Annotated in this window: 57 protein-coding genes (1 of these 57 running past the window's edge); 22 read left to right on the forward strand and 35 right to left on the reverse strand. The window is 28.2% G+C overall.

All coding sequences use genetic code 11. The features are described 5' to 3' along the window. The 3 genes in view from LPB137_RS12495 to LPB137_RS12505 are tightly spaced (at most 54 nt apart) and all read left to right on the forward strand, a layout consistent with a single transcriptional unit that may run on beyond the window. On the forward strand, positions 1–920 hold the 3' portion of the coding sequence (locus LPB137_RS12495) for a divergent polysaccharide deacetylase family protein (RefSeq protein ID WP_076088579.1). 223 nt of this gene lie to the left of the window's left edge; the window shows 920 of its 1,143 coding nt (coding positions 224–1,143); its start codon lies beyond the left edge, outside the window; its stop codon occupies positions 918–920. A gap of 54 nt (positions 921–974) precedes the next feature. After that, complete coding sequence (locus LPB137_RS12500) at positions 975–1,751, forward strand: DNA-processing protein DprA (RefSeq protein WP_076088581.1); 777 nt, start codon at positions 975–977, stop codon at positions 1,749–1,751. A 50-nt stretch (positions 1,752–1,801) separates the two neighbouring features. Continuing rightward, the gene (locus LPB137_RS12505; protein WP_076088583.1) at positions 1,802–3,214 is read left to right on the forward strand and encodes a sensor domain-containing diguanylate cyclase; all 1,413 of its coding nucleotides are present in this window, start codon (positions 1,802–1,804) and stop codon (positions 3,212–3,214) included. Here the strand turns inward: LPB137_RS12505 and nhaA are convergent. The 6 genes from nhaA to LPB137_RS12535 form a co-directional block, all read right to left on the reverse strand. After that, entirely contained in the window at positions 3,211–4,398 is a 1,188-nt protein-coding gene (nhaA, locus tag LPB137_RS12510; RefSeq protein WP_076088585.1) for a Na+/H+ antiporter NhaA, read from the reverse strand. The genes LPB137_RS12505 and nhaA overlap by 4 nt on opposite strands. A 79-nt stretch (positions 4,399–4,477) precedes the next feature. Further along, positions 4,478–5,782, reverse strand: a complete 1,305-nt coding sequence (gene murC / locus LPB137_RS12515) for a UDP-N-acetylmuramate--L-alanine ligase (RefSeq protein ID WP_076088587.1) — start codon at positions 5,780–5,782, stop codon at positions 4,478–4,480. Further along, positions 5,782–6,363: a hypothetical protein gene (locus tag LPB137_RS12520; protein ID WP_076088589.1), complete on the reverse strand. Its 582-nt coding sequence runs from the start codon at positions 6,361–6,363 to the stop codon at positions 5,782–5,784. Before LPB137_RS12520 ends, murC begins: the two co-directional genes overlap by 1 nt. Next, positions 6,356–7,486 carry a succinyldiaminopimelate transaminase gene (locus LPB137_RS12525; RefSeq protein ID WP_076088591.1) on the reverse strand — a complete coding sequence of 377 codons (1,131 nt, stop codon included), beginning with the start codon at positions 7,484–7,486 and terminating at the stop codon, positions 6,356–6,358. The genes LPB137_RS12520 and LPB137_RS12525 overlap by 8 nt, the downstream gene beginning before the upstream one ends. 17 nt (positions 7,487–7,503) lie before the next feature. Beyond that, entirely contained in the window at positions 7,504–8,934 is a 1,431-nt protein-coding gene (locus LPB137_RS12530) for a COG3400 family protein (protein ID WP_228144672.1), read from the reverse strand. A gap of 43 nt (positions 8,935–8,977) precedes the next feature. Further along, positions 8,978–10,339 carry a TolC family protein gene (locus LPB137_RS12535; RefSeq protein ID WP_076088595.1) on the reverse strand — a complete coding sequence of 454 codons (1,362 nt, stop codon included), beginning with the start codon at positions 10,337–10,339 and terminating at the stop codon, positions 8,978–8,980. Positions 10,340–10,476: 137 nt separating this feature from the next. Between LPB137_RS12535 and tgt the strand changes: the two genes are divergently transcribed. The 3 genes from tgt (at position 10,477) to LPB137_RS12550 (ending at position 12,308) form a co-directional block, all read left to right on the forward strand. After that, positions 10,477–11,601, forward strand: a complete 1,125-nt coding sequence (gene tgt, locus LPB137_RS12540) for a tRNA guanosine(34) transglycosylase Tgt (RefSeq protein WP_076088597.1) — start codon at positions 10,477–10,479, stop codon at positions 11,599–11,601. A 70-nt stretch (positions 11,602–11,671) separates the two neighbouring features. Continuing rightward, the gene (gene gatC / locus LPB137_RS12545) at positions 11,672–11,962 is read left to right on the forward strand and encodes an Asp-tRNA(Asn)/Glu-tRNA(Gln) amidotransferase subunit GatC (RefSeq protein WP_076088599.1); all 291 of its coding nucleotides are present in this window, start codon (positions 11,672–11,674) and stop codon (positions 11,960–11,962) included. A gap of 4 nt (positions 11,963–11,966) precedes the next feature. Then, complete coding sequence (locus LPB137_RS12550) at positions 11,967–12,308, forward strand: arsenate reductase family protein (protein WP_076088601.1); 342 nt, start codon at positions 11,967–11,969, stop codon at positions 12,306–12,308. Positions 12,309–12,362: 54 nt separating this feature from the next. Here the strand turns inward: LPB137_RS12550 and LPB137_RS12555 are convergent, their stop codons facing one another. The 3 genes from LPB137_RS12555 to serB form a co-directional block, all read right to left on the reverse strand. Next, the gene (locus LPB137_RS12555; RefSeq protein ID WP_076088603.1) at positions 12,363–13,727 is read right to left on the reverse strand and encodes a class II 3-deoxy-7-phosphoheptulonate synthase; all 1,365 of its coding nucleotides are present in this window, start codon (positions 13,725–13,727) and stop codon (positions 12,363–12,365) included. 88 nt (positions 13,728–13,815) lie between these two features. Then, positions 13,816–14,808 (reverse strand): transaldolase, encoded by a 993-nt coding sequence (locus tag LPB137_RS12560; protein WP_076088605.1) that lies wholly within the window; start codon positions 14,806–14,808, stop codon positions 13,816–13,818. A gap of 9 nt (positions 14,809–14,817) precedes the next feature. Next, complete coding sequence (gene serB, locus LPB137_RS12565) at positions 14,818–15,438, reverse strand: phosphoserine phosphatase SerB (RefSeq protein ID WP_076088607.1); 621 nt, start codon at positions 15,436–15,438, stop codon at positions 14,818–14,820. Positions 15,439–15,519: 81 nt separating this feature from the next. Here serB and LPB137_RS12570 point away from each other — a divergent pair, with 81 nt between their 5' ends. Next, positions 15,520–16,431, forward strand: coding sequence for a methylenetetrahydrofolate reductase (locus tag LPB137_RS12570; protein ID WP_076088609.1), 912 nt, complete (start codon positions 15,520–15,522; stop codon positions 16,429–16,431). Beyond that, on the forward strand, positions 16,428–16,808 hold the full coding sequence (gene ruvX / locus LPB137_RS12575; protein WP_076088611.1) for a Holliday junction resolvase RuvX: 381 nt from the start codon (positions 16,428–16,430) through the stop codon (positions 16,806–16,808). Before LPB137_RS12570 ends, ruvX begins: the two co-directional genes overlap by 4 nt. Before the next feature lie 20 nt (positions 16,809–16,828). Here ruvX and acpS read toward each other — a convergent pair whose 3' ends face one another. Together acpS and LPB137_RS12585 are read right to left on the reverse strand one after the other, a co-directional pair. Continuing rightward, positions 16,829–17,179 (reverse strand): holo-ACP synthase, encoded by a 351-nt coding sequence (gene acpS, locus LPB137_RS12580; RefSeq protein WP_076088613.1) that lies wholly within the window; start codon positions 17,177–17,179, stop codon positions 16,829–16,831. 62 nt (positions 17,180–17,241) lie between these two features. Beyond that, on the reverse strand, positions 17,242–18,459 hold the full coding sequence (locus LPB137_RS12585) for a glycosyltransferase family 4 protein (protein ID WP_076088615.1): 1,218 nt from the start codon (positions 18,457–18,459) through the stop codon (positions 17,242–17,244). 82 nt (positions 18,460–18,541) lie between these two features. On the opposite strand from LPB137_RS12585, the gene LPB137_RS12590 reads away from it, so the two are divergent. Genes LPB137_RS12590 through tilS form a run of 4 tightly spaced genes read left to right on the forward strand, consistent with a single transcriptional unit; the run spans position 18,542 to position 22,740 of the window. Continuing rightward, complete coding sequence (locus LPB137_RS12590; protein WP_076088617.1) at positions 18,542–19,501, forward strand: ABC transporter permease; 960 nt, start codon at positions 18,542–18,544, stop codon at positions 19,499–19,501. A 32-nt stretch (positions 19,502–19,533) separates the two neighbouring features. After that, a complete protein-coding gene (gene panC / locus LPB137_RS12595) occupies positions 19,534–20,352 on the forward strand; it encodes a pantoate--beta-alanine ligase (protein ID WP_076088619.1) in 819 nt (272 codons plus the stop codon). A 47-nt stretch (positions 20,353–20,399) separates the two neighbouring features. Then, a complete protein-coding gene (rimO, locus tag LPB137_RS12600) occupies positions 20,400–21,749 on the forward strand; it encodes a 30S ribosomal protein S12 methylthiotransferase RimO (RefSeq protein ID WP_076088621.1) in 1,350 nt (449 codons plus the stop codon). A 10-nt stretch (positions 21,750–21,759) separates the two neighbouring features. Beyond that, complete coding sequence (tilS, locus tag LPB137_RS12605) at positions 21,760–22,740, forward strand: tRNA lysidine(34) synthetase TilS (RefSeq protein WP_076088623.1); 981 nt, start codon at positions 21,760–21,762, stop codon at positions 22,738–22,740. On the opposite strand, the gene LPB137_RS12610 is transcribed toward tilS, so the two are convergent. From LPB137_RS12610 to LPB137_RS12660, 11 genes are all read right to left on the reverse strand, one after another. Next, a complete protein-coding gene (locus tag LPB137_RS12610) occupies positions 22,729–22,998 on the reverse strand; it encodes a hypothetical protein (RefSeq protein WP_076088625.1) in 270 nt (89 codons plus the stop codon). The two genes, tilS and LPB137_RS12610, sit on opposite strands and share 12 nt — an antisense overlap. Further along, a complete protein-coding gene (fliS, locus tag LPB137_RS12615; protein ID WP_076088627.1) occupies positions 22,974–23,330 on the reverse strand; it encodes a flagellar export chaperone FliS in 357 nt (118 codons plus the stop codon). The genes LPB137_RS12610 and fliS overlap by 25 nt, the downstream gene beginning before the upstream one ends. Positions 23,331–23,420: 90 nt before the next feature. Further along, a complete protein-coding gene (gene fliD, locus LPB137_RS12620) occupies positions 23,421–24,797 on the reverse strand; it encodes a flagellar filament capping protein FliD (protein ID WP_076088629.1) in 1,377 nt (458 codons plus the stop codon). Positions 24,798–24,812: 15 nt separating this feature from the next. Continuing rightward, the gene (locus LPB137_RS12625) at positions 24,813–26,663 is read right to left on the reverse strand and encodes a flagellar hook-associated protein FlgK (RefSeq protein WP_076088631.1); all 1,851 of its coding nucleotides are present in this window, start codon (positions 26,661–26,663) and stop codon (positions 24,813–24,815) included. Between the two features lie 56 nt (positions 26,664–26,719). After that, the gene (locus tag LPB137_RS12630; protein WP_076088633.1) at positions 26,720–27,427 is read right to left on the reverse strand and encodes a flagellar basal body L-ring protein FlgH; all 708 of its coding nucleotides are present in this window, start codon (positions 27,425–27,427) and stop codon (positions 26,720–26,722) included. Beyond that, positions 27,417–27,845 (reverse strand): hypothetical protein, encoded by a 429-nt coding sequence (locus tag LPB137_RS12635; RefSeq protein WP_076088635.1) that lies wholly within the window; start codon positions 27,843–27,845, stop codon positions 27,417–27,419. Before LPB137_RS12635 ends, LPB137_RS12630 begins: the two co-directional genes overlap by 11 nt. A gap of 4 nt (positions 27,846–27,849) precedes the next feature. Beyond that, entirely contained in the window at positions 27,850–28,389 is a 540-nt protein-coding gene (locus LPB137_RS12640) for a flagellar basal body-associated FliL family protein (protein WP_076088637.1), read from the reverse strand. A 12-nt stretch (positions 28,390–28,401) separates the two neighbouring features. Beyond that, positions 28,402–28,881: a MotE family protein gene (locus tag LPB137_RS12645; RefSeq protein ID WP_076088639.1), complete on the reverse strand. Its 480-nt coding sequence runs from the start codon at positions 28,879–28,881 to the stop codon at positions 28,402–28,404. Between the two features lie 11 nt (positions 28,882–28,892). Beyond that, positions 28,893–29,297 (reverse strand): hypothetical protein, encoded by a 405-nt coding sequence (locus tag LPB137_RS12650; protein WP_076088641.1) that lies wholly within the window; start codon positions 29,295–29,297, stop codon positions 28,893–28,895. Positions 29,298–29,299: 2 nt separating this feature from the next. Beyond that, complete coding sequence (locus tag LPB137_RS12655; protein ID WP_076088643.1) at positions 29,300–29,560, reverse strand: flagellar biosynthetic protein FliQ; 261 nt, start codon at positions 29,558–29,560, stop codon at positions 29,300–29,302. A gap of 2 nt (positions 29,561–29,562) precedes the next feature. Then, a complete protein-coding gene (locus LPB137_RS12660; protein WP_076088645.1) occupies positions 29,563–30,525 on the reverse strand; it encodes a hypothetical protein in 963 nt (320 codons plus the stop codon). Between the two features lie 93 nt (positions 30,526–30,618). Between LPB137_RS12660 and LPB137_RS12665 the strand changes: the two genes are divergently transcribed. After that, the gene (locus LPB137_RS12665; protein ID WP_076088647.1) at positions 30,619–31,668 is read left to right on the forward strand and encodes a flagellar basal body P-ring protein FlgI; all 1,050 of its coding nucleotides are present in this window, start codon (positions 30,619–30,621) and stop codon (positions 31,666–31,668) included. A 1-nt stretch (position 31,669) separates the two neighbouring features. Next, entirely contained in the window at positions 31,670–32,773 is a 1,104-nt protein-coding gene (gene fliM, locus LPB137_RS12670; RefSeq protein ID WP_076088649.1) for a flagellar motor switch protein FliM, read from the forward strand. Here fliM and pyrC read toward each other — a convergent pair. The 5 genes from pyrC to amt all read right to left on the reverse strand — a co-directional run bounded on the left by pyrC (position 32,770) and on the right by amt (position 37,086). Beyond that, a complete protein-coding gene (gene pyrC / locus LPB137_RS12675; RefSeq protein ID WP_076088651.1) occupies positions 32,770–33,798 on the reverse strand; it encodes a dihydroorotase in 1,029 nt (342 codons plus the stop codon). The genes fliM and pyrC overlap by 4 nt on opposite strands. Beyond that, on the reverse strand, positions 33,798–34,136 hold the full coding sequence (locus LPB137_RS12680; RefSeq protein WP_076088653.1) for a P-II family nitrogen regulator: 339 nt from the start codon (positions 34,134–34,136) through the stop codon (positions 33,798–33,800). Before LPB137_RS12680 ends, pyrC begins: the two co-directional genes overlap by 1 nt. A 58-nt stretch (positions 34,137–34,194) precedes the next feature. Beyond that, entirely contained in the window at positions 34,195–35,382 is a 1,188-nt protein-coding gene (locus tag LPB137_RS12685; protein WP_083657261.1) for an ammonium transporter, read from the reverse strand. 134 nt (positions 35,383–35,516) lie between these two features. Next, entirely contained in the window at positions 35,517–35,855 is a 339-nt protein-coding gene (locus LPB137_RS12690) for a P-II family nitrogen regulator (RefSeq protein WP_076088655.1), read from the reverse strand. Positions 35,856–35,871: 16 nt separating this feature from the next. Further along, the gene (amt, locus tag LPB137_RS12695) at positions 35,872–37,086 is read right to left on the reverse strand and encodes an ammonium transporter (RefSeq protein ID WP_076088657.1); all 1,215 of its coding nucleotides are present in this window, start codon (positions 37,084–37,086) and stop codon (positions 35,872–35,874) included. Positions 37,087–37,281: 195 nt separating this feature from the next. Here amt and LPB137_RS12700 point away from each other — a divergent pair, with 195 nt between their 5' ends. Beyond that, a complete protein-coding gene (locus tag LPB137_RS12700) occupies positions 37,282–39,210 on the forward strand; it encodes an ankyrin repeat domain-containing protein (protein WP_076088659.1) in 1,929 nt (642 codons plus the stop codon). 35 nt (positions 39,211–39,245) lie between these two features. On the opposite strand, the gene LPB137_RS12705 is transcribed toward LPB137_RS12700, so the two are convergent. The 4 genes from LPB137_RS12705 to LPB137_RS12720 form a co-directional block, all read right to left on the reverse strand. Next, entirely contained in the window at positions 39,246–40,040 is a 795-nt protein-coding gene (locus tag LPB137_RS12705; RefSeq protein WP_076088661.1) for an ABC transporter ATP-binding protein, read from the reverse strand. A gap of 11 nt (positions 40,041–40,051) precedes the next feature. After that, entirely contained in the window at positions 40,052–40,861 is an 810-nt protein-coding gene (gene ntrB, locus LPB137_RS12710) for a nitrate ABC transporter permease (RefSeq protein WP_076088663.1), read from the reverse strand. A 126-nt stretch (positions 40,862–40,987) separates the two neighbouring features. After that, a complete protein-coding gene (locus LPB137_RS12715; protein ID WP_076088665.1) occupies positions 40,988–42,364 on the reverse strand; it encodes a CmpA/NrtA family ABC transporter substrate-binding protein in 1,377 nt (458 codons plus the stop codon). A 209-nt stretch (positions 42,365–42,573) separates the two neighbouring features. Then, positions 42,574–43,236 (reverse strand): DUF2071 domain-containing protein, encoded by a 663-nt coding sequence (locus tag LPB137_RS12720; protein WP_076088667.1) that lies wholly within the window; start codon positions 43,234–43,236, stop codon positions 42,574–42,576. 211 nt (positions 43,237–43,447) lie between these two features. Here LPB137_RS12720 and LPB137_RS12725 point away from each other — a divergent pair, with 211 nt between their 5' ends. From LPB137_RS12725 to LPB137_RS12755, 7 genes are all read left to right on the forward strand, one after another. Continuing rightward, positions 43,448–44,728, forward strand: coding sequence for an MFS transporter (locus LPB137_RS12725; RefSeq protein ID WP_076088669.1), 1,281 nt, complete (start codon positions 43,448–43,450; stop codon positions 44,726–44,728). A gap of 79 nt (positions 44,729–44,807) precedes the next feature. Then, positions 44,808–46,433 (forward strand): protein kinase domain-containing protein, encoded by a 1,626-nt coding sequence (locus LPB137_RS12730; RefSeq protein ID WP_076088671.1) that lies wholly within the window; start codon positions 44,808–44,810, stop codon positions 46,431–46,433. Positions 46,434–46,531: 98 nt separating this feature from the next. Beyond that, a complete protein-coding gene (locus LPB137_RS12735; protein ID WP_076088673.1) occupies positions 46,532–48,520 on the forward strand; it encodes a molybdopterin oxidoreductase family protein in 1,989 nt (662 codons plus the stop codon). Between the two features lie 141 nt (positions 48,521–48,661). Beyond that, positions 48,662–50,257 carry a ferredoxin--nitrite reductase gene (locus LPB137_RS12740; RefSeq protein ID WP_164707227.1) on the forward strand — a complete coding sequence of 532 codons (1,596 nt, stop codon included), beginning with the start codon at positions 48,662–48,664 and terminating at the stop codon, positions 50,255–50,257. 2 nt (positions 50,258–50,259) lie between these two features. Further along, a complete protein-coding gene (locus LPB137_RS12745; protein ID WP_076088676.1) occupies positions 50,260–51,861 on the forward strand; it encodes a DmsC/YnfH family molybdoenzyme membrane anchor subunit in 1,602 nt (533 codons plus the stop codon). A 1-nt stretch (position 51,862) separates the two neighbouring features. Beyond that, positions 51,863–54,172 (forward strand): molybdopterin oxidoreductase family protein, encoded by a 2,310-nt coding sequence (locus LPB137_RS12750; protein WP_076088678.1) that lies wholly within the window; start codon positions 51,863–51,865, stop codon positions 54,170–54,172. A 159-nt stretch (positions 54,173–54,331) separates the two neighbouring features. Continuing rightward, complete coding sequence (locus LPB137_RS12755) at positions 54,332–54,811, forward strand: Spy/CpxP family protein refolding chaperone (RefSeq protein WP_076088680.1); 480 nt, start codon at positions 54,332–54,334, stop codon at positions 54,809–54,811. A gap of 47 nt (positions 54,812–54,858) precedes the next feature. Here LPB137_RS12755 and ureG read toward each other — a convergent pair whose 3' ends face one another. The 4 genes from ureG to LPB137_RS12775 form a co-directional block, all read right to left on the reverse strand. Further along, positions 54,859–55,464, reverse strand: a complete 606-nt coding sequence (gene ureG / locus LPB137_RS12760; RefSeq protein ID WP_076088682.1) for an urease accessory protein UreG — start codon at positions 55,462–55,464, stop codon at positions 54,859–54,861. Between the two features lie 104 nt (positions 55,465–55,568). Continuing rightward, positions 55,569–56,216: an urease accessory UreF family protein gene (locus LPB137_RS12765; protein ID WP_228144673.1), complete on the reverse strand. Its 648-nt coding sequence runs from the start codon at positions 56,214–56,216 to the stop codon at positions 55,569–55,571. 22 nt (positions 56,217–56,238) lie between these two features. Beyond that, on the reverse strand, positions 56,239–56,673 hold the full coding sequence (locus LPB137_RS12770; protein WP_076088686.1) for an urease accessory protein UreE: 435 nt from the start codon (positions 56,671–56,673) through the stop codon (positions 56,239–56,241). 122 nt (positions 56,674–56,795) lie between these two features. Continuing rightward, positions 56,796–57,641, reverse strand: coding sequence for a hypothetical protein (locus tag LPB137_RS12775; RefSeq protein ID WP_076088688.1), 846 nt, complete (start codon positions 57,639–57,641; stop codon positions 56,796–56,798). Positions 57,642–57,671 lie beyond the last annotated feature (30 nt).

The raw sequence follows: 57,671 nt of genomic DNA on the forward strand, positions 1-57,671 counted from the left end.
TAGATGAATATTTTGATAAGCTTGAAACACCAAAAGAAAAATTTGAAGAATTAACAGAAGAGTTAAAAAAAGATTACGATCAACATGAAAAAGAAGATCATCAAACAGTAAAAGAAAATAAAGAACCTAAAAAAGTAGTAAAAAAAGAAACACCTAAAAAAGAACCCTCACCAAAAGAAAACCAAGTAATAAAAAAAGAACCTGTAAAACAAAAACCTAAATCTACTGTAAAAACTAAAAAAGAAACTTATCATTATAACAAAAAGAATAAAGCAAAAATTGCTATTGTAATTGATGATGTAAGTAGTAGCAAACAGAAGAAAGCAATTTTAGATATTGGTTACGATGTTACAATGGCTTTTCTTCCCCCTCAAAAAGGTCATATAAATTCTGCAAAAATAGCACAAGACCAAAAAGTACATATGATACATTTTCCAATGCAAGCAGGACCTGGATTTAAATCAACAGAAAAAATCACTTTAACAATAAATGATTCTTATGCAAAAATTGAAGGAATTGTGAAAAACTTACGAAAATGGTATCCAAATGCTGTATATACAAATAATCATACAGGTTCAGTATTTACCCAAAATGATGCTGCTATGGACAAACTATTTCGTGCATTAAAAAAATACAACTTTATTTTTGTGGATAGTAGAACAAGTGCTAAATCAGTTGCAAAAAAATATGCTTTAAAATATGGTATGCCTTATATCGTAAGAAATACTTTTTTAGACAATAAAAAAGATTATGATTACATTCAAAATCAACTTAAAAAAGCAATAAAAATTGCTAAAAAAAGAGGCTATGCAATTGCAATTGGTCATCCTCATTCAATGACTATAAAAGTTTTAAGAGAATCAAAACATTTATTAAAAGATGTTGAACCTATATTTATAAATAAACTTCCATATCTTTAAGCTTTAAAATATATAACTAATAATATTATTAAATAAAATATTATTAGGCTATTTATGATTAATCAAATTTCATTTAATATTCCCGAATTAGAAAATATGAAAAAATATCCAAGTGAACTTTTTTATATTGGAAATACAAATCTTTTAAAAAAGAAAAAAATATCTATAATAGGTACTAGAAGACCCTCAACTTACACAAAAGAGTTTACTCATAAACTTGCATCAAAATTATCAAGCTTTGATATTTGTATAGTTAGTGGTGCTGCTATGGGTGTTGATGCTATTTCTCATATTGCAGCAGGTTATGATAATACAATTGCTGTTGTTGCAAATGGCTTAGATATACGTTATCCAAGTGTAAATAAAAACTTAATCTCAGGAATCGAGCAAAAAGGATTAATGCTTTCAGCTTATAAAACAGGTGAAAAAGCACGTAACTATACTTTTGTTTTAAGGAATGAAATAGTCGTAGCTTTAGGAGATATTTTAATAGTAACCCAAGCTGATATTAAATCAGGAAGTTTAACTTCTGTTAATTATGCTCTTAAAATGGGGAAGAAAGTATATACTTTATCTCATAGAATTAATGAAAGTTTAGGAACACAAGAACTTGTAAAAAAAGGCTTAGTTGAAGTTATTTATGACATTGATGAATTTCTACAAACTATTACGAATAAACTTCCATCATTAAAACAAAATGATGAAATACTTCACTTTTGTGATACAAATCCAAGTTATGAAGAAGCTATAAGTAAGTTTGGTGATGCAATATTAGAATATGAACTTGAAGGTAAAATAAGAATTGAAAATGCAAAAGTGTCAATAATATGATTTTTTATAAAAAATAGTTATAATCAAATACTATATTACAGAGGCAGCTTATGAAAAGAAGAATTTATTTCTATTATCTTATATTTAATATAATCGTTGTTTCTTTCTTTTCTATTTATTTATACGCTTCTTATATTCAAAAAAAGTCTCTTGTAACTGAACAAACAAAATTAACAAGTCTTCTAATAAGTGAATGGATAAAAGGCTCATTTTTAGCATCTGATTATGTACTAAGAGATATTATTGATAAGGTTCCTGTTTCTGCATTAAAATATCCAGCAAGTAATCTTGTTGAGCATGATAGAATATCAAAACTTATAGTTAAAAAAAGTCAGACTTTAGCTCATTCAAATGGTGTAGGACTTAATGATGAGAACTGCATTATTACACACACTCCATCAATTGTAGGTTTTGATGCTAGTAAACGTGAATGGTGTTATAAACCTATGAGTAATCCTAAATTTGAAACTTATGTTTCTAATATGTTCATGAGTAATATCAATGAAATGATGGTTATTCAAGTACGTAAATTTCCAGACAATAAAGGCTTAGCTGGTATTGGTGTTAATTTATCATTCTTTTCACAATGGGTAGAAAAAGTTAAGTTAGGTAGAAATGGAATAATCAGTATAGTTGATAGTAATTTAAATCTTTTAGCTAGACAACCTTTAATCTTAGAAGCTTTAGGAAAAGAAGTAAAATCATCAATTGTAAAAAATTTTATCACTTCAAATGAAAAAAGTATGATATATTCAAATGCATCACCCCTTGATAATAAAGAAAGATTATATAGCGTTAGAAAAGTTGAAAACCTTCCTTTTATAGTTGTTGTAGGTGAAGCAAATGAAGATTGGCTTGATAACTGGCATATGCAAGTATTTATTTCTATATTAATTACTCTTTTATTATGGGTAATGGCTTGGATAATCTTACGTCATTATTCACATATCTTAAGTCAAAAGAGTGAACTTGAAAGAATTTCAATAACAGACCAACTAACTAAATTATACAATCGGCACAAGCTAAATGACGTCCTTCAAAGTGAGTTTAATCGTGCCCAAAGAATTGATTATTCATTTACTGTAATAATCATAGATATAGATGATTTTAAACTTATAAATGATACTTATGGCCATAATGCTGGAGATAATATTCTTAAAGAATTAGCACAATTACTTAAAGATAATATCAGGATTACAGATACTTTAGGAAGATGGGGAGGAGAAGAATTCTTAATTATTATTCCACAAGGTGAAAATAAAAATGAAGAAATTCTAGCTCAAAAACTTAGAAGTAAAATTGAAAAGCATTCGTTTTCTAATGTTCCAAAACTTACAGCAAGTTTTGGAATTTCACAATACAAAAAAGGTTATAGTATAAATGATCTAATTAAAAATGCAGATGATGCACTTTATGAAGCCAAAGGAAATGGTAGAAATCAAGTTAGAATAAAAAACATCTAATTTTTAAACCTTTTACGACTTTTAACTTTCAATAATATTAAATATCCAAGTACTCCAGAAAGAACAGAACCTATTAAAATAGCTAGTTTATCAGTATATGAAAACATAGCCGAGTCTTGAAAAGCTAGTGAATCTATAAATAAACTCATCGTAAATCCAATTCCTGTTAAAACACTAACTCCATAAATTTGTGCCCAAGTAGTACCTTTTGGCAAAGACGCAAATTTAAATTTAACAGCTAAGTAAACAAAGAAAAATACTCCTAATTGCTTACCAATAAAAAGACCAAAAATAATTCCAAGAGATACAGGGTTTATAATTAAATCCAAAGATAATGATCTTAAATCAATTCCTGCATTTACAAAAGCAAATATAGGTAAAATATAAAAAGCAACCCAAAAATGTATATAATGCTGTAAACTTTTTACAGGAGAAATTCTTTTTCTTTTCTCATTTATAGCATTTAGTGGAATTGTAAAAGCTAGAATAATACCAGCTAATGTTGCATGAACACCTGATTTTAAAACAAAAACCCATAAAATTACTCCAACAAAAGCATAAGTACTAACTAATGTAATTTGCATTTTATTCATAGTAATTAAAACAATAATACAAACTAGTGCCATAAGTAAAGACATAGTAGAAACATCTGAAGTATAAAAGAATGCGATAATTAAAATAGCACCTAAATCATCAAAAATTGCTAGTGCCATTAGAAATATTTTAAGTGAAACAGGAACTCTTTTTCCTAAAAGTGATAAAATTCCCAAAGCAAAGGCAATATCAGTAGCAGTTGGAATTGCCCAACCTCTTAATGCAAACTCATTATCATAATTAAAAGCAACATAGATTAAAGCAGGGACTAGCATTCCTCCAATAGCAGCAATACCAGGAAGTGCGATTTTAGAAAGAGATGATAAATGTCCTAATATCAACTCTCGTTTTATTTCTAAACCAATAAGTAAAAAGAAAATTGCCATTAATCCATCATTTACCCAAAGTATCAAAGGTTTTGAAATATCAAGAATAGTACCTATTTTAAATTCAATAGGAGTGTGTAAAAAGTTATTGTAAAACTCAGATAGAAAGGTATTGCTAAATATTAATGCAAGTAGAGTAACAAGCATTAATATAATACCAGCTGTTGATTCTTTTTGTAAAAATTTTCGTACTAATACTTTCATAATATTTGCCTTTAAAGCTTAATATATTATTTTAGTATAAAGTACTTTATTAAATATTAAAACGAATTTTTAGTATTACCTAGTGTCTTAACTGGTAAGTTATATCTCCAGCACCAACACCTAAGAAAATACCTTCATCATAACTTTTTATGATTTTTTCATCTTTTATTAAATCTATTCTTCCAGCAGTTGAAGAGATTCTATCTGCAAAGATTGGATTATATGCTGCAAACTCTTTTTCAAAATCTATATCAATTTTTTGTTCACCTGGAATTGTCCAAATAGGAAGGATAATTAACTCATCACATCTTCTAAAACACTTTTTGAAACCTTCAAGATTATCACTTGTTCTTGAGTATTTATGAGGTTGCCATAGAACTATTCTATTATTTAGATTTGTTAAGTTGTCATATAACTCAACTGATTTCATTGTAACTTCAATCTCTGTTGGATGATGAGCATAATCATCAATTACAACAAATTTATCATTTGCTTGAACTACATCAAATCTTTTTTTAATACCTTTATATTTTAAAAGGTTAACTCTTATACTTTCAATATCAAGTTCATTTAGTGCTGCTAAAATTGCTAAAGATGCATCAACTGCAATATGATAACCAAATCCCCATACTTCAAATGTTCCTAAGTCTTTTAAATCAAATCTAGTACAAGGCTCTTTATCTTTTAATGTATATGATAAGTTTTTAATATCCTTGCTTGGATAAAGATAAGTAGCCTCTTGAATTTTTAACTTAGCAATATCTTTATCTTCACCATTTAAAACTCTTTTTTTAGCAAGTCCTATAAAACTTTCATAAGCAGAGTAAAACTTATCATAATCATAGTGATAATATTCCATATGCTCTGGTTCTGCATTTGTAACAATTGCACAATATGGATTTGAAAGTAAAAAAGATGCATCTGATTCATCCGCTTCAAAAGCAACTAAATCGTTCACATACCTAAAGTTTGAACCAAAATCTTTTGAAATTGCACCAATTAGTGCTGAACTTTGTAAAATTGAAGCTAAAATCGCTGTTGTAGTTGATTTACCATGAGCCCCTGCCACACAATAATTTTTCTTATCACCTAAAACAATAGGAAGTGCTTCTTTTCTTGAAAGTGTTCTTGTTTGATTAAGTCTTGCTTGAATTAATTCAGGATTTTCATCTGTTACTGCTGCTGAATATATTACTAAATCAAAATCATCTTTAATGTTCTTTGCTTCTTGAGGACAAGAAACTTGTATACCTTCATTTTGAAGCTCTTTTGTAATTGGTGAGTCTTTCATATCAGAACCAGATATTTCATGACCATCGTTATTTAAAAATCTTGCTAGAGCAGAAAGTCCAATTCCACCTATTCCTATAAAATGTACTTTCATTAGCTATCCAATAAGTGTTTTAAATTTTTGTATTCTTTTTCTAAGGTGTCTTTATTATCATTTAAAAATTCATCAGTATTAAACTTGAAATTCATAATAAAGTAACCATATTTTTCTTCATCATTTTCTTTTTCATGATCAACACTAGTATCATAAAAAAAGTCTAGTTGATTTCTAGTAGATAAAACTATAATTAAAACATTTAAAGCTTTTTCAAGTTCAACATCTTCTATAATATTTGCTAGTACAAAAATTAATTCTTTTGCACCATCAAAATTATCATAAGACCATTTTTCAATTGCATGTTCATAAAATGCTCTTACATAAAGTAAATTATCATCTTCAAGTTTTAATTTTACATTTTCATTTACAATTTTTTCAACATTTGCAAATGATGTTTTTAAAATTTGCTCATAAAGTTTATTGATTTTTTCTTCTTCTAAATCTAAAACTAACATCGAATCTAATGTCTCATACATTGCTGAAATATTTTCTTCTTCCATTGATTTAACTCTAGTTTCTTCAAGATACTTTATAAAATCAGGGTTAGTTCTTGCTTCATTTAATTGTTCTTTATCCATCAATAAAATCCTTTAATCTTTTTAATACTTCTTCAGTTTTTTTTGCATTTTCTACAAGAGCTATTCTTACATAACCTTTTCCAATTCCTTCTCTTCCTAAAAAAGAACCAGGTAATACTTTTATGTTTTTTTGTCTATATAATTCTCTTGTAAACTCTATTTCATCTTCAACTTCAAGCCAAATATAAAAAGTCGCTTGAGGTGGTTTTACACCTAATATTTCATAAGCTAATTCAAAATTCTTTTTATAGATACTTCTAAAATACTCTACATGACTTTCTTCATTCCAAGCTGCAGCTGCAGCATATTGAAGAGGTACAGGAGAAGCACAGCCTACGTAAGTTCTATATTGCATGTACTCTTTTAATATCTTTGCATCACCTGCAATAAATCCACTTCGTAAACCAGGTGCGCTACTTCTTTTTGAAATAGAATTCATAACAAGTACATTTTTAAACTTATCATTTCCAACTAATTTTGAAGCTTCTAAAAGTGAAGCTGGTTTATCATTTTCATCAAAATAAATTTCAGAATAACACTCATCATTTATCAAAATAAAATCATATTTTAAAGCTTTTTCAACCCAAGTTCCTAATTCTTGCACACTCATAGAAGCCGATGTAGGATTATTTGGAAAATTTAAAACAACTAAATCACATTTTTTTAATTGCTCAGCACTTAGTTCTGCTTTAAAATCATTCTCTTTTACTAAATCAATATGTATAACTTCTGCCCTACTTGCAATTGCAGCACCTTCATAAATTTGATAAAATGGATTCGTAAAAGCAATCACAGGGTTTTTTATATCAAATAATGCAAACTGAGGAAAGTTAAATAATACCTCTCTTGTTCCAAATGTTGGAATTATTTGTGAAAAATCTAAATTTACATCAAATCTTTTACTTACAAAATTAATCATTGCTTCTTTTAATTCAGGTATTCCAGCAGATGCAGGATATTTTTTCAATAACTCAGTTGAGTTTTTTAATGTATCTTGTATAAAATCAGGTGTTTCAAATTTTGGTTCACCAATAGTTAATGCAGATAATTCATAATTTCCATTACCTTCAACATCACTTAAAATTTCTGTTAGTCTTTCGAAAGGGTATTTTTCAAAATTCATTTATTTTTCCTTAATTTCTATTGTTCTTCAACTATTGGAACTAATAATTGATTATATTTATTCATATCAAAAGAGATAAAATCAGTATTTGTATAGAAGAATTTAAATGAAAATCTTTTTTTAAGCATTTCTTCTTTTAAAGGTAAAATTTGAAGCATACTTTTTTGCTTTTTTAATTCACGTATAGGATTTTCACTACTTGATATAATTTCTATTTTTTCATTAAATATTTTTGCAAGATTTTCAAAATGATCTAAAAGGTTTGTTTTATCTTCTTCTTCACCAATAGGATCTAAATCAAAAATTCTTGTTTTTGTTTTCATTTGACTTGCAACATCAAAAACAATAGGTGAGATTTGTTCATAAGAATGCGTATCATTTAATAAAACAACTGTTTGTTTTATTGATTTCAATTTCTCATTTCCTAATTTAAAAATAGGAACTTTTAAGTTAATAATATTTTTTATAGAATCTTTGTCTTTAAACATTTCTTGGGTTAAAATCATCATTCCAATATCATACTTTCTAAAATCTTCTTTTAAAATTTTATTAAAGCCCTTATTTGAGTAATCAATTCGCATAACAATACTATCAAAATATTTAAACTCATTTTTAATATGGTCCATAATTTGAGGTGTTGTAGGTCTTGTAATTCTAACTATTAATTTATTGTTTTTTAATTTTTGATTTAATGTTTTAGCTTCTTCAATTGCTTTTTTTACACTTAATTCATTTTGTAAATAAAGGTCTAAATATAAATATATATTATGTCCAAAGGGCATTGGAAATTGACCTTGAGTTTTACCAATTGCATTATATATTTGCATTAAAACATAAGGTTTACCAATTACTAAAATTACATCATTTGGCTTTAAAACTAGTGATGGTTTTATATTTACTAATTGTTGATTTCTATAAAGTGCAAATATTTTCCATTCTTTTTGCTCAATTGATCCAATATATCTATAGGCATAAGAGCTTCCAAAAGGAACTCTAATTTCCATAATTTCACCTTGTTTTAGACCAATATTTTGAGCAACAACTGGAATATTTGGAAGTCTTTCAACCATCCCATTTGCTAAAACTTCAATTCCTTTATAAACATTTATATAAGGATCTTTTAACCCTAATCCCCAATAATCCAAAACTGTCATTTGAAGATTTTTTTTATGGCTTCTAATATTTTTTGTTACATTAATCATCTCATCTTTAGAGTTTAATGCAATTAAAACTTCAGTATGGATATTCTTATCTAAAACCATAGCAAGCTTAGAGTTTGAAGTTGGGTCAAACTTATAAAAAGTAAAGTTTGAGGGCTTTTGAACAGGAAGAATGGCATCACTCATATAAATAATATCATAAGAGTTATCGCCAGTATTTGCTTCTACGATACGATGCATCAATTTTTTTGCAACAATACCATCTAAAATAATCAAGATTTTTTTCATTCGGATATTATATCTTTTTTAAATTAATAGTAGATTTATATTTTTATCTTACTTCCTCACCAATTAATTTATCAATCTTAGCTAAAGACATTAGGTAATCATGTACATATTTTAAGTAATCAGCTTTTACATAAGATTCAATATATTGTGATTCAATAACCTTTTGAGAAGTCACTGCATCAATTTGATATGCTCTTATATGTAGTTCTCTACTGTTAGTTGCAAGTTTTTTTGCTTTCTTTAGTGTCTGTATTTGTTTAAAACCAATAAGTGCTGTGTTAAGTTCATTTTTAATTTGTAGTGCAACACCATCTTTTATCATATCTTCTAATAAGTGCAATTTCTTTTTTTCTAATTTCTTTTCTGCAACCATATTAGTTGTTCTAAAGCCATCAAATAATGGCATTTCAGCAGCAAAACCAACATTCCAAGAATTCTCTTTGTCATCACTTAAATATCCATATTTATAAGAGTTATAAGTATGTGAAACTTCACCCATAATTGCAAGTGTTGGGTAATGACCTGCTTGTTGTTCTTTTATTTGCTCTTTTGATATTTTTAAAGCAATATCCATTTTTCTAATATCACTATTTGATTTGTATGCACTTTGAACTAGTTTTGATAGTGAGTATTTAGGAGGTAATAATTCATTATTTGTATATTTTGCTTCTATTTTACTATCCCATGGTAATCCCATAGCATTTGCAAGTGCAGATTTTACTAAAAATCTATTCGCATCAATTTTTGCAACTATTGATTCAATCAATGCAAGAGTAACTTGAATAGATAAGTAATCAGTTTTCTTAACATTTAAAGAATCACCACTTTCGTAAAACTGCTTTGTTAAACTCTCAACATAAGTCATACTATCAAGTGTTGCTTTTGAAATCTTATATAATTCATTAGTTAAAACATATCCATAAAAATATTTTTTAATATCATATGCAACATCTAAATCAGTTCTTTTTATTGTATTCATTGCTAATAATTTATTTAATTTTGCTTGCTCAATTACAGAAGATATCTTTCCACCTGTAAATAAAGGGTATAAAAGATTTAATGAACCTTTTACTGTGTCTCTTCCTAAGGCAGTTGCATCAATATCAGCAGGGATACTACTCCTTCCTAGTGCGATAGCTAGATCAGCTGGTAGTTCAAAAGTACCTCTTTGTTGATAAATAACATCTTCTTTAACTCTTTGTCCTACAACCATTGCATTTATAGCTGGATAGTTTGCACTAATGGCTTGCTTATATTGTACATTTGCAATTTCAAGTGCAATTTTTGAAATTTTATTTTGTTTATTATTTTCTAATGCAATTTTTATTGCTTCACTTAAAGTAACTTCTTTTACACTTGCATACAAAGCATTTACTATCAATAGAAAAGCTAATATAAACTTCATTTATCTTCCTTGTTATAATTTTATTCATTAGTATAACATAATTTAATAATAATTAAATGAAAGTTAATAAATATTATTTTTATAAATTAATTTACTTTTGATATAATTGCGTAATTACAATAAAGGTTTTTTATCAAATGCAATTTCAAATAGATGCAACATCACACCATAAAACTAGAGCATGTACAATTAAAACAGCTCATAGTACAATTCAAACACCAGTTTTCATGCCAGTTGGTACTCAAGGAACAGTTAAAACACTTGATGCAAATGACATGCTTGAACTTGGTGCAAAAATTATTTTAGGGAATACATACCATTTATACTTACGTCCAGGAAGTAAGATAGTTAAAAAAATGGGAGGACTTCATGGCTTTTCAAAATTCCCAAACTCTTTTTTAACTGACTCTGGAGGATTTCAAGCTTTTTCTTTAAGCAAAAATACAAAACAACATGAAGATGGAATTATGTTCAAATCTCATATTGATGGAAGCAAGCACTTCTTTACACCTCAAAGTGTACTTGATACACAATATGATTTGGGTTCTGATATTATGATGATTTTAGATGATTTAGTAGCACTTCCAAATACAGATGAAAGAATTGAAAAGTCAATTCAAAGAACAACTAAATGGGCGCAAGAAGCAATAACTTATCATAAAGCTCAACAAGAAAAAGGTATTGGAGTAGATCAAAATATTTTTGCAATTATTCAAGGTGGAACTAGCAAAAAATTTAGACAAATGAGTGCTGAACAATTATGTTCACTTGAAGACTATGATGGTTTTGCAATTGGTGGATTAAGTGTTGGTGAACCTAATGTTGATATGTATAAAACAGTTGAATGGACAACAGACTTTATGCCAAAAGATAAACCAAGATATTTAATGGGTGTTGGAACTCCTGAAGATTTAATTGAAAATATTGAACGTGGTGTTGATATGTTTGATTGTGTAATGCCTACAAGAAATGCAAGAAATGGAACACTATTTACAACATTTGGAAGAGTTAATATTAGAAAAGCAGAATTTAAAGAAGACTCACAGCCTATAGATCCTGCTTGTGATTGCTATACTTGTAAAAACTTTTCAAGAGCATATTTAAACCATCTTTATAAAGCAGGTGAAATGACTTTCTTTAGACTTGCATCTATGCATAATATTCATTACTATTTAACTCTAATGAGTAAAGCTAGAGAAGCTATATTAGCTGATAATTGGATTGAATTTAAAGAAGATTTTTATAAAAAAAGAGAAAAATAAGCAAAAGAAGAGTTAATCTTCTTTTAGATAAAATACCAAAATATATAAACAATAAGACAGAAGGAATAAAATGACTGTTGATGATAACTTAATTGCAAAACTATCAAAATTATCTAGTTTAGAAATAGATGAGTCAAAAAAAGAAAACTTAAAAGCAGAACTTGCTGATATTATTAACTTTGTTGAAAATTTAAATGAAATTGATGTATCAGGTATTGATGCAACATTCTCTACTATTGAAGGTGGAAGCCCCCTAAGAGAAGATGAAGCTAATCAAGATTTAGAATTATCGAAGCATATACTAAAACACTCTCCAAAGAGTGAAGATGGTTACTTTGTAGTTCCTAAGATTATAGAGTAAGCTTATGATTAAAGTTTATGGAATAAAAACTTGTGACTCAGTTAGAAAAGCCTTAAGGTTCTTTAAGGACAACGAAATAGAAGTTGATTTTTTTGATTTTAAAAAAGAAACACCAACTTCACAAACTGTAGATTCATGGGTAGAAAAATCAGATTTAAATTTACTTTTTAATTCAAGAGGAACTAAATATAGAACTTTAAAATTAAAAGAGTTAAATTTGGATGATGAAGGAAAAATCAAGTGGCTAAAAGATGAACCAATGCTTTTTAAAAGACCAGTGATTGAATATGATGGAAAAGTAATGGTTGCATTTAATGAAGAAGTTTACAAAGAAACTTTTTTATAAAATATTTTAAACTATGAAATTAAAAAAGGGGAAGTTTAAAAACTTCCCCTTTTTTTATACAATAATATCTTTTCTAGCTTCTTTTAAAGTATCAGCAATCATAAATGATAACTCTAAAGCTTGATCAGCATTTAATCGTGGATCACATTGTGTGTGATATCTCGATGCTAATCCTTCAGTTGTAACAGCTGAACTTGTACTTCCTGTACACTCAGTTACATCTTGTCCTGTCATTTCTAAGTGAATACCACCAGCGTATGTTCCTTCTGCTCTATGGATTTGGAAGAATTGTTTTACTTCTGATAAAATAGCTTCAAAATCTCTAGTTTTATAACCATTATCAGCTTTGATAGTATTTCCATGCATTGGGTCTGATGACCATAATACATTTTTACCCTCTTTTTTAACTCTTTTTAAAAGTTTAGGGAAATGTTCACCTATTTTATTTGCACCCATTCGAACAATTAAGTTAAGTCTTCCTGCTTCATTATTCGGGTTTAATTTATCAATTAATTGAATAAGTTCTTCTTCTTTCATTGTTGGACCTACTTTACAAGCAATAGGATTTTGAATACCTCTAAAATACTCAATATGAGCATCTTTTAAGTCTCTTGTTCTATCACCAATCCATAACATATGTGCAGCACAGTTAAACCAATCACCAGTAATTGAATCTCTTCTTGTAAGTGCTTGTTCATAATTTAATAATAATGCTTCATGTGAAGTAAACAGTGTAGTTTGTGCAAGAGCAGGTGAAGTTTCACTTGTAATTCCACAGGCTTTCATAAAGTTTAATGATTCAGTAATTTTAGAAGAAACCTCATCATATTTATCACCTAAAGTATGATCATTTACAAAATCAGTATTCCATAAATGAACTTGATTTAAATCAGCCATTCCACCACGAGAGAAAGCACGAAGTAAGTTCATTGTCGCTGCACTTTGATTATATGCTTTTAATAACTTTTTAGGTTTTGGATTTCTAGATTTTTCATTAAAATCAATATCATTAACAATATCACCTCTATACGAAGGTAATGAAATACCATTTATTTCTTCAAAATCTGAAGATCTAGGTTTTGCAAACTGTCCAGCAACTCGTCCTACTTTTACAACAGGACAACCTCCTGAGAATGTTAATACAACAGACATTTGCATCATAACTTTAAAAAGATTTTTAATATTATTTGCATCAAAAGCTGTAAATGATTCAGCACAATCTCCACCTTGAAGTAAGAATGCTTTTCCATTAACAACATCTGCTAATTGATTTTTTAAATTTAGTGCTTCCCCTGCAAAAATTAAAGGAGGATAAGAAGCTAATTCTTTTTCTACTTTTTTTAACTTTTCTAAATCAGGGTAAGTTGGTTGTTGCTTGATTGGAAAATCTCTCCATGTATCTGGATTCCAATTATTCATTTTATTGCCTTTTAATTTTAAATTGTATTATTTTATCTAATCTCATCTTAATGAGTTTATATATCTTTGTTACTGTTTTGTAATTTTACTAGTTAATTAATTTTGATAATAAATCTTTAAACGATACTTTAAATGCATCTAAACCTTGTGTTAAAAGGTCATTATAAACTTTTTCCATATTAATTTTTTTCTCTTCTAAGTTTGCAAAGTATTCATTACACTCTTCTTCGCTTATTATTTGAGTTTCTTCTTTAACCCCATCTTTTAACCAATCTTCAATTGTTGCAAGTGGAGCAGTATTTACAGAGTTTGGAAAAATTAAATTATCAATGTAATAACTTGGAGCTAATTCATTACCTTTAACACCCGTACTTGCAAATAATGTTCTTATATTTTTATTTTTTAATTTATTAATTTCATGATAACATTTTGTAGCATTTACAATACCTAATTTAGAAGCTTCTAAACCTTTTGTTACAAAATCAGCATCACACATTCTATCAAATCTAGAAACGAATACAGAAACAACTGCTTTAATATCTTTATTTGATTCTATAATACCTTCATTAAGTGCTTGTGCACATTTAATAGCTTGATCTGGTGAGAAAATTAATGTTGCATTTACATGAATACCTCGAGAAGTTAACTCTCTCATTGCAATATATCCAGCATTTGTTGCAGGAACTTTAATCATTACATTTTCTGCATTAATTGAAGAATATAATCTTAAACCTTCTTCAATAGTACCTTGTGCATCATCACATAATAATGGATCAACCTCAATAGAAATAAATCCATCATCAGTATCATTTTTGTGTAAATCAGATAAAAGCTGGGCTGCTCTTTTAATATCTGTAAGTGCTAATTCTTCATAAATAGTTTTTGCATTATTAGCTTGTAACATATCAAGTTGTTGTTTATATGCAACAGAATTTGATATTGAAGATTCAAAAATTGCTGGATTTGATGTAGCTCCTTGAATAGTTTCATCTTTAATTATTTCTTGAAATCTATTTTCTAAAAAATCTCTTTCTATAAAATCACACCATAAAGAGTAATTAATATTTTCTTTTAAACTCATCTTTTATCCTTATATTTTTTCTAAAATTTTTGTTAAATCTTTTTCATCTATTATTATATTTGCTTCTTTTTTTAATACATCTCTTGCACAAAATGCAATTCTTGTATCAGCATGAGCAAACATAGATAAATCATTAGCTCCATCACCACAAACTAAAGTATCAGCTTTGCTAACACCTAAAATAGCTTGTAATCTTTGAATCATATCACCTTTTGATGATGAGAACATCATATCTCCACCTACAAGACCAGTTAAAATTCCATCTTTTTCATGTAAAATATTTGAAAAATCTGCATCTAAACCTAATATATCTTTTGCAGGACTTGTTCCTATTCTAAAACCACCTGAGAAACATACGACCTTGTAGCCTTTTTCTTTTAATGCAGGAATTAATTCTTTTGCACCTGGCATTAGTGGTAAATCTTTACATATTTCTACTGCTTTTTTATATTCTAAGCCTTTAAGTAATGCAACTCTTGTAGTTAAAGATTCAAAAAAATCAAGTCTTCCTGACATTGCTTCTTCTGTAATTTCTGCAACTTCTTTTCCTATTCCTAACTCATCTGCTAGAAAGTCAATTGTCTCTCCATCCATAAGTGTTGAATCAAAATCAAAAACAGCTAATTTCATTAATTTTCCCTAGTTTTAGTCTTTTAAGGATATAATATTATCTAAATTAAACTAAATATACTAAAAGGATTGTTTTTCACTATGTTTGAAACACTGATACAAAAACTACAAGAAGATAAATATTTAACATTAGAAACAACACCACAGCATGAACCATCTATGCATAATATTATTGAAAGAATTAAAAAGTTTAACCTACAAAGTAAAGTAGATGGATTCTCTTGTACAGATAATCCTCTTGCAAAATTAAAATACAATGCATTATTCGCATCATTAAAACTACAACAAGAATTCTCAAAACCCGTAATTGCAACTATGTCTATGAGAGATAGAAATAAAATTGCTTTACAATCTGATCTTTTAGGAGCAAGTGACTTTGATGTACGTGCTATTTTAGCACTAACAGGAGATCCTGCTAAAATGAGTGACCAGCCTCATGCAAAAGGTGTATTTGAAGCAAACTCATTAATGCTTTTAAAAATCATTAAGTCATTTAATTATGGAATGGACTTTGCAGGACATCCTTTTAAAATTGAACCAAAACAAATCTTTCCATTTTCAGTTGTAAACTCTTATGCAAAAAGCTTTACATCACTAGAAAAAAAGATGCATAATAAAATACAAAATGGTTCATTAGGAATTATTACTCAGCCTTTATTTGATGTTGATAATGCTAAAAAACTTTTAGAATCATTTGACAAAGCAAAAGAAGATGTTGAGGGAGATAAGAAAAAATCTCAACTAATTATTGGATTATTCCCAATTACAAAACTAAGAACTGCCTTATTTTTATCAGCCCAAGTTCCAGGAATTCATGTACCACAAATGTGGATTAATAAGCTTGAATCTGCTCATAAAATTTCTGTGGATGAAGAATATAAAGTTGGAATGCAATTAAGTCAAGATATTTATAAAGAAGTTCGGAAAATACATCCAAAAGTTCACTTAATGACAGCAAATAAATTTGATATTGCAAATGAGATTATTTCTTGAGTATAGCAAGTATTGATATTGGTTTAAAAAGAATTGGTCTTGCAATATGTGTTTCTTCAAATATTGTAACACCTAAAGATGCAATTTTGAGAAAAAATAGAAATCAAGCTGCACGTGATGTAAATATATTTTTAAAAGAATGGGATATCAAAAAACTTGTAGTTGGATATCCAAGTTCAAGTCTTGATATGCAAAAAAGAATAAAACACTTTGTAAACTTACTAGAGCTTGAAATTCCCTATGAATTTCAAGAAGAAAATATGAGTTCAATTGAAGCAGAAGATATGATGAAAGGTCAAATCAAGTATAAAAGAGATGGAAGAGTTGACTCAATAGCAGCAAAAATTATACTTGAGAGATTTTTAGCTAAACAATAACTATCTTTTTTATAATCTCTTTATTTTAAGATATTATGAACAACTGCTATTGCAAAACCTTCATCATGTGTAATAGAAACATGAGACTCTTTAATATTAAATTTTTTTCGCACCTTTTTCTTATATTTAATCTTTGGAGCACCTTTTTCTGTTTTTGATATTTTAATATCATGAAAAGAACAATCAGCTCCAATACCTGTGCCAATTGCTTTACTTGCAGCTTCTTTAGCAGCCCAAAAACCTGCAGCAGTTTCTGGTCTTTTAATTAAAGCTATTTCCTCTTCATTTAAAAATTTTTCATAAGCACGTCTACCAAATTTTTCATACATTTTTTTTATTCTATTAATAGAAGCTATATCTATTCCTGTCATTTTAAACCTATCTTTTTTATATCATTAATTCAAAGAATTATATCTTGTTTCGACTGTGTTTATTAGAAATACTTTGCAAGTCTATTAAATAATCCATGCCAAGTTTTATCTTCTAAAGTTTTTATTACTTCATCTATTTTGTATTCTTGATTATCTACTATCTCTTGACAAACTGCATCAATATTTTTTAAAATATCTTCTTCAAAACCTTCAATATCTTCACTAAAAGGAGTATCTACATTTTTTAATCTTGGCATTTTTATATACCTAATAGCTTTTAAATCTTTTAAATCTTCTCCTAAAAAATCATCAAGACCTGGTAAATTTGTACATATAACTTTTGCACCTGAAGCTAAGGCTTCGATTACAACTAAAGGAAGTCCTTCAAAAAAAGAAGGAAGAATAAATATGTCACAACTTCGTAAAAACTTTGCTAATTCATCTTGTGCAATTGCACCTAAATAGTTTATTTGCGTTTTTCTTACTTTTATACTATCTATAATTTCAACACTCTCTTCTACATTTCCATGACCAATTAAATTTAATTCAATATTTTCATAGTTTTTACTTTTATCAATTGCATTTAAAAGATTTGGTACACCTTTGTAATTACATATTTTTCCTATGTATGCAATTTTTATTTTTTTATTTTTATCTCTTTTTATTGGAAAAAACATTTCAGGGTTATAGCCACTTCCACTTGTAATTACTTGATTTTCTTTTAAATCATAAAGTTCTTTTATCTCTTTTTCTTGTGCAGAATTTAAAGCAAAAAGATAATCACACTTTGGCACTTTTTCTTTTACAATGGGTACTAACATAGGTGAGCGCTCAAGCTGTCTTAAATCAGTTCCATGACATAAAACTAATACTTTTAAATCCGGATATAAATCTTTTATAAAAGTACATAAAAGCCAAATATGATTACAAATTACTACATCTGGTTTAAAATCCTCAACTGCTTTTTTTATGATTTTTTTAAAGGCTTTTTCATATGCTTTAAACATTTTTTGATCTAAAGAACTATACTTTGTACTAGAATATGGCATAACATCACTCATTCCAACAACAGGAAAATCTAGCTCTTTTGTTTCAAATAATACAGGATAAAAGTTTTTTAAATCTAAATTATCAATTCCAGGGTCTTGTTCATAGATAGGAACACCTGCTAATACTGCTTGTTCATAATTTTTTTCAAAACCAGTTTTAAATAATTGTTGTAAAAATACACCACTTCCAGTTTTCCCTGGTCTTTGTGCTAAAGCATGTAATATTCTCATTTTTTCTCTTTAGATTTAGTTTTTTGTAAAGCCTACTAATAAAATCACCAATTTATAAACACTTATCCTGTATAATCATTTTATGAAATTATTTTTGAATAAACTATTATACTTAATTATTATGCTTTTTATTATTAGCCTTATTTCTTTTTTAGCAATAAATCTAGCACCTAATTCATTTTTTGCAAGTGGTTCTTTAAACCCTAATATTACAGAAGAATCAATTGCTCAATTAAAAGCAATTTATGGTTTGGATAAACCTTTATATATGCAGTTTTACTCTTGGATTATTGCAATAATACAATTTGATTTTGGGATTTCTTTTGCAAGTGGTTCTATGGTAAAAGATGAGATTTTAACAAGAATTCCTATTACTTTGATTATAAATATAATTTCAATGTTTTTAATTTTTGTTTTATCTTTATATTTAGGAATAAAAGCAGCTTTAAATAAAAATAGCTTTTTTGATAAATTTGTAAACCAGCTTTCACTTATTAGTTTTTCTATGCCTTCATTTTATCTTGCACTTTTAGGAGTTTTAGTTTTTTCTATTACTTATGAAGTTTTACCAATTGCAGGACTTCATTCCGTTCCTAACGATGGAAGTTTGAACTATTATTTAGATTTTGCTTGGCATTTAATAATGCCTATTACTATTATAGTATTTGGAGGAATTGGAAGTTTAACATTATATATTAGGTCTTTAACTATTGAAATATTAAAATCAGATTACATATTTTTTGCAAAATCAAGAGCTTTAAATGATAGGCAAATTCTGAGATATTATATTTTACCAAATTTATATCCTCCCGTTATTACACTTTTAGGACTTTCACTTCCTGGAATTATTGGTGGGTCTGTAATACTTGAAACTATATTTTCAATTGATGGAATGGGATTACTATTTTTTCAAAGTGCATTAAGTCATGATTATCCTGTAATTATGGGGATATTAATAATTGGAGCATTTTTAACACTAATTGGAAATATGATAGCTGATTTAGTTTTACTAAAATTAAATCCAAATTATGACGGAAAGTGATATAATTCACTTTTTTAAATCAAGGAAATGTATTGAAAATATTAAAAACTATTGAAGAAGTTCAAGCTATTAGAAAAACTATTACATCAAGTGTAGGTTTTGTACCTACAATGGGTGCATTACATGATGGACATATATCTTTAATAAAAAAAGCTAGAGAAGAGAATGAAATTGTTGTAGTATCAATTTTTGTAAATCCTACACAGTTTCTTGAAGGTGAAGATTTAGATTCATATCCAAGACGAGATGAAGCTGATAAAAAGATTTGTGAATTATGTAAAGTTGATTACTTGTTTATGCCTGATATTTCAACAATGTATTCAAAAGAAGAGATTTTAATAAAAGCACCAAATAAAAGCTACATGCTTGAAGGTCTTACTAGACCTGGGCATTTTGATGGAGTATTGCAAGTTGTTTTAAAACTTTTTGGAATCACTCAACCTAACAATGCTTATTTTGGGAAAAAAGATGCACAACAATTATCACTAATTATGCAAATGGTTAAAAATTTATTTCTTCCAATTAATATTGTTGCTTGTGATATTATAAGAGAAAAAGACGGACTTGCAATGAGTTCACGAAATGTTTATTTAGATGAAAAACAAAGAAAAGAAGCTTTACTTTTATCTCAATCTTTATACACAGCAGCTTCATTAATTTCAAAAGGTGAGTTAAACTCAATTCTTGTAAAAAGAAGAATTGAAGAAGTATTAAAAGATTTAGATATAGAATATACAGCAATTGTAAATAGAGAATTTGATGAAATAGATACAATTGAACTTAAAAATACAATAATTTTAATTGTTGTACGATTTGGAAATACCAGGCTACTTGATAATATTTGGATTTAAGTTTTTTTTATGCTAAAATTGCAAAAAAATTAAGGTCTTAATAATATATGAAATTCTCAGCACAAAACCCTGTTAAATCTTTGCATCTTGTATCTTTAGGTTGTACAAAAAACCTTGTAGACTCAGAGATTATGCTAGGTAAACTAAAAGATTATAAAATAAGTGATGATGCAACAAACGCAGACGTTTTAATAGTTAATACATGTGGATTTATTGATTCTGCTAAAGAAGAAAGTATTAATACAATTTTAGATTTACACGAACAAAGAAAAGATGAATCAGTACTTGTTGTTGCTGGTTGTTTAACACAAAGATATCAAGAAGAACTTCAAAAAGAGATACCAGAAGTTGATATTTTTACAGGTGTTGGAGATTATGACAGAATTGATGAATTAGTTGATCAAAAAAGAAGTGCTTTTACAAATCAAGTATTCTTAGCCTCAGACACAAATGAAAGAGTAATAACAGGTTCTTCATATCATGCATATGTGAAATTAAGTGAAGGCTGTAATCAAACATGTTCATTCTGTGCAATTCCTAGTTTTAAAGGAAAACTTCACTCTAGAACACTTCAATCACTTGTAAAAGAGGTAAAATCTTTAGTTTCAAAAGGTTATACAGATTTTTCTTTTGTATCTCAAGACTCTTCATCATTTTTAAGAGATCAAGGCCAAAAAGATGGTTTAGAACAACTAATAAATGAAGTTGATAAAATAGAAGGTATTAAAACAGCTAGAATTTTATATCTTTACCCTTCAACTACAACACTTTCACTAATAGATACAATTGCCGAATCAAAAACTTTTGAAAACTATTTTGATATGCCTTTACAACATATAACTCCTTCAATGCTTAAGATTATGAAAAGAGGGAAAGGTGTTGAAAAATTAAATGAATTAATGGATCATATGAAATCAAAACCAAATTCATTTGTAAGAACTACATTTATTGCAGGTCACCCAGGTGAGACACAAGAAGACCATGAAGCATTATGTGAATATATTGCAAACTATAAATTTGACCGTGCAAATGTTTTTTCTTATTCAACAGAAGAAGGAACAGCAGCTGCAAAATCTGATGCTTTAATCGATCAAGAAATTATTGATCAAAGAGCAGATGAAATTGGTGAAATAATTGCTAAAACAACTCAAGAATCATTAGAAAAAGAAATTGGAAAGACTTTTGAAGTTTATATTGATGGAGAAAGTGATGAACACGAATTTTTATTAAGTGCAAGAAAAACTACTTGGGCTCCTGATATTGATGGTGAAATATATATCAATGACAATGAATTATATGATGAGAACAATCCAGAGCAATTAGCTTTTGGGCAAATTTATACAGTAAGAGTTACTGAACTTTCAGGTGATAAACTACTAGCTACAGTAATTAAATAAACTTTAAAATATGAACTTAGATTTTTCTGCGGTAAAAGAGTCAAAAAATTTACTTGCTTTTTCAGCAGGTATTGACTCTTCTGCACTATTCTTTTTACTTTTAGAAAAAGACATAGATTTTGATATAGCAATTGTAAATTATAATACAAGAGATGAATCAAAAGAAGAACTTCAATATGCTAAAGACTTAGCAAAAAAATACAATAAAAAAATATTTTATAAAGAAGTAGAACTTCAATCAAAATCAAATTTTGAAAAAACTGCAAGAGATATTAGATACAGTTTTTTTAAAGAAATTATACAAAATAATAACTATGAAATATTAATTACAGCACATCAACTAAATGATAAATTAGAATGGTTTTTAATGCAACTAAGCAAGGGTGCAGGATTAATTGAATTAATTGGTTTTAACGAGTTTGAAATTAAAGATACGTATAAAATATACAAACCCTTACTTACTATTTCAAAAGAAGAATTAGAAAACTATCTTCAAAAAAGAGATATAAAGTATTTTATTGATTCAAGTAATAGTGATGAGAAGTATAAAAGAAATTATTTTCGTCATAATTTTTCTGATAGATTTCTTGATGAATATAAAGACGGGATAATTAACTCTTTCATCTACTTGCAAGAAGATATCAAGTCTTTAAACTTTAAAAATAAAGCAATAATAGAAATTGAAGAACTAGAAGTTTTTAAAAATTTAGATGATGATAATTTAAATATCAGAATTATTGATTTGTCATTAAAAAAAAGAGGTGTTTTATTATCAAAGGCTCAAAGAAAAGAGATTTTAAAACAAAAAAGTATTGTTATATCAAATAAGATTTCAATAACAATAGAAGATGATTATATTTGGATTTGTCCTAAGTCATTAAAAACAATGGACAAAAAGTTTAAAGAGAAGTGTAGAATATTAAAAATACCAAAAAATATTAGAGCTTACGTAAAAGAAAAAGAAATTGAAGTAAAAAATTTAGTGCTGTAAAAATTTTTTAACTTTACTTAATCTAATAAGTTCTAATCTACTATCTTCTTTATGTTTTTTTAGAAAGTTTATATTTTTAAAGAAAAGTTCTTCTAATTGCTTGAACTCATTTAATTCTAAATCAAAATCTCTAATGTCACTTTTAAGTAAGTAATCATCATGCCATTTTACTAATGCAGCAGCTCTTTCTACTGCATCTAATGAATCAATATAAATAAGCCTTTTAAGAGCTTCTATAGACCTGTTTCGTCTTTCCATGCGTCAATCAATCCTTGAGTAACTTTCATTACTTGGTTTATAGAGTTTATATTATCATCAACTCCAGCTGCAAAAAGTGTTTCTATTTGGTAAAGATATAAACCATCAAGATAATAAGCAACATCTCCGCCATCAAAATCAAGAACATTTCTTAACTCATCAAATATTGCAATAGATTTATTTATATATGTAAATTTAGCTTCAATATTTCCATCTTCAATTGAACTTTTAACAAAAGACAAATATTTAATAACACCTTCATAAAGTTTTAAAACTAAAACATAAGGATCATCTGATACTGCATTTTGTTGATTATAAGCTTCTATTCCCATATATTGTATCTCCATTCACTAATTTTCATTATGTAGTATATTATATTCTTTCTTAAATACATCATTGAATATTAAAAAATAATTTTATTCCTAGTCAGAATATGCCTCTGCTATTATTGATTCTAAACCTGAAAATGATGTTTCATATAATGTAATAATTGCAGCATAAGATGCAAATTGTGCAGATAATGCAGAATATTTATCATCTAAAGTTTCTTCAGCTTCTTCTAAATCATCATTTAAAATCTCTTCTCTGGATAATAATGAAGATTCATATAACCCTATTACTCCATCTGTATAACCCATATCATCAATTAGTGCTTTTAGTTGTGTTCCCATACCTTCATTCTCAGCAGTTCCAATAAAAATACTTTTCATTAAATCTGGGTCTTCATCAAGTGCATTATTAAACGCAGTAGAATCTAAAGAAAGCACTCCAGTACTATCTAATTCAAAACCATAATTAAAAACTGATTTATCAGAATCTTCCCCATAAGTTCCAAATAACTTATCTTTTATTTGAGAAATAATATCTCTAAGTGCAGATTTATCTTCAATAAAAGAATCAGCAGAATAAACTTCATCTTCAATTAAAGCAACAAGTCCATTGTATTGTGTAATAAATTCATTCATGCTACTTTCAACAGTTGTATTATCTTTTGTAATATTTATACTAGATGTTCCTGTTTCAGTTGCAGTAATACTTAAACCATCAACTTCCAAACTATTTGAAGAAACACTATATGAAACACCATCAACTGTTGCTTCCATATTTTGTGCTACTAATGTATGATTAACGGAAACAGAAACCGTCCCTCCATTACCATCATCAATATCCTCAGTTTTATTAAATCCAAATTTATCATCAGCCGCCGCAACACCTGAAATTGAAAGTGCATTATCAATTCCTGATTCATTACTTTTTAAAACTAACCTGAAAGAATCACTACCAACTTGTTCTATTGATGCATTTATATCATCACTTGCATCAATTTTATCTGCTAATTCTTGATAAGTTTTTCCTTCAGTGGCAAAAGTTTCACCATTAATAGTTAAATCTCCCATTCCTGTAATAGCTGCATCTTTTTCTGTTTCAGTAATTGCATTTGATTGATATACATCTTTTTGTGCCAAAGATGTGATATTAACAGTTGTAATTCCTGTGTTTAATGAAGAAACATCTGCAGCATCAAATGTAACTGAACTACCTGAAGCTGTTGCTGTTTTTTCATCAAATGCCGTAGTCCCACCAGTTACAAATAAGTCAAATACTTTTACAGCTTCAAGAAATTCATTAACTTTATCATCAATTGTAGTAAAAACTTCATTTTCACTTGCAATATCTTCAATACTTGTTTCTATTGGTTCAACAGTTGCTGCCCTTTCTGCTGTTTTTAGTTTATCAATTAATTCTTGATCTAGAGTAGCAGCTTGTCCTGAACCTAAACCTAAAATACCTTCAGCCATTATTTTGCCCTCCTATTATCTTTTTAATCCAAGTAAAACTTGTAACATTTCATCGATTGCTGTAATTATCTTCGCATTTGCAGAATAAGCTGCTTGGAATTTAATTAAGTTTATCATTTCTTCATCTGAATCAACTTTCGTTAATTCATTATATGTATTTTCTAGTGATTGTTGAATAGTCTCTTGTGTTGTTAATAAAAACTCATTACTTTCTTTATCTGAAGAAACATTTATTCGTATATCTTGAAAAAACTCTGATAATGAAGCAACTGAACTATTTGTACTATCTTGCTCTTCACCAGTAAAAGAAATATCTTTTTTCCATTGTAAAGTTGCCAAATAGTCCAAATCTTCTTGCTCTAAATCATTAACATTATTTTCATTAAATTTAAGTGTCATTACACTTCCACCTGAAAATAGGTTTAACTGATTTATTTCAGAATCAGAATAAGTTGATGCAGATCCATCAATACTTGTATCACCATAAATATAGTCATCACCATCTTTAATATATGCATCAGTTAAGTCACTCAGAGTTTGAGCAAAAGAGTCTAATTTATCTTTATAGTCTTGTATCTTGTTATTATAAGAAGTAGAATCTAAATTATCTAATTGTGGTTTTAATATTCCACTTTTTACAGTAATTTCACTATCATAAATACTTAAGAATGTTCTTGATTCTGACTCACTACTATAATCTTCATCTGCAAAATAATTACTTCGCGATTCTGCTATAGTTCCTGAAGCATCATTTTTAACTACAGTAATTCTACCTTCAAAATTTCCATCAGGTCCATCAACTTTTGACTCAATTAATAAAAAATTATCTTGATTTGGATAAAGTTCTGTTTTATCACCATTAGAATCTGTTTCATAGTTACCATTATATGCTTTTACTAAATTGCCTATTCCTGTTGTTTCATTTATTTTATCTGATAAAGCCCTTATATAATTTGATCCATCAACAGTTTGTGTAGTCTCTGTACCGTCATTATTCAAATCAGCAGTAAAAGATTCTCCATATGTGATACTAACTTCAAATTCATTATTAATTTTATAAGTAATTTCATCACCAATGTCAAAAGTGATAGCAAGATTTGAACCATCGTCTTGTACATACTTATCAATTTGAGGAGTTTTTTCTTCTTCTATTTCAAGAGCTCTTACGTTTGTACTATATCTAACAGCAGTTGTTCCTGCTATTTTTAGTTCATATTCTCCATTTTGAGTACTAACATCAATATCAACATACATTGATAATTCTTTTTCAAGTTGGTCTCTTTTATCTAAAAGATCATTTGAAGAAGTGTTATACTGTCCCATTTTTTGATTTACTTCACCAATTTCTTGAAGAATGTCATTTATTGTTGAAACATTTGCACTTAAATCTTCTGCTTCCAAAGATTGTTGCTTTTCAATATCAGAATAAATATTTTGTAATGACTCAACTAAAGTATTTCCTTCATTCTTTAAAGTTGTTTCATAAACTTCCGAATTTGGATTACTACGTAAATTTTCAACTGCTTGTAAATAACGATTTAAATCTGCAGAAAATCCACTAGTGTCAGTTTCTTGGAATATTGATTCAATATTGCCTAAAGTAGAAGACAGTTTATCATATTGGTTTACTTTAGAGTTTTCAGATAGAATATTTTCATACATATATTGAGATGTAATTCTATAAGCAGTACTTGAACTAACACCTCGTCCTGTTACTCTACTATCACTTTGTTCTAATTCACTAAGCTGAACAACTCTTTTTTTGTATCCTTCAGTATTCTCATTAGCAATATTATTTGATACATTTTCAACAGCTGTTTGTGCAGCTTTTAGCCCTGACTGTGAAACATTTAATGTACCTAGCATAGAGACTCCTTTAGGATAAGATATCTAATTATTGCATTACAATTCTTAAAATTAGATTAAAATGGCCAAATTGCTCTTATTATTTTTGTTCCCCATGGTGTTTCCATGATATCAGCTTCTTCACCTTCTTTATCGTAAAGAACTTTTAAATTAGCCATTTGAGAAGATTCTATAGAGTTATCAGAAGTAATATCGTAAGGTCTAATTACACCACTTACAATTATTTCTTGCTTTTGCCCATCTATTAGTAACTCTTTTGAACCTTTAATAAAATAATTACCATTTTGGTATGTTTCTTCAATTATTGCAGAAATTACAGTCTCAAATGTTTCATCAAATGAGGATGTAGCTTCACCTGAATCTGAAGAAGAACTATTAGTACTAAAGCCCACACCTAATGTACCATTTAACTTGTTAGCTAAGCTACTAACTGTCCCGTTTAAACTATTTGTTCCAGTACTTGCTAATATCCCACCACCAAGATTACTATCTCTACTACTTGATAATTCTCTTGAATTAGTAGAATCTGAAGATAAAGACTCACTAATATTGATTTGGATAATATCACCAACTTGAAGATCTTTTTTATCTGCAAATAATGAAGCACCTTGCATAGAATACAAAGAACCTTTATTATTTTTAGGTGCTGGCTGTTTTTTAGGGATTTGTATTTTGGGTTTATTAAAACTTATTTCTTGTTTTTCAGTTATTCCACATGCAGTAAAAAATACTGCGATTATTAATATCAGTATACTATTTTTCATTTAATCTACTTTCAACAATATATTTAACATCAATTGCGATAATTATCTCATTTAGTGTATTTTTGATTAATGCCATAGAACCATACCTTACTTTTAATGCATCTAAATTAGTTTTTGGTTCGCAAATAATTACTACTTTATTCTCAATAATTTTTACATGTTGTATATATTTTTGTCCTATTAAATCAACAGCTTTTTCTATTTCTGTTAAAATAGCAATTTCTAAATTCTTTTTATATTTTTTTTTCTCTTCAGCCTCTAACTTTTCTGCTTTTTTTGTTTCTAATTCAATTTTTTGTTGTTCTTCAAACTCTTTACTCATATACATATAATAGCCAGCAAACATTGCTACTAAAACTGCTAAGGAAATAAATTTAATTATTTTTTGTTTTTTATTTCTTTTTATAGCTACTATCATATTTCTATTTTATTACAAAAGTTGTAAATAATATCTTTTTAATATTATTTGCTTTCACTTCTTCATTATTTGATGTCATTTCATTAACTATAGCGTTTATCTCTTCTAAAAGCTCTTCTTTTAGTAATGCTTTTCCACCAACAGTTAATAGTTCTTCAGAACTTCTAGCACTAATTTGAGCAATAACAACATCAATGATTTCTGCTCTATACTCTTCAACTAATGCTGCAATTGTAGGTTCTACACTTTTTACAGCAAAAGATAATTTCATTAGTTTTTCTTTTCCTTTTGCATTAGTGATATTTAATACTAGATCATCAATATTAGCTTTAAATGTTTCTTTTGAATCTCCAGCTTCTTCTTTCTTAACCATTTCTTCTTGATTTTGTCCATCTTTAGGTGAAAACATACCTTGAGAATATAAGAAGTAAGCTCCACCGGCAACTGCTAATAATAAGATTACGACAAGTGCAATTAGAACAATAATCATTCCTTTTCCTCCACCTGAACTTTTTGTTTCTTCTTTATTTTCTTCTTCAGCCATTGTTATCCCTTTTTATTTTTCTGCTTTAAATTCTTGAAGCATTAACGTCAATTTTGCAGCATTTGGTACACTTAAATATTTCATTAATAATGTTACGTTTTTTTCTTTTAGTTTCAAAATTATATCAAAAACATCTTCAATTTTTCCATCACTAATCATTTCATTGAAAATAGCTGCTGAAATTTTTGGTTTCATTGAATTATAGACTTTTGCAGTTTTACTATTAACTGTTTCAGTCATATCTTGTAAAATTGATAGATTCTTGTCATGTAGAGCTTGTATTTCAGCTTTTTCTTTTTTAATTTGAGAAAGTATTGTATCTAGTTCTTTTTTTCTATCTTGATACTCTTTTTCTTTTTGGTTATAAAAAGAGTTTAACTCTTTTTTTAATTCTTTTATTTCAATTCTTTGTTTTATAAGCTCACTACTTGTTTCATTAGCTGCATATATAAAAATAGGAAATAATATAAAAATAACTATTTTGTTAATCAATTTATAAACCTTTATCCTGAAATATATTTACTTTGAATATATTCATTAGCTTCTTCTTCTTCAGCAACTAATATTCTTTTAATTGCTTCTTGTTTTTGCTCTTCTAAAATATATCCAAACTGTTCAGTCTCTTTTTGTAATTCTATTATATCTTTAATTAGTAATTCTAACTCTTCATTTAATAGTTTTTTATTTTTTTTCAATTCTTGAATATGAAGTCTCATAGTATTCTTATGCATTTCTAAAACTGCAAAATCTGAAATTGCTCCAAATTTTTGAACACTAGCTGAATCAATTTGAGTTTTAGTAATTAAAATCTCGGCTTCAAATCTCTCTATTTTTGATAATAAAAGACCTTTTTGCATAAGCTTTTGATCTGTTTGTGTTTTTTTTAAGTTATATAACTGGTCAATCATTTTTAATTACCAAAAACTAGTATTAAGTCCCATAAGTCTTTAGTATAAGTTTCAATATGGTCTCCAATCCAAGGAAGAGATATTAAAATAAACCCTGATACAAATATTACTTTTGGAACAAAACTTAATGAAGCATCACTAACTTGTGTTACTGCTTGAAAAATTGAAATCACTAATCCAATTACCATACTAACAAGTAATGAAGGTAATCCTAGAATTAAAATAATCTTTACAGTGTTCTCAGCAATACCAATTAAATCCACTATTAATCTTTAATCTTTACTGTAATTTCTAATGTTTTGTTATTCAATAATTTTGATATCAATTCTGCAATATCTTGAACATTTGAACTTTCTACTTCAATTTTTTCATTGCTTGTATTAGAATTTGAGCTAATAGTTGGACTATTAATTCCTTCTAAAGCATTTAAAATATCTTGCTCATTTAATGAATCAAGTTCTGTAAACTCTTTAGACATATCCTCTCCTTGTTTAAACTCTTCTTCAATTGTATCTTCTAGTTCATTGATATTTAAACTATTTTCTTCTGGTATTTCTTCAATTTTTTGTTCATCGTAATCAGAAGTCGTATTGTTTAATCCCACGTCTTCTTCAAAATTAATTAAAGAAGTCAATTCCTCTTTAGATAATTCATTAGAGTCATCTTCAAGCTCAATTAAACCTTCTAACTCATCTAAGTTAATATCTTTTTTGATTTCTACATTAGAAATCTCATCATCGTCATTTTTTGAACTTGATAATAATTGGGCTAGCTCTTCATCTAATTCAATATTAATATCATCCATATCATCAATATCATCAATATCATCTTCGTATGCTTCATCAACAATATCAATAATTGAACTTTGAATATTAGGCTCTATTTCTTTTTGTTGTTCGTATTTTCTTAATATGTATTTTGGAATTTCTTTTAAAGAATCTACAGATAAATCAGCAATTCCATTATCAAATAAAAATTCTTCTTTTATACCATCTTTTGGCGCTAAGAATTTTATTTTTTGATTAAGTGCATTTTTTTTAATAATTTTTTCATCATCAATTAAGTAAATATCATTAGGATTTGCTTCAATTGTAGATTTTAGTAATTCTAAATCTTCAATATCTTCGATAACACTATTGCTATCTAGTTTAAATTTTATATTAGCATGTTCTAAAGTTTCATGAATTTCTTTTTTAAAACTATTATTACCATAAATATAAATATTCAAATCAGTGCCCTATAATAAATTTTATTACATAGATTATACCTTTTTTTATTAAATTTACGATAAAATAATATCAATTAAGCGTAAGGTAACATATTGAAGTATTTTTTATTAGTATTAATTTTCTTTTCATCTTTATACTCACAAACAGTAAAAGACATTTCAAATATCATTGGAATAAGAGACAATCAACTTATTGGATATGGTTTAGTTGTTGGTCTTGCTGGTACTGGTGATAAATCAAAATTCACTATGCAATCTTTACAAAATTTACTACGTAATTCATATATCAAAATTCCTGCAACTTCTATTTCTTCAAAAAATATTGCAGCTGTTATGGTTACGGGAACCTTGCCTCCTTTTTCTAGACAAGGAGATAAAATAAAAATAAAAGTATCTACAATAGGTGATGCTAAATCTGTTGATCATGGTGAACTTTTAATCACACAATTAAAAGGTGTGGATGGTAAAGTATATGCTTTAGCACAAGGTACAATTGTAGCAACAAATAATAATACAACTACAGGTTTTATCTATGATGGTGCAACAGTAGAAAATGAGATCAATTATAATTTACAAGAGGAAGACTCAATTACATTAAGTTTATATAAAAGTTCTGCAAAAAATGCAGATCTAATTGAAACTAAAATCAATAAAAAATTTGGAAGAAAACTTGCACGAGCAGTTGATACTAGAACTATCAAAGTAAATAAACCAAAAGAAATATCTATAATCAAGTTTATATCTATGGTTGAGAATATTCCCTTAAGTTCTGATTTTAAAAAGAAAATAATTATTGATATGAATAGAGAATCAATTATTGCTGGTGCAGATATTGAAATATCACCTGTTACAATTGCTAGAGATTCTTTTACAATAAGAATTAAAAAAACTGCACTTACTGATAACCAATGGGTTGATCCTAAACAAAATAAAGGTGTAGATATTGGTGATGATGTTAAAATTGCAGATAAACCTGTAATTGATATTAATAATGCAATGATAAATACGAAAAAAACACCAACTGTTTCAGATTTAGTTAGATCTATGAAGGTAATGAACTTACCAATGACTGAAATAATAGATACTCTTAAAATGATAAAAGAGATGGGTGCTATTGATGTTGAATTTGAGATAAGAGGATAATATGGCAGAATTTTTAAGTCAAGATGAAATTGATGCCCTTTTAGATATTGCCGAGCAAGGTGAAGACATTGATTCTTCTCCAATGGAGAAGGTATTATCAAAAGAAAAAAACTATTCTATTTACGATTTTAAAAAACCTAATCGTATCTCAGGGGAGCAGTTTAAAGCCTTTTCAGCAATTCACGATAAAATGCTAAGAGATTTTATTACTGATCTTTCCGCAATGCTTAGAAAAATTGTTGATGTGAAACTCTACTCAATTGAGCAGATGACTTATGGGGAATTTATACTATCAATTCCACAAATTACATCGTTAAATACACTTTCTATTAAACCTATGGAAGGAAGAATTGTAATCGAGTGTAACCCTGGTATTTCACATAAGATTATTGCAGAATTACTAGGTTCTGGAGCTGTAAATACAAGTGATAATCTTGATAGAGAATTAACAGAAATTGAGATTGAGATTTTTGATCATTTTTATGAAATGTTTATAAAAAATTTATATAAAACGTGGGCTGAGATTTCAACTTTAAACTTTAAAACAGAATCTAGAGATACGAATGCGAATGCCATTCAAATTATCTCTGATCATGAAATTGTTTTACTTGTAGTTTTAGAAATAACTATCGATGAAGAATCAGGTTTCTTATCAATTTGTTATCCAATCTCTTATATTGAACCTTTATTAAATAAAATTGTTGAGAAAGTATTTTCTGAAGGTAAAAATAGAAAATCTTCTAGAAAAAAAGATATTACAACTTTAATATCAGGTGCTAAAATGAATGTAGAATCTATTATGGCTGAAACTGAATTAAGCGCAGAAGATATTTTAAATTTAAAAGTTGATGATGTAATTGTTTTTAATAAAAATGCAACCTCTTCTTCAAATAAAATTTATATAAATAAAAAAGAGAAGTTTTTATCATTATCGGGTATTTCTAATAATAGAAAAGCTATTCAAATACAGTCTAATCTTGATAAAGAAAAACAAGAAACATTAGAAATATTAAGAGTTATGAGAGAAGAAAGAATTGTAAAAGCTGCAGAAAAATCTTCAAATATTAAAAAACTTCTTGAAGATAGAACATCGAAAAAAGCTTAACTTTTTTCAATGCTCCAAGCTAATGTTTCATTAGCATACATAGGTACTACATTTTCATTTTTATATTCATAAATTGCAGGAACTACGAAATCTTTTTTTACTAACTTTATAGTTTTTTTCTTTGGCTTTAAATTATAAACTCTTTGCGCATTTAAAGACACAAAATCATTTAAATTATCTAAACAATTATGTTCTTCAAATAACTCAACTAATACCTGTAAAGCTATTGGAGAAGTAAAAACTCCAGCTGCACAACCACAAGATTCTTTTTTATGCTTAGGATGAGGAGCTGAATCACTTCCAAACATTAGCTTTGGATGAGCTTTAAGTGCTGCATTTAATAAAGCAGATCTATCTTCAGGTCTTTTTGCAATTGGCTTACAAAATAAATGCGGTTGAAGCATTCCACCTGCAACATCATCTAAAGTAATAAGTAAATGTTGTAAAGTTACAGTTGCATGTAAATTATCATACTTTTCAAGTAATTCAACTGCATCTTTTGTAGTAATATGCTCCATTATGATTTTTAAATCAGGAAAAGCTTGTGCAATTGATTCATAAATTGGCATAAACTCTCTTTCTCTATCCATTACAAAACCATTAGTTTCTCCATGAACACAAAAAGGAATACCTAATTTACTCATTGATTCTAAAGTTGGTCTTAAAACTTCTACATCCATAGATGAAACACCTGTTTCAGAATTAGTTGTAATTCCTGCAGGATAAAGTTTAATTCCAATAATATCATCTTTTATATTTTCCAAAAACTCATATGAGTAATCATCTTTAAAAAATAAAGTAACATGTGGATCAAAAATATCATCTTTACATGCTTCTTTAATTCTATCTTTATAAGATAGTAATGCTTCTTTAGTAGTAATAGGAGGTACTAAGTTAGGCATTATTAAAGCACCTGTAAAAGTATTTGAAGTTAAAGGTCCCACTAATTTTAACATGTCACCATCACGTAAGTGAAGGTGCATATCTAAAGGTTCATTTATTTCAAAAGTAGTTAAACTACTCATTAAATAGCTTCCTCATCTTCTTCACCAGTTCTGATTCTTACAATTTTTTCAATTGCAGAAACAAATATTTTACCATCACCGATTTTTCCAGTTTTCGCTGAATCAGTAATTAATTTAATTGTACTATCTACATCAGCTTCTGCTACAATTAATTCTAATTTAATTTTTGGTAAAAAATCAACTACATATTCTGCCCCTCTATATAACTCAGAGTGACCTTGTTGTCTACCATAACCTTTTACATCAGATACTGTCATACCAGTGATTCCAGCTTCTGTTAAGGCATCTTTTACGTCTTCTAGTTTAAATGGTTTTATTACTGCTTCGATTTTTTTCAAAGTTAATCCTTTTTTAATTGTTTCTATTTTATCAAAATTTATATAAATTTATATATTATTAGAATGCTCGTTTAAATTCTGGGTAAGCTTCTAAACCACATTCTTCTACATCTAATCCTTGCATCTCTTCGTCATTATCAGCACGTAAAGGCATGATTTTATTTATTATAAATAATATAATAAAAGAAGAAGTAAATGCAAATACAGCAACTAATAAAATACCTTTTACTTGACCTAAAAGTGTAATATCACTTCCATTAGATGCAAAAATACCAACTGCTAATGTTCCCCAAATACCGTTAAGTAAGTGAACTGATAATGCACCAACAGGATCATCAATTCTAATTTTATCAAAGAATGATACACCAAATACAACAATAATACCACCAATAGCACCAACTAAAATTGGAGTATAAATATCATATAAATCAGGCCCAGCTGTAACTGCAACTAATCCACCTAAAGCACCATTTAAAATCATTGTTAAATCTAGTTTTTTATATCTAAACTGCATAAAACAAGCAACCATAATAGCACCAGCAAGTCCAGCTGTATTTGTGTTCATAATAGTTAATGCAACAGCATCAGCATTATCTTTTGATGCAATAGAACCAACAGAACCACCATTAAATCCAAACCAACCTATCCATAAAAGAAAAGCTCCTAAAGTAACTAAAGGAATATTTGAAGCTGGGATTACTCTAATTCCACCCTCTTTTGTATATCTTCCTTTTCTTGCACCTATTATTAAAATTGCTGCTAATAAAGCCCATCCACCAGTAGAGTGAATCACAGTTGAACCAGCTAAATCATACATTGATAAAGAAAGAATTGTTCCATCTAAGAAATTTGATCCCCATGTAACATTTACTACAAGTGGATATAAAACTGCTGCCATAATAACAGTAAATACTGCCAAAGGAACAACTTTTGCTCTTTCACTTACTCCACCTGACATAATATTTACAACTTTACCAACAAAAGCCATTTGGAACATAAATGCTGCCCACTTACTCATTGAGTCACTTCCAAAATCTCCAAAAGCTATTGAATAACCTATTAAAAGGAAAGCCAATGATGCAATTGCATAAATTAATGTGTTGATTGTTAATACTGCTGTTACGTTTTTAGTCCTTACAATTCCAGCCTCTAGCATTGCAAAACCTGGTACCATGAAAATAATTAATGTCATTGCAAAAATAGCATACAATGTATCAATTATATAAGAGATAGATTCCATATTCATAAATAAACCCTTTTGTTTTATTTATATTATATAGGTATAAAAAATATTTGATTAAGATTAGGTGTATAAAAAGTATACAATTTAAGAAAAAAGTATATTTTCTTAAATTGCAGTATAGTTTTTAAGAACTATAATTAGATTGCGTCAGCACCTTTTTCTTCAGTTCTGATTCTTACTACTTCATCTAAAGATGATACAAAAATCTTACCATCTCCAATTTTACCTGTTTTAGCAGAGTTAACGATTGCATCAATTGCAACATCAACCATATCTTCTTGAACTACTAAATCAATTTTGATTTTTGGTAAAAAATCTACCACGTACTCAGCCCCTCTGTATAATTCAGAGTGACCTTGTTGTCTACCATAACCTTTTACATCATATACACTCATACCAGTAATACCAGCTTCAACAAGTGCATCTTTTACATCTTCAAGTTTAAAAGGTTTAATTATTACTTCAATTTTTTTCATATTTTAATTCCTTTACCTATGCTCTTTTAAATTCTGGATATGCTTCTAAACCAGTTTCATGAATATCTAAACCATTAATTTCAGTTTCTTCATCAACTCTTAATCCAACTACCATATCTAATATTTTCCAGATAATGAATGAAGTAATAAATACAAATGCTCCAATTACAACAATACCTTTAAGTTGAGCCATAATAGTAACTTCAGGATTAAAGATACCAACAGCTAAAGTTCCCCAGATACCTGCTACTAAGTGAACAGATAAAGCACCAACAGGATCATCAATTCTTAACTTATCCCATAAAGGAACAGCAAATACAATTAAAGCACCACCAACAATACCTTCAATAAAGGCAACAGTCATTCCTAAATCAGGACCTGCAGTACAAGAAACTAAACCAGCTAATGCACCATTTAAAACCATTGTTAAATCAACTTTTTTGTATAACAGTTGAGTTAATAAAGCAGCCATAATAGCACCTGCAGCAGCTGCCATATTTGTATTAGCAACAACCATAGCAATACCATCAATATCACCTTTTGAACCAAGTGCTAATTGAGAACCACCATTAAATCCAAACCAACCCATCCATAAAATGAATGTACCTAAAGTAGCTAATGTTAAGTTTGAACCTGGAATTGGTCTAACTTGTCCATTTTTACCATATTTACCTTTTCTTGCTCCTAAAATAAGAACACCAGCTAATGCAGCCCATCCACCAACAGAGTGAACAATAGTAGACCCAGCAAAATCAGAGAAACCAGCAATTACACCACCAAGTTCTGTTCCACCCCATGTCCAGTGACCTTGGATTGGATAAATAACACCAGATAAAAGAACAACAAAAATTAAGAACGGCCATAATTTCATTCTTTCAGCAATAGTACCAGAAATAACAGACGCAGCAGTTGCAACGAACATTACTTGGAAGAAGAAATCAGCAGCAGCAGGATAAGCAGCATCTGGTGCACTTACCATATCAATTGTTGAGAAACTTCCCATAAAAGATGAACCCTCACCATACATTAAGTTGTAACCTACAAAATAATACATAATACAAGATATAGCGAATAACGCCATATTTTTTGTTAATACAGTCGCATTATTTTTTGTTCTTGTTAACCCAGCTTCTAGCATCGCAAAACCTGCGGCCATCCACATAACTAAGATTCCTGAAAACACAAACAGAAACCCATCTAATATATATTTTACATCAGCAAAATTTTCCATAAGACCCCTTTGTCAATTTTTATGAGAGTATTATAAAATATATAAAATGATAAGTAAACATACCTGCTGTATATTTATTATACATTTGATTGTATTTTTTTTAATTTATATTTTCAAATTTAAAAGAACTCCAATATATCTATCTTTTAGCTAATTGATTATAAAATAAATAAAATTCTAATATAAAGATGATGTATGTTAAAAGGTTTTAGTAAAATTAAAGATTTTAAAGAAGAAGATTTATTAAAAGAATTATTAAATCCTGTATTTAATCAAAAAAAAATAGAATCAATATATGAAGCTAGTAATATTGACTTAAATTGGCAGAATGACAAAAAAGAGACATTCCTTCACTTATGCTCAAAAGGTGGATATATTGAATCAGTTAAATGGCTAATAAATAAAAAAGTTGACATGGAAATTGTGAATGCTGAAAATGATACAGCTTTATTTTATTCACTTCATTCTAATAACTTACCCTTAGTAACTATATTAATAGAATCTGGCGCAAACGTAAATCACTTAAATATTTACAAAAGATCATTAATTCAAGAAGCCATTATTGCAAGTAACAATAGATTAGTTAACTATATAATATCAAAATCAAGTAACTTATCAAATGAAGATAAATATGGTAATAATTTAATTTTTGATGCTCTTTCAAATGGAAAAAAAGAAATTATTGAATTAGTTGCAAAATTAAGTGATGTAGATATTAATCATGTAAACAAATCAGGAAATACAGTTTTACAACAAGAAGTTGTTTTAAAAAACAATAATATTGCAATAAGTCTACTAGAATTAGGTGCAGATCCTACAATACAAGATAAAAAGGGTAAAAACTTTTTATTTTATGCACTTTCAAAAGGTTATAAAAATGTTGAGATTTTAGAAAAAGCTGTTGAGTTAGGCTGTGATATAAATTCTAGAGCTTCAGATAACACAACAATTTTAATAGAATCGATTAATCACTATTTAAATACTCCTAAAGATAATCTTGAAGAAAGAGAAAATCATCTATTAATGATAAAAGAATTAATAGCAAAAGGTGTAGATATTGAAGCACTTGATGATAAAAATGAAAGTGCATTTTTTGCAGCAACTAGAAGTGGAAATGAAAAATTAATTGAAGTATTTTTAACAAATAAAAAGATTTCAATAAATCATCAAAATATATGGGGTGAAACTGTTTTATCAATACTTATATTAAAAGGTGTAGAACATATAAAAACCATTATAAATTTTTTAAAACATAATGCAAATCCAAATATAAAAAATAAAAAAGGGAAGAACTGTATTGAAATACTAAGTGATATTATACTATTCAACCAAAATCATAAACCCTTAGATAAAGAAATTGAAAAAGAGCTAAATATTGATGGTGAATATTTAACAGTTATTACTAAAATAATAGAACATTCAAAAATTGATTTTGAACAACTAAACTCAAAAGGTAAACCTTTATTTTTTGATTCAATTTTATATTTTAATTTGAATTTATTTAAGATATTTAGAGATTCAAATATTAATATTAATCTAAGAGATAAAGAAGATCACAATATTATTTTCGAACTTATGGATTATAATAATTCTCATATAGGAAAAAAAGAAAAAAAACAGTATCTTGAAATGATGCAAAACTTAATAAATCTAGGTGTAGATGTAAATGCAAAGAACCATGAAGGATTAACTCCCTTACATAAAGCAGTTGTTGAAGATTGTGAATATACAGTAAAACTTTTACTTGAAGCAAAATCTGATTTAGAAGCAGTTGATAACAAAGGTAGAAGTGTGATTCATAATTGTATATGGAAAGACACAACAAGGTATTTTAAATTAATTCATTCTTACAATCCAGATATTATAAATATTCCTGATAAATTTGGATTAAAACCAATAAATTATGCAGCATTTATGGATAAAAAAGATTTAGTTCTTGAAATGCTTGATGAAGGAGCATTAGTAAATAACACTTACGATAAAGATCCTAAAATTATGGCTTTTTTTGAGAAATTCCATAAAAATATAATTAATATTGAAGATAATGTAAAAAATGAAGTTGATAAAAGAAGTTTAAGATTATTAGCAAACGCTATGATTGCAGAATTCAATATAAAAGTATAAGATAACTTATATCTTATACTTTTTAGTTTATAACTTTATTCATCATCTTTTGCGAATTTTTCGTAAAGGAAACTTAAAATTGCTTCTCTACATCTAATATATTCAGGATGACTTTGAAGCTCAACTCTATTTCTAGGTCTTGGTAAATCCACTTCTAAAATTTCTCCAATAGTAGCTTCTGGACCATTTGTCATCATAATTACTTTATCACTTAATAAAACTGCTTCATCAATATCATGAGTAATAATAATTACAGTATTTTCAACGCTTTGTTGAATTCTCATTAAATGCTCTTGTAAATTTGCTCTTGTTAATGAATCAAGTGCTCCAAAAGGTTCATCCATTAGTAATACATCAGGTTTAATACTCAAAGCTCGTGCAATTCCAACTCTTTGTTTCATACCTCCTGATATTTCTCCAGGAAATTTATCTTTTGCATGATCTAAGTTTACCATTGATACAAATTTTTCAACTCTTGCTCTTAATTCTGAAGCATCAAGTTCTGGCATTACTTTTTTAACTGCTAATTCAATATTTTCATAAACTGTTAACCAAGGTAATAAAGAGTGATTTTGGAAAACAACAGCACGTTCAGGTCCTGGTCCTTTAATCTCTTTATTATTTAAAATAATATTACCTTTAGTTTGTGAATCTAATCCTGCTATCATATTAAGAAGTGTTGACTTACCACAACCACTGTGCCCAATTATTGAAATAATTTCATTCTTTGCAATATTAACATTTACATCAACAACTGCTTTATACTCTTTTCCACCAGGAAGGGGAAATGTCTTATCTATATTTTCTAATTGTAAAAATTTTTCGTTCATTTCTTTCTTCCTTACATTCTTTTTCTATAGTCAAAATAATCAGCAATTCTGCCCATAACTACATCTAAAATAAATCCAACTAAACCAACTAGAATAATTCCTATTATAATATTATGATAAGCAAGGTTATTATATTCATCCCAAATCCAGAAACCAATACCAATACCACCAGTAAGCATTTCAGCTGCAACAATTACAAGCCATGCAATACCTAAAGATAATCTCATCCCTGTAAAAATATAAGGAACAGCAACTGGTAGAATAATTTTATATACTTTCTCCATTGCAGTAAATCTTAATACTTTTGCAACATTTAAATAATCCTCACTTACATTTTTAACACCAAGAGCAGTATTTATAATAATCGGCCAGATTGATGTAATAAAAATTGTAGAAATCGCTGTTGCATTAATATCTTGAAAAATGAATAACAATAATGGCAGCCATGCTAATGGTGAAACAGGTTTAAATATTTGAATAAATGGGTCAAGTGCATATTGAACATTTTTACTCATTCCAACTAATAAACCAATAGGAATACCAACTAAAATAGCTAGTGCAAAACCTGCAAAAACTCTTTTTAATGATTCAAGTATTTGCCAAAATACTCCCATATCATCTTGATTTTCTATATAGAATGGATCAGATAAAACACCTTCTATTTCATCTCCATCAGAAGTCTCTCCTCCAAAAGCATAGACTGCTGTATCACTTGGTGTTGGAAAATCTTCTACAATTGTTGCAAGACCAGACCAAAATTGAATTATTAAAAATAATACAATAAATGGCAATATAATCTTTTTCATCAGTTCTTTGTTCATTTAATTAAACCTTTTATTTTTTTGTACTTTTAAGTACCTAGTGTAAATTAAGTACGATGTTTTTTGCTAGACACTTAAAAGACAAAGCTTTTAGCTTTATCTTTTTTATTGACTAAGTAGAGAAATCTACTTAGTTACATACTTAGGATCAGCACACCCTGCTGGTCCATAATGACACTCATATTTTGGTTGTTTAGTTTCAACAGACCATTTATTAGCTTTCATTAAAACTTCTTTTGATACTAATGAATTTTGAACTTTTACATCAAAAATATAATCAACAGCTTTATTTGGATCCCAAATTTTACCATCTAAGAATTTATTATATTCATCAACACCATCTTTTTTCCAAGCACTTGGAGGTAATTTATAATCAACTTCTGCAGCAACTTCGGCAAATAAATCTGGTCTATATACTTTTTCAATTAAAGCTTTCATATCAACTGGTTTATCAAGTTGTCCCCATCTATACATTTGAGTTACAAACCACATACCATGTGAATAGAATGGATATGCTGCATAGTTATTTGCAAATACGTTAAACATTGGGTTTGCAGAATCTACACCTTTATTATAAAGGAATGTTCCAGACATTGATTTTCTTAATACATTTTTAGGAGCTTTAACATAGTTTTTCTTAGCTAAGTAACCAATTGCCTCTTCTCTGTTTTCCCAAGATTCATCAAGCCATTTTTGAGCTTTAATAACTGCTCTCATAACTGCTTTAGTTGTTTCTGGGTTTTTCTTAACAAAATCAGCTCTTGCTTGTAAAACTTTTTCAGGATTATTATTCCAAATATCGTAGTTAGTAACTAATGCAGAACCTTTACCTTTAAGTACGATTCTTGAATTCCAAGGTTCACCAACACAGTAACCTTCAATATTTCCAGCAATTAAGTTTGATGGCATTGTTGGTGGTGGGAAAGGTTTAATTGTACAATCTTGGTCAGGTCTAATACCAGATGAAGCCATCCAATATCTTAATTCATAGTTATGCGTAGAAACTGGGTGAACCATACCAAAACTTAGTGGCTGATATTTATTCCCTTCTTTAGCTCTTTTTGCATCAATATATTTTTTTAAAGATTCAGCAGATACTGGTCTTTCAGTTTTATCTAAACCATATTCTTCCATTTTTTCAATAATATTATTACCATAAGTAATCGCATTACCATTAAAGTCTAAAGATAATAAAGCTTGTAAGTGAGCATTACCATTGATTCCTAATGTTGCAGCAATAGGCATTCCTGCTAATGCATGTGAAAAGTCATATTCTCCAGAAATTACTTTTTGTTGAATTCCTGGCCAACCACCACCTTCTTTTGCAACATGTACATCTAAACCTTCAGCTTTAAAAAAACCTTTTTCTTTAGCTATTACTAATGGAGCACAATCTGTTAAGGCAATAAACCCTATCTTTAACTTTGTTTTCTCCGGTGCAGCTAATAATGTACTTGCAACTAACGATAATCCTAAACCAACTTTTACTACTTGCTTAATCATCTCTTCCCCTTTAATTTTTTATATTAATTTTTAAGATAGGAAAATTCTAACAGAAATTTTTAATGATTATACAAAGTAGATGTTTATTATTTATACATTTTAACTTAAATTTACATAATATAAATCTATTTAAGAAAGTTTTATAGTAAAACTTCTTGATAAGTCTTTTTATAATCTTAAAATTACATAAAAAGTATATTTATTGACTTTCATATCCTTTCTAATGTATTTGTAGTGACATTAATTTCTTTACAATAAAAAGTTTGAGGGTATTGAGAGTTAATTTTATATTCATCTAAAACCAACAAATTACTATTCTTTGTAATAGCACTACAAAGAGACCAAGGTTCATGACTGATATTAGCTTTAAAACTAATTCCTAAGTATTTATTTACAAAAAAATATCTATTTGTACTCCAATTTGCAAAGGTATTGGCTTCAGGTATTTTTGCTTTAGAAACTATTTCATATTCTGTTTTAAATTGTAATTTTGAATTTCTATAAGAAGATACAATATTTTGAATACTATTATATTTACTTATTCTATATGGTAAGCCATATAAAACCCTTGCACCTAAAACTGATATTAAACTGTCTACATCTAAACTTAGAAATAAAACTCCTGGTTTATTATCGTGTATAATATATGTTCTTACATTTAATTCATTATATTTCTTAAACCAAATAATATTTCCCGTTGACTTATGTTTTACATCATTCATAGTCATTGAAACTAAACCTAAATAATATTTACCATCAAAACTATCAAACTTACAGTTTTTTGGAAGATATGATTTAAAAGCATCTATATCTGAAATCTCAAAATGTTGAAATAATAAATCTTTCCAAGTTTGTTTCCATCCTTTTTCCATAAATATCCTTTTTGTGATTTATATAATTGTAATCAAAAAAGAATAAGTTTGGTAGCCAATTTTTGTCTTTTAATCGCAAGAAGAATAAAACTTAATTTTACATTAATATATTTTGTATAATTTGCAATTGTTTACTAAATATACAATATTACTTAGTAATAAAGTAATAATTCATATAGAATAAACTTATAATTACATTAAAGGGAATAAAATGGCAGGATTAAAAGATTTAAAAGGTAAAGGGCACGCACCAACATTGTTTATGGCCTTCCTTTACTTTGATATGAGTTTCATGGTTTGGACAATGTTAGGACCTCTTAGTACAGAGATAAGTGAAGCTCTAGCTTTAGGTGGTCATATTATGACAGCAGGAGAAAAAGCTACACTACTTTCTCTTCCAATTCTTTCAGGAGCAATACTTAGAATTGTACTTGGTTTTGGAGTTGACAAGATTGGTGCTAAATTAACAGCGCTTATTTCACAATCAATTGTTATTGCTGCACTTTTAACAGCATTTTTACAAGGTGATAATATCACATATAACCAATTATTAATTGTTGCACTTGGTCTTGGTTTTGCTGGAGCTTCTTTTGCAGTTGCACTTCCTCAAGCTGGTCAATGGTATCCACCAAAACTTCAAGGTGTTGTTTTAGGTATTGCAGGTGCTGGTAATATTGGTGTTGTTATTGATTTCTTATTTGCTCCTAAAATTGCTGAAATTTGGGGATGGGATGCTGTATTTGGTGTTGGTGCATTTATGGCTATTATTGTATTAGTTGCTTATTTCTTCCTAGCACAAGATGCTCCAGAAGAAGTATATAAAAAGAACCCAAAGAAGTTAAAAGATTATGTTAAACTTTTAAAAGATAAAGATACTTGGTGGTTCTGTTTATTCTATGCTGTTTCATTCGGTGGTTTCGTTGGATTCGCAGGATATATGAAAGTTTATTTAATGAATACATATCAAATAGATATGGCAGCATTTGGTATTGATGTACTAGATGAAGGAAATGTAAAAGTTATTGCTGGATACTTTGGTGCTTTATGTATCTTTGCAGGTGCTATTTTAAGACCAGTGGGTGGAGCGGTTGCTGATAAAATTGGTGGTGTTAAATCATTATATTTCTTCTATGGTGTTGTTGCGTTATTAGCAATTATAAATGCTACTATCGAATTACCATTCGCTGTTGCAATTTTTGTATTATTCTTAATCATGGCAAATCTTGGTATGGCAAATGGCGCTGTGTTCCAACTTGTACCTCAAAGATTTGGTAAAGATATTGGTATTATGACTGGTATTGTAGGATGTGCTGGTGGACTTGGTGGTACTGCTTTAATTCAAACACTTGGTTGGTCAAAAGGTGCGTTTGATGGATATACAGCTGGATTCTTAATATTTGCAGTTGTTGTATTTGTAGCAATCTCAGGAATCTCACTTGTTAAAACAAGATGGAGAACTACTTGGGGTGTAAGCGCAGGTGGTAGAATATAAAAAGAGCTTAGGCTCTTTTTATATTTAGATTAAAGCTTTAAAACATAAGCTTTAATTTAAGTATAAAAAAGGTGATAAATTGAGTAAAGCAACTATTTCAACTTCAGGTTTTTCATTAGCAAAAAGACAAGAACTAACAGGTGATGATTATTATGAAATTAAACAATTTAACGATTTAACAATTGCTGTTGTTTGTGATGGTGTTGGTTCAGCTGAAGAAGGAGCCCTTGCTGCTAAAAAAGTTACAAATCATTTAATCACAAATTTTAAAAATATTCCAATAGCTTGGAGTATTGAAAAAGCTATCAAAACTTTTATTTCATCAATTAATTCAATTTTATATGCACAATCAATTAAAGATTACGAAAGACCAGAACTAGTAACTACAGTTACTATTTGTGTGATTAAAGGTAATAGATTATATGCTGCAAATGTGGGTGATAGTAGAATTTACTTATATAGAAATAAGGAATTAACTCAACTCTCACATGACCATAATGAAGAAGGGATGGATAGTGTTTTAACAGATGCCATTGGAATAGATAAAGATGTAGAAATATTCTATTTTGAAAATAATATTCATAAAGATGATAAAATTTTAATGTGTAGTGATGGCTTGTACTCTTTAATGAGTGAAAATATGCTCACAAAACATCTTGTAAATGGTGCTTATCATATTGTAAAGAAAGCCAGTTCTCTTGTAGAAGAGAATCTTCCAGATGATACAACAGCAGTTATTTTAGAAATCAATGAAATTGATCAAGTACAAAAATATAAAGACTTACCTCTTGATATTCCTGAAAAACTGCAAAAAGGTGATATTTTTGATGGCTATAAACTTACACTTTCATTAATCCAAAATGACAGAACTTGGGTTTGTGAAAAAAATTCTAAAGAGTATGTAATTAAATTTGCACCTTATGAAGCTTTGGAGAATGAAGAAATTCTAGATTTATACACAAAAGAAGTTTGGAATGCAAAAAGATTGAAAGCAGGATTTTTTCCAAAATCAGTAGTACCAAAACAAAGATCAGCTAGATACTATATTATGACAAAACTAGAAGGTATTACTTTAAAACAGTATTTAAAAAAACGAACTTTATCTATTGATGAATCTATTACACTTACAAAAACATTGTTATCAATGAGCCAATATTTACTAAAATTCAATCTTGTTCATGGAGATATAAAACCTGAAAATATAATAGTAATGCAAAGAGATGGGAAAAGGATATTTAAAGTAATTGATTTTGGTTCAATAACAGAGATATTTTCAATAACAAATAAAGCAGGAACACCTTCATATCTTGCACCTGAGAGATTTCAAGAGTCTTCTATAAATGAACAAACAGAGCTTTATTCAATTGGAGTTACTTTATATGAAGCCTTAACCGGTGAATTTCCTTATGGAGAAATAGAACCTTTTCAAAACCCAAGTTTTAAAAATATAAAGTTTCCACAAAAATATAATAGTAATATTTCTCTTTGGCTAGAAAGTATTATATTAAGAGCAACTTGTGTTGATCAAGAACTTAGATATTCAAATTATTCACTAATGAAATTTGAACTTGATAATCCAGAAAAAGTACAAGCTTTTTTCAATAAAAACACTCCCTTATTAAAAAGAAATCCATTACTAGTTTACAAAGTTTTATTTGGAATATCTTTATTACTTAATTTCTATTTATTTATTAGATTTTTTTAACAACTGTTTATTTTTTATATAGGCTATTCTTAACTTTACATAAATATAGTGTATAATTTCTTTTATATTAAAGAATGTAAAGCTTAAGGTAAGTAAAAATGGTAAAATCTGTATGTGGATATTGTGGTGTTGGATGTGGAATCGAATTTGAAGAAGATAAACTTCTTGGAGATTTAGCCTATCCTGTAAATGAAGGTAAACTTTGCTCAAAAGGAATATCAGAACTAATTAGTATTCAAACTCCTTCAAGATTACTGCGTCCACATCAAAGAAAAAATATTAATGATGAATATAAAGTTGTTTCATGGGATGAAACAATAAGTACAATTGCTGAAAAAATTAAAAGCACTTCGAAAGAAAAAATCGGAATTTATTTATCAGGACAATTATTAACTGAAGATTATTATATTGCTAATAAACTAGGAAAAGGTTTTATAGGAACTAATAATGTAGATACAAATAGTAGAACTTGTATGTCAAGTGCAGTAAGTGCACATAAAAAAGCTTTTGGAATTGATTATGTTCCTGTTCGAATGGAAGATGTTCATCATGCAGATTTATTAATACTTGCAGGTGCAAATACTGCTGAAGCTCATGTTGTTTTTCATAATAGAATAAAAAGAGCAAAAAAAGCAGGATTAAAAATCGTTGTTATTGATCCTAGATTTACAGATACTGCTAAAATTGCAGACCTTCATCTTCCTTTAAAACCAAATAGTGATATTGATTTTTTTAATCTTGTTTCAAAAAGAATTATAGATGAAAATCTTGTGGATGAGGAATTTGTTCTATCTCATGTAAATAATTATGAACTTTTAAAAAATAAATTCAAAAGAATTCCAACAACAAAAATGCTAAAAAGAACAGGCTTGACAAAAGAGCAATTTGAGCAGTTTTGGACTTTATATAAAAATTCACCAAATATTATAAGTGCTTGGACAATGGGATTAAATCAATCATCACAAGGTGTTGATAAAAACTTAGCTTTAATAAACACCCATTTATTAAGTGGGAAAATATTTACAAAAGGAAATGGTCCATTTTCACTAACAGGTCAACCAAATGCAATGGGTGGTAGAGAAGTTGGTGGTTTATCAACTATGCTTGCTGTTCATTTAGGTTTTGATAAAGAAGCTATTAAAAAAGTATCTCAATTTTGGAATACAAAAAACATTGATACAAAACCAGGTCTTACAGCTACACAGATGATGGAAGCAAAACTTGATGTATTAATTATTTGTCATACTGACCCTATTTATCATTTGCCAAATAGAAATAAAATGGAAAAGCTTATCAAAGAAATTCCACTAGTTGTAGAAATCAATGCTTATGAAAACTCTGAAACTGCACAGTTTGCACATATAAGACTTCCTGCTGCTCCTTGGGGTGAGAAGGAAGGTACTCAAACTAATCTAGATAGAACAATAACAAAACAAGAAAAATTAACTCGTACATCAATTGATTGTAAACCAGATTGGGAGATTTTCCAATTAATAGCTCAACAACTAGGTTTTAAAAATGCGTTTAATTTTAAAAACCCTCAAGAAATATTTGAAGAGTATCAAGAGATGACAAAATTAAATCCTCATTTAAATATGTATGATATATCATATAAAGATGTTGGGAACAAGCCATTTATTTGGGGAGAAGATATTAGAAAAAATAAAAAGTTTTTTACAAAAGACAAAAAAGCAAATCTACATTTTGTAGAAAATAAATTGTTATCTGAAAAAGCCAATTTAAAATATCCCTTTATTTTATTAACAGGAAGAACAAGGGACCAATGGCACAGTGGTACTAAAACAAATCTGCCTAAAACTCTTTTAAAATTTAAAGATTTAGATTTTTGTGAAATACATCCAAAAAATGCAAAAGCTTTAAATATAAAAGATGACGATGTTATAAAAATATCTTCAATTAGAGGTGAAATAATTTCAAAAGTACTAATAAGTGACAAAATTAGAATTGATACTATTTTTGTTCCTGTTAGTAATAGAGAAATTAATTACTTAACCAATGATTTATATGATAAAGAATCTTTACAACCAGATTACAATCACTCAGCAGTAAAAATAGAAAAAGTATAACTTCTAAACTTAATTTTACATTAATTAAATAAAATTTATCTAGTTAATGTAAAATTGTCTATTTTTTATATAGTCTAACTTTAATTTTACATAAAATAAAGGCTAAAATCATAACAATAAATATACTTTGGAGTTATGACAATGCAAGTTTTACAAGAAGCACACAATTTAAGAAATAAAAAAATCAATAAAATTGAAAAAATGAAATCAGAACAAGATCCTATGGAGTTTATAAAAACTTTTGAAGATTTTTGTAAAGGTTCTTATGAAGAAACGGTAAATGATTCTCATACAAAACACTTCTTAAAATGTCTTGGATTATATGACAAAGGAACTAGCGAAACATTTGTAATCAGAATTAGGATTCCTGGTGGACAATTAAGCGTTGAGCAGGCTTTAAAACTAGCCCAATGTTCAAAGAAATATGGAAATGACTATATAGATATTACAACTAGAGGACAAGTTGAATTTAGATATTTAAAATTCAATGAATTACCTTTATTATTAAAAGACTTATCAACAGTTGGAATTTCTGCAATTCAATGTGCTGGTGATAACTTTAGAGGTGTTGTAACTTCACCTTTTGATTCTTATTCTAAAACATCTCCAATTGAAACTATGCCACTACTTAAAGAAATTCAATCAGTATTCTTAGAGCAAGAAGCTTGGATGGGAACACTTCCACGAAAATTTAATATTGCAATTTTAGGTGATAGTATAAATACTTGTAATATTTTTGGAAATGACTGTGCTTTTGCATTAGCATCAAAAAATGGAGAAATTGGATTTAACTTATATCTTGGTGGTAAAGTTGGTGTTCAAGCAAGAGACTTGAATCTTTTTGTCAAAGATCACCAAGTAAAAGAAGTATTTGCAGCTGTGATTTCTTTATATAAAGAGTATGGTTTCAGAGATAATAGAAATAAAAATAGATTAACTTTTCTTTTAGATGCAGTTAGTTTAGAAGAGTTTGCAAAAGCAATTAAAGAGCATTCAAAACTAGAACTTCCACAAGCTGGAGAGTTATTAGTAAAAGATGAATTTACTCTTGATGATTCCTCTACAATTGAACTTAAAGATGGGAAAAGCGCTATTCACTTTGGTATTCCTTCTGGAATATTTTGTGGAAGTGATCTAGAACAAGCTGCTTTATTAGCACAAAAACACGATGGTGTAGTTAGATTAACATATGAGCAAAGTTTTTATATAATAACTAATACTTCAAGTATTGAAGATATTAAACAATCATCACTTTATAAAAAATATGACTCATACCACAATATATACTTTAATAATCAAATCGCATGTGCTGGAAATAAAGAGTGTTCTTTTGGTGTAATTCCTGGAAAACCTGATGCTATTAATATGGCTGAATATTTAAACAAAAATGTTCCAATTGAAGATGGGAAAGTAAGAATGTACTGGTCAGCATGTCCAAAAGGCTGTGGAATTCATGGTGTTGCGGATATTGGTTTTGAAGGTGCAAAAGCAAAAGATGAAGAAGGAAATTCATGTTATGGTGTTAAAATCTTCCTAGGAGGAAAGGCAGCATCTTCTATTTTAGAAGCTAGACAATTAACTAAAGCTGTTTCAATTCCTAAAGCACAAGAATTAACTGCAAAACTTTTAAATATTTATAAAGAAGAAAAGAATGAGAATGAAACATTCGAAAGTTTTGATACAAGAGTTTTATCAAGTTTAGCAATTGAAGAAATTCAAACAAGAATTGGTCTGTAATCATGAGTAGCAATGAAACAACTCCACTAGAGGACTTTATAAACTATAAAGCTGATACTAATATGCAATGTGGAAATTATAGTATTGATATTCCTAAGCCAAAAGAAGGAGAACAATATAGATTCCATTTTGATGCAACTGCATGTGTTGGTTGTCATTGTTGTGAAGTTGCATGTAATGAACAAAACAATAATCCAGCAGATATTAAATGGAGAAGAGTTGGTGAAACACAAAGTGGAATTTTCCCAAATGTTACAAATCACTTTAATTCGATGTCTTGTAATCACTGTGTAGACCCAGAATGTCTAAAAGGATGTCCAACAGAATCATATATAAAATTTGATAATGGTATTGTTTTTCATGATGATGATACATGTATTGGTTGTCAATACTGTACATGGAATTGTCCTTATGAAGTTCCTGTGTTTAATGAAGATAGAGGAATAGTAACAAAATGTCATATGTGTCATGATAAATTAGATGTAGGTCAAACACCTGCATGTGTGCAAGCTTGTCCTGCAGGAGCAATTGCAATTGAAGTTGTAAATGTAAAAGATTGGTTAGAAGAAGATATGGCAAAAGAGGGAATTGCACCTCATTTACCAAATATTGAGATAACAAAACCAACAACTAGATACACAATAGATGAAAAAGAAAATCAAGAAAAAGTAATACCAGCAGATGATCATATAATAAAACCAAACCATTCAGAATGGCCTTTAGTATTTATGACTATTTTAACTCAAATATCTGTTGGTGGTTTTGCTACTTTAGTTTTAGGTGAGCTTATAAGTTTACTAGGATTCAATCTTGCAAGTCCTAGTATATGGATGATGATTGCTGTATTTATTCCAGCAGCAATTGGTCTTCCTCTATCAGCGCTTCACTTAGGTCGTCCAGGACTTGCTTTAACAGCTATGAAAAATATAAAAACATCATGGCTTAGTAGAGAAGCTTTAGCTCTAGGAGTTTATGCAGGCGGATTAACATTACTTATAGGGATATTCTTTTTTGAATTCAATCAAGTTTTTAAACTAATTGTAGAACTTGGCGTTTTAGCTGCTGGTGTATATGGTATTTATGCACAATCTATGATTTATAGAATTAAAGCACGTCCATCTTGGAACAAAATTGAGACAACTAAGATTTTCTTCTATGTTTCTTATATTGGATTGCTATTAATTACACTAATTTTAGTACTTCAAGAACAGTTTACAACAGCTGGTGTAATATTACCATTTGCACTATTTCTTGGATATTTTCAATATGAAGAGTTTTCTAAACAAAAGAATTTTTATAAAGATTTAAATGAGCAAAAAGAAGAGAACTTCTATCAATTAAATAAAACAAAAATACTTTATGAAAAAAACTTTGTAAAACATAATGAATATAGAGAAAGATCTTTAGGTCTTGGAGCTTTAGTTTTACCACTATTAGCAATACTTTTACTTGCTAGTGGTAATTATTCTAGTACAGTTTTAGTATTAGGTTTATCTATTATTATTTCATTTTCAAGTGAAGTTGTATCTAGATTATTATTTTATAAAACAGCAGTAGCACTTGGTCTAGCTGGTAATTTCTTCGCTGGAAATCAAAGGACATAATATGATAAATAAAATTAAAGACTTTTTAGGTGTAGATATTAAAAATGATAAATACGCACTTGTTGATGATAAAGTATTTGGAAAAGTAGCAAAGCAAAAAGCTCCTACATCTTGGGTACGAAGTACATGTGGATATTGTGGAGTTGGTTGTGGTTTATATATTGGTGTTAAAGATGGAAAACCAACATACACAAAAGGTGATCCAGCGCATCCTGTTAATAAAGGAACACTTTGTCCAAAAGGTTTAAGTGAACATGAAATGGTGCAAAGCGAAAACCGATATACAAAACCAATGCTTCGTAAAAATGGACAATTACTTGAGTCTACTTGGGATGAAGTGTTTAAAACTACAAGTGATAAGTTTAAAGATATTCAAAAAAACCACGGAAATGGAGCTGTTGCTGTTGTATCAACAGGACAGCTTTTAACCGAAGAATTCTATACACTTGGTAAATTTGTACAAATGGGACTTAAAACAAATAACTATGATGGAAATACAACACTTTGTATGGCAAGTGCAGTTATGGGATATAAGCAAACATTTGGAAGTGATGGACCTGTTGGATGTTATGAAGATTTCTCATATGCTGATACTATTATGTTAATTGGTGCAAATATCGCAGATAACCACCCTATTTTAAAACTACATATTGCAAAAAATAAAAAGATTACAGGTAAAAAACCAAAAATTATCGTAATTGATCCAAGATTTTCAAAAACTGCAAAAATGGCAGATATGTTTGTACCTATAAAACCAAGATCAGACTTAGCACTAATGAATGGACTTTGTCATATTATTTTAGAGCAAGGCTGGGAAAACGAAAAGTTTATAAATGAGAGAACAACTGGATATAAAGAGTTTAGAAAACATATCATGGCCAATTATTCTCCTGCTGAAGTAGCAATTACAACAGGTATTGATGTAAAAGATTTATACGAACTTGCACGTGTTTATGCAAAATCAAGTGCGGCTATGAGTGCTTGGACAATGGGTGTTAATCAAAGCTCACTAGGAACTGATACGGTAAGTGCTATTTGTAATCTTGCACTAATTACAGGAAATCTTGGAAGAAAGGGTGCAACAGCACTTTCAATTACAGGACAATGTAATGCAATGGGTACAAGAGAAACTGGATTTACGTCATCAATTCCAGGATATAGAAACTTTGCAAGCTCTTATGATAGAGAAGAGTATGCAACAATTGCAAATGTTCCAGTAGAAGATGTTCCAACTGCAAGGGGTTATTCATATCCACAAATTATTGATGCAATTGAAACAGGTGAAATAAAAGCCTTATGGTTAGTAGCAACTAATCCACTTGTATCCTTTCCAGATCAAAAAAAGCTAAGACGAGCACTTAATAAACTTGACCTTCTTGTTGTTCAAGATGCCTTTAAAAGTGAAACAGCATTTAAAGCTGATGTAGTTTTTTCTGCGAGTACTTGGAGTGAAAAAGAAGGAACTTATACAAATAGTGAGCGACGTTGTAACAGAGCTAGAAAAGCAGTTGAACCACTAGGTGAGACTAAAAGTGATTTTGATATTGTATTAGAATTTTCAAAATACTTTGAAGGTGTAAATGAAAGTTTATTTCCTAAATGGGAAAAACCAATTGATGCTTTTAATGAATGGAAAAAATTAAGTGAAGGAAGACTTTGTGATTATTCAGGAATGACTTATGAGTTAATAGAAGAATTAGGTGGAGTTCAATGGCCATGTAATGAAGCTAATCCAAATGGAACGCCTAGACTTTATAGTGAGGATATGCCTTGTCGAACTGAAGATGGAAAAGCAAAACTATTAAGTGTTGATTGGCTTCCAATGAGCGAGCCTCAAAATAGTTCTTTCCCACTTATATTAAATACAGGTCGTACAGTTGAGCAATGGCATACAAGAACTAAAACTAAAACTATCTCAATACTAAATGATTTAGCACCAGAAGCGTGGATTGAAATCAATCCAGAGGATGCAAAAAAACTTGAAGTTAAAAGTGGTGATAGATTAGATATTTCTTCAATTAGAGGAAAAATCAAAGATATCATAGTAAGAGAATCTCAAAATGTAAGAGAAGGAAATATCTTTGTACCTTTTCATTATAATGAGCAACTTATTAACACAATTACAAAAGCAGAGTTTGACCCAAAATCTTTTGAACCAAACTATAAGCAATGTGCTGTTCAACTTCATAGTATTAAAGTTCCTAATGGAATTACATTTAAAGAAGAAGAAATAGCAGGTGCTTTAGAGCATATTGTTATAAAAAATGAACAAAGCTATAATACTACAAAACAAGCTAGCTATACAAAGTAATTTATAAAATGAGGGAACATTCCCTTATTTTATTTTTATTCTTTAACTCAAATAACACACTTCATTAATATACCATTAATATAAGATTCATAAACGATTAAAACCTCTACGTCATACTTTCAGGGTAACAAATAATAAAACATATAAAAGGATTTAAAAATGAAAACAAAATTATTAGTAGCAACAGCTTTAACAGCAGTATTAAGTACAGGTCTTTTTGCATATGCAGATAAAGATAACAAAGGTATGATGAAAAAAGGACATTCTTCTTGTGGAAAACATATGAAAAAATCTCATATGAAAGGTCAAAAAGGACCTATGTCATTATTAAGACAGTTGAATTTAACTCAAGATCAGAAAAAACAAATTAGAACAATCAAACAAGATTTAATGAAAAAAAGAGTTACTCCAACTGTAGCTTTTACAAGTACTTCATTTGATAAAGCAAAATTTATTGAAATTATGAAACAAAAAAGAGACAATAAAATCGAATTAAAAGCTGAAATGATGGATAGAGTTTACAATGTTTTAACATCTAAACAAAAAGAACAATTTAAAGTTTTAATGGATTTAAAAGCTGAAAAAAGAATGGCAATGATGGAAAAAAGAATGAATAATAAAGGTCAAGGTCAAAAATAATCTCTACTAAAATATAAGAAGATACAATCTTCTTATATTTATTCAATCTAAGCTAAGGCTTCAATCCACTCTAAAACTTCATTTAAAGTTTTCTCATCTTTATTCGAAATAAATACATAAGGTTTATTTTTTCTATTTTCTTTTACATCATTTTGCATTGAGTCTAAATCAACTCCAACATATGGAGCTAAATCTGTTTTATTTACAACTAATAAATCAGAGAAAAGTAATCCTGCCCCTTTTTTTCTTGGAATATCAGCACCTTGTGCAGTATCGATTATATACATATAATAATCAATTAATTCATAAGAAAAAGTAGCACTAAGATTATCTCCACCACTTTCAACAAAGATAATATCAGGATTGAACTTCTCTTCTAACTCTTGTACTGCTTTTTGGTTCATAGAAATATCATCACGAATTGCTGTATGTGGACAGCCACCAGTTTCTACTCCAATAATTTGCTCATCAGGCAAATCAAGTGTTTGCTTTAAATAGTTTGCATCTTCTGTTGTATAAATATCGTTTGTAACAATACCTATTTTGTATTTGTTTTTTAATATATTTGTAAGAGCTTCAATTAGTGAAGTTTTTCCACTTCCAACTGGCCCTGCTATTCCTATTTTTAAACTCATTTTCTTCCTTTTTTTCATTCTTTCTAATATTTATATTTTGCTTTAGTTCAATGCAAGATTTAAGGAGTTACTAAATGTAAATGACTTAAATTTTAACGCAGAAATAAAGCAAAAGAGGAATATTATGTTACGAACATTTTTGGTTCTAGTGTTTTATGCTCAAATATCACTTCTTCAAACAGTGGATTGAAGTTTGTAATCTTTTCATCAAAATTAAAATCCATATTTTCTAATATTTCATCAAATTCAAAAAGCATTTTTTGAATTTGTGAGGGTTTTATTCTTGATATTTTAAGCGTTGTTGCTGCAATATTGATTAAATTCTTTTTAGTCCACATTACAATAAAATCTTTAATATTTATATCTAAGTCATAAGCATAAGAAGCTAATACTATTAGCTCATTTGCATCGGATTTTTTCTCTTCAATTAAAGAATAATACTTTTTTACTTCATCTTTTAAAACTGTATCTTTAATTTGTACATAGTAATTATGTCCAATATCTTTTGAAGCTTTTGCATAATCAAATGTTAGATATGAAGATATTTCATTATCAAGTTTTTTAAGTAAATTCACTTTTTTCTTTTCTAATAACTCATAAGTTTTTTTAACATACACAAACTCCATTTTAGAGTATTGGTCAATAATCAAGTTTTCAAGATATATTTTTAGAGTATCAATATCTTTTACATGCTCTTTTACAATATGAGGTTCAAGCCCAAAAGAATGTACAAATACACCAGATGGAAAAGTTCCATCAAGTATTTGCATAAATCTACTAAGACTTTTTAAATTAGTGTGAATGATGTGCTTTTCCATTTGCTTTAAAATACCCAGTAGTTTTTGTAATTTTTATATCATCATTTTTATATGCAGCTTCAATTATATCTACTAATGAAATATCATCTAAAACTGTAATATTCATATCACTAATCATTACAGGTTGATGTCTATTTCCTATTTCATAAGCCACTTTCGCAAAGTTTAAAGCATCTGTAAATTCAAACACATAAATATTATCTTCACTTCTTTTTACTTTAATTGCATAACCATCCTCGGCAACTAAAATATCATCTTCATGTAAGTGCGTAAATTTTGCTTTTATTATGAAATTTACAGCCTTATTTGATACAGCTGTTAAATTTGGTTTTTGCATATCAAACCATGATAATTCTACCTCATCATTAGCTTTGATATCTTTTTTTATTTCTACTACTTTTTTTATCAAAGAATTTCCTTATATAATATATATACAATTGTATAAAGAATTTATAGGTTTGTATAGGAATTCTTTGTTTATTAATTAGACAAAATCTTTAAATAGTTTATATAAACAATAACTTTTAGACTTTAGAAGTTATATTTAAAAGCAAGTGTTGTGACACTAGTATCAACATCATCTTTATTTTCAGGTAATTCTTTGCCATTTTGATAAAGGTATGCAAGTACCACATCAAAATCTTTAAATTTTTTACCTAAACTTATCATATATCTTTTATCTTGTTCCATAGCATGATGTTGAACTTTTGTTCCATCATTAAATACTGTAAATACTCTTTTCCCAAAAAATGCCTGTGCACCTAATAGATAACTATTATAATTTGCATTTACTTTTAAACCTGCTGTTAAATAATCCTTATCATCAAAAGAATAACTCCCATACTTTTCTCCATCAATATTGATAGATTTAACTATTGCAGATACTTTTACTTTTAAATTATCTATTTTTAGTTTTTTACTAAGAGAGAAGTCATATTGGTGTACATCAAAAGTTTTATAATCACTTTTATATAAATCAACTGCTAATTCTAAACCCTTGTTTATATTGTATTTTGCTCCAAGCCCATAAATCTTTCCTTGATCTGTTGGTGCTAAATTGTCAATAATCTTTATATAGTTTGCTTTTAAACTAAGAGCTTCATTGATTTTATTTTCATACTTTAGATTATATTTCTTAACATCTAATGATTCAAGAGTATTATGACTGAGATAATGTTCTCTATCTACTTTATCATTTATATATCCTAAACTAAATTGATGTTGTTTTACTGATAAGTTAATACCAAGATCTTGTATTTTTCCTTCAAGTTTTGTTGCAGAGTTAGAAAAATCTTTTTTTGAATATTTATATATAAAAGAGTTCTGTGCCATTACTAAAGTTGATAGAAGTAGTGTTGTTAAGATAATTTTCTTCAAATAATTTCCTTTTTAATTATGCAACCAAGT

The sequence above is a fragment of the Poseidonibacter parvus genome, assembly GCF_001956695.1.
Taxonomy (GTDB): Bacteria; Campylobacterota; Campylobacteria; order Campylobacterales; family Arcobacteraceae; genus Poseidonibacter; species Poseidonibacter parvus.

Bases quoted from the DNA above. Each gene is read 5' to 3' on its own strand.
- LPB137_RS12500 (WP_076088581.1), top strand. From the start codon at position 975: ATGATTAATCAAATTTCATTTAATATTCCCGAATTAGAAAATATGAAA.
- LPB137_RS12505 (WP_076088583.1), top strand. From the start codon at position 1,802: ATGAAAAGAAGAATTTATTTCTATTATCTTATATTTAATATAATCGTT.
- nhaA (WP_076088585.1), bottom strand. From the start codon at position 4,398: ATGAAAGTATTAGTACGAAAATTTTTACAAAAAGAATCAACAGCTGGT.
- murC (WP_076088587.1), bottom strand. From the start codon at position 5,782: ATGAAAGTACATTTTATAGGAATAGGTGGAATTGGACTTTCTGCTCTA.
- LPB137_RS12520 (WP_076088589.1), bottom strand. From the start codon at position 6,363: ATGGATAAAGAACAATTAAATGAAGCAAGAACTAACCCTGATTTTATA.
- LPB137_RS12525 (WP_076088591.1), bottom strand. From the start codon at position 7,486: ATGAATTTTGAAAAATACCCTTTCGAAAGACTAACAGAAATTTTAAGT.
- LPB137_RS12530 (WP_228144672.1), bottom strand. From the start codon at position 8,934: ATGAAAAAAATCTTGATTATTTTAGATGGTATTGTTGCAAAAAAATTG.
- LPB137_RS12535 (WP_076088595.1), bottom strand. From the start codon at position 10,339: ATGAAGTTTATATTAGCTTTTCTATTGATAGTAAATGCTTTGTATGCA.
- tgt (WP_076088597.1), top strand. From the start codon at position 10,477: ATGCAATTTCAAATAGATGCAACATCACACCATAAAACTAGAGCATGT.
- gatC (WP_076088599.1), top strand. From the start codon at position 11,672: ATGACTGTTGATGATAACTTAATTGCAAAACTATCAAAATTATCTAGT.
- LPB137_RS12550 (WP_076088601.1), top strand. From the start codon at position 11,967: ATGATTAAAGTTTATGGAATAAAAACTTGTGACTCAGTTAGAAAAGCC.
- LPB137_RS12555 (WP_076088603.1), bottom strand. From the start codon at position 13,727: ATGAATAATTGGAATCCAGATACATGGAGAGATTTTCCAATCAAGCAA.
- LPB137_RS12560 (WP_076088605.1), bottom strand. From the start codon at position 14,808: ATGAGTTTAAAAGAAAATATTAATTACTCTTTATGGTGTGATTTTATA.
- serB (WP_076088607.1), bottom strand. From the start codon at position 15,438: ATGAAATTAGCTGTTTTTGATTTTGATTCAACACTTATGGATGGAGAG.
- LPB137_RS12570 (WP_076088609.1), top strand. From the start codon at position 15,520: ATGTTTGAAACACTGATACAAAAACTACAAGAAGATAAATATTTAACA.
- acpS (WP_076088613.1), bottom strand. From the start codon at position 17,179: ATGACAGGAATAGATATAGCTTCTATTAATAGAATAAAAAAAATGTAT.
- LPB137_RS12585 (WP_076088615.1), bottom strand. From the start codon at position 18,459: ATGAGAATATTACATGCTTTAGCACAAAGACCAGGGAAAACTGGAAGT.
- LPB137_RS12590 (WP_076088617.1), top strand. From the start codon at position 18,542: ATGAAATTATTTTTGAATAAACTATTATACTTAATTATTATGCTTTTT.
- rimO (WP_076088621.1), top strand. From the start codon at position 20,400: ATGAAATTCTCAGCACAAAACCCTGTTAAATCTTTGCATCTTGTATCT.
- tilS (WP_076088623.1), top strand. From the start codon at position 21,760: ATGAACTTAGATTTTTCTGCGGTAAAAGAGTCAAAAAATTTACTTGCT.
- LPB137_RS12610 (WP_076088625.1), bottom strand. From the start codon at position 22,998: ATGGAAAGACGAAACAGGTCTATAGAAGCTCTTAAAAGGCTTATTTAT.
- fliS (WP_076088627.1), bottom strand. From the start codon at position 23,330: ATGGGAATAGAAGCTTATAATCAACAAAATGCAGTATCAGATGATCCT.
- fliD (WP_076088629.1), bottom strand. From the start codon at position 24,797: ATGGCTGAAGGTATTTTAGGTTTAGGTTCAGGACAAGCTGCTACTCTA.
- LPB137_RS12625 (WP_076088631.1), bottom strand. From the start codon at position 26,663: ATGCTAGGTACATTAAATGTTTCACAGTCAGGGCTAAAAGCTGCACAA.
- LPB137_RS12630 (WP_076088633.1), bottom strand. From the start codon at position 27,427: ATGAAAAATAGTATACTGATATTAATAATCGCAGTATTTTTTACTGCA.
- LPB137_RS12635 (WP_076088635.1), bottom strand. From the start codon at position 27,845: ATGATAGTAGCTATAAAAAGAAATAAAAAACAAAAAATAATTAAATTT.
- LPB137_RS12640 (WP_076088637.1), bottom strand. From the start codon at position 28,389: ATGGCTGAAGAAGAAAATAAAGAAGAAACAAAAAGTTCAGGTGGAGGA.
- LPB137_RS12650 (WP_076088641.1), bottom strand. From the start codon at position 29,297: ATGATTGACCAGTTATATAACTTAAAAAAAACACAAACAGATCAAAAG.
- fliM (WP_076088649.1), top strand. From the start codon at position 31,670: ATGGCAGAATTTTTAAGTCAAGATGAAATTGATGCCCTTTTAGATATT.
- pyrC (WP_076088651.1), bottom strand. From the start codon at position 33,798: ATGAGTAGTTTAACTACTTTTGAAATAAATGAACCTTTAGATATGCAC.
- LPB137_RS12685 (WP_083657261.1), bottom strand. From the start codon at position 35,382: ATGAATATGGAATCTATCTCTTATATAATTGATACATTGTATGCTATT.
- LPB137_RS12690 (WP_076088655.1), bottom strand. From the start codon at position 35,855: ATGAAAAAAATTGAAGTAATAATTAAACCTTTTAAACTTGAAGATGTA.
- amt (WP_076088657.1), bottom strand. From the start codon at position 37,086: ATGGAAAATTTTGCTGATGTAAAATATATATTAGATGGGTTTCTGTTT.
- LPB137_RS12700 (WP_076088659.1), top strand. From the start codon at position 37,282: ATGTTAAAAGGTTTTAGTAAAATTAAAGATTTTAAAGAAGAAGATTTA.
- LPB137_RS12705 (WP_076088661.1), bottom strand. From the start codon at position 40,040: ATGAACGAAAAATTTTTACAATTAGAAAATATAGATAAGACATTTCCC.
- ntrB (WP_076088663.1), bottom strand. From the start codon at position 40,861: ATGAACAAAGAACTGATGAAAAAGATTATATTGCCATTTATTGTATTA.
- LPB137_RS12715 (WP_076088665.1), bottom strand. From the start codon at position 42,364: ATGATTAAGCAAGTAGTAAAAGTTGGTTTAGGATTATCGTTAGTTGCA.
- LPB137_RS12720 (WP_076088667.1), bottom strand. From the start codon at position 43,236: ATGGAAAAAGGATGGAAACAAACTTGGAAAGATTTATTATTTCAACAT.
- LPB137_RS12725 (WP_076088669.1), top strand. From the start codon at position 43,448: ATGGCAGGATTAAAAGATTTAAAAGGTAAAGGGCACGCACCAACATTG.
- LPB137_RS12735 (WP_076088673.1), top strand. From the start codon at position 46,532: ATGGTAAAATCTGTATGTGGATATTGTGGTGTTGGATGTGGAATCGAA.
- LPB137_RS12740 (WP_164707227.1), top strand. From the start codon at position 48,662: ATGCAAGTTTTACAAGAAGCACACAATTTAAGAAATAAAAAAATCAAT.
- LPB137_RS12745 (WP_076088676.1), top strand. From the start codon at position 50,260: ATGAGTAGCAATGAAACAACTCCACTAGAGGACTTTATAAACTATAAA.
- LPB137_RS12750 (WP_076088678.1), top strand. From the start codon at position 51,863: ATGATAAATAAAATTAAAGACTTTTTAGGTGTAGATATTAAAAATGAT.
- LPB137_RS12755 (WP_076088680.1), top strand. From the start codon at position 54,332: ATGAAAACAAAATTATTAGTAGCAACAGCTTTAACAGCAGTATTAAGT.
- ureG (WP_076088682.1), bottom strand. From the start codon at position 55,464: ATGAAAAAAAGGAAGAAAATGAGTTTAAAAATAGGAATAGCAGGGCCA.
- LPB137_RS12765 (WP_228144673.1), bottom strand. From the start codon at position 56,216: ATGCAAATACTTGATGGAACTTTTCCATCTGGTGTATTTGTACATTCT.